The sequence below is a fragment of the Enterococcus sp. JNUCC 77 genome, from assembly GCF_054819945.1.
Genome location: NZ_JBTHIG010000002.1, coordinates 573683 through 628703 on the forward strand (window position 1 = coordinate 573683; position 55021 = coordinate 628703).

The 55021-nt window shown below is 35.2% G+C and carries 67 protein-coding genes (2 of these 67 cut by a window edge); 38 read left to right on the forward strand and 29 right to left on the reverse strand.

Annotation, left to right across the window (positions count from 1 at the left end):
• The 4 genes in view from ACVWNY_RS15730 to ACVWNY_RS15745 are tightly spaced (at most 15 nt apart) and all read left to right on the forward strand, a layout consistent with a single transcriptional unit that may run on beyond the window.
• Positions 1-477, forward strand: partial view of a carbohydrate ABC transporter permease gene (locus ACVWNY_RS15730; RefSeq protein WP_218325546.1) — the 3' portion only. It extends 396 nt beyond the left edge of the window; 477 of the gene's 873 nt are visible here — the last part of the coding sequence; its start codon lies off the left edge, out of view; its stop codon occupies positions 475-477.
• Positions 467-1282 (forward strand): carbohydrate ABC transporter permease, encoded by an 816-nt coding sequence (locus ACVWNY_RS15735; RefSeq protein ID WP_454071910.1) that lies wholly within the window; start codon positions 467-469, stop codon positions 1280-1282. Before ACVWNY_RS15730 ends, ACVWNY_RS15735 begins: the two co-directional genes overlap by 11 nt.
• Positions 1283-1297: 15 nt before the next feature.
• Positions 1298-2422, forward strand: coding sequence for an ABC transporter ATP-binding protein (locus ACVWNY_RS15740; protein ID WP_454071911.1), 1125 nt, complete (start codon positions 1298-1300; stop codon positions 2420-2422).
• Positions 2400-3203 (forward strand): metallophosphoesterase family protein, encoded by an 804-nt coding sequence (locus ACVWNY_RS15745; protein ID WP_454071912.1) that lies wholly within the window; start codon positions 2400-2402, stop codon positions 3201-3203. Before ACVWNY_RS15740 ends, ACVWNY_RS15745 begins: the two co-directional genes overlap by 23 nt.
• A gap of 122 nt (positions 3204-3325) precedes the next feature.
• Here ACVWNY_RS15745 and ACVWNY_RS15750 read toward each other — a convergent pair whose 3' ends face one another.
• The 5 genes from ACVWNY_RS15750 to ACVWNY_RS15770 form a co-directional block, all read right to left on the reverse strand.
• Positions 3326-3616 (reverse strand): hypothetical protein, encoded by a 291-nt coding sequence (locus tag ACVWNY_RS15750; RefSeq protein WP_454071913.1) that lies wholly within the window; start codon positions 3614-3616, stop codon positions 3326-3328.
• A gap of 66 nt (positions 3617-3682) precedes the next feature.
• A complete protein-coding gene (locus ACVWNY_RS15755) occupies positions 3683-3901 on the reverse strand; it encodes a hypothetical protein (RefSeq protein ID WP_454071914.1) in 219 nt (72 codons plus the stop codon).
• A gap of 115 nt (positions 3902-4016) precedes the next feature.
• Positions 4017-4202: a hypothetical protein gene (locus ACVWNY_RS15760; RefSeq protein WP_218325552.1), complete on the reverse strand. Its 186-nt coding sequence runs from the start codon at positions 4200-4202 to the stop codon at positions 4017-4019.
• A 191-nt stretch (positions 4203-4393) separates the two neighbouring features.
• On the reverse strand, positions 4394-5446 hold the full coding sequence (locus ACVWNY_RS15765) for a zinc-binding dehydrogenase (RefSeq protein WP_454071915.1): 1053 nt from the start codon (positions 5444-5446) through the stop codon (positions 4394-4396).
• A gap of 179 nt (positions 5447-5625) precedes the next feature.
• Positions 5626-6207 carry a uracil-DNA glycosylase family protein gene (locus tag ACVWNY_RS15770; RefSeq protein ID WP_454071916.1) on the reverse strand — a complete coding sequence of 194 codons (582 nt, stop codon included), beginning with the start codon at positions 6205-6207 and terminating at the stop codon, positions 5626-5628.
• A gap of 371 nt (positions 6208-6578) precedes the next feature.
• On the opposite strand from ACVWNY_RS15770, the gene ACVWNY_RS15775 reads away from it, so the two are divergent.
• Complete coding sequence (locus ACVWNY_RS15775; protein WP_454071917.1) at positions 6579-7193, forward strand: TetR/AcrR family transcriptional regulator; 615 nt, start codon at positions 6579-6581, stop codon at positions 7191-7193.
• Entirely contained in the window at positions 7177-7944 is a 768-nt protein-coding gene (locus ACVWNY_RS15780; protein WP_461211748.1) for a M23 family metallopeptidase, read from the forward strand. The genes ACVWNY_RS15775 and ACVWNY_RS15780 overlap by 17 nt, the downstream gene beginning before the upstream one ends.
• A 45-nt stretch (positions 7945-7989) precedes the next feature.
• Here the strand turns inward: ACVWNY_RS15780 and ACVWNY_RS15785 are convergent, their stop codons facing one another.
• Positions 7990-9381, reverse strand: a complete 1392-nt coding sequence (locus tag ACVWNY_RS15785; protein WP_454071919.1) for a DHA2 family efflux MFS transporter permease subunit — start codon at positions 9379-9381, stop codon at positions 7990-7992.
• A 170-nt stretch (positions 9382-9551) separates the two neighbouring features.
• Here ACVWNY_RS15785 and ACVWNY_RS15790 point away from each other — a divergent pair, with 170 nt between their 5' ends.
• Positions 9552-10178: a TetR/AcrR family transcriptional regulator gene (locus ACVWNY_RS15790; protein WP_454071920.1), complete on the forward strand. Its 627-nt coding sequence runs from the start codon at positions 9552-9554 to the stop codon at positions 10176-10178.
• Between the two features lie 88 nt (positions 10179-10266).
• A complete protein-coding gene (locus tag ACVWNY_RS15795) occupies positions 10267-10437 on the forward strand; it encodes a hypothetical protein (RefSeq protein ID WP_454071921.1) in 171 nt (56 codons plus the stop codon).
• A 201-nt stretch (positions 10438-10638) separates the two neighbouring features.
• Here the strand turns inward: ACVWNY_RS15795 and ACVWNY_RS15800 are convergent, their stop codons facing one another.
• The 3 genes from ACVWNY_RS15800 to ACVWNY_RS15810 form a co-directional block, all read right to left on the reverse strand.
• The gene (locus tag ACVWNY_RS15800) at positions 10639-11457 is read right to left on the reverse strand and encodes a Cof-type HAD-IIB family hydrolase (RefSeq protein WP_454071922.1); all 819 of its coding nucleotides are present in this window, start codon (positions 11455-11457) and stop codon (positions 10639-10641) included.
• Between the two features lie 92 nt (positions 11458-11549).
• Positions 11550-12326, reverse strand: a complete 777-nt coding sequence (locus tag ACVWNY_RS15805; protein ID WP_454071923.1) for an ankyrin repeat domain-containing protein — start codon at positions 12324-12326, stop codon at positions 11550-11552.
• Between the two features lie 333 nt (positions 12327-12659).
• A complete protein-coding gene (locus ACVWNY_RS15810) occupies positions 12660-13736 on the reverse strand; it encodes an NlpC/P60 family protein (RefSeq protein WP_454071924.1) in 1077 nt (358 codons plus the stop codon).
• Between the two features lie 393 nt (positions 13737-14129).
• On the opposite strand from ACVWNY_RS15810, the gene ACVWNY_RS15815 reads away from it, so the two are divergent.
• The 6 genes from ACVWNY_RS15815 to ACVWNY_RS15840 all read left to right on the forward strand — a co-directional run bounded on the left by ACVWNY_RS15815 (position 14130) and on the right by ACVWNY_RS15840 (position 18938).
• Positions 14130-15092: an ornithine cyclodeaminase family protein gene (locus tag ACVWNY_RS15815; protein ID WP_454071925.1), complete on the forward strand. Its 963-nt coding sequence runs from the start codon at positions 14130-14132 to the stop codon at positions 15090-15092.
• A gap of 331 nt (positions 15093-15423) precedes the next feature.
• Positions 15424-15867: a DUF3290 domain-containing protein gene (locus ACVWNY_RS15820; protein ID WP_454071926.1), complete on the forward strand. Its 444-nt coding sequence runs from the start codon at positions 15424-15426 to the stop codon at positions 15865-15867.
• Positions 15868-15878: 11 nt separating this feature from the next.
• Entirely contained in the window at positions 15879-16514 is a 636-nt protein-coding gene (locus ACVWNY_RS15825) for a DUF421 domain-containing protein (RefSeq protein ID WP_218325564.1), read from the forward strand.
• 107 nt (positions 16515-16621) lie between these two features.
• Entirely contained in the window at positions 16622-17020 is a 399-nt protein-coding gene (locus ACVWNY_RS15830) for a helix-turn-helix domain-containing protein (protein ID WP_454071927.1), read from the forward strand.
• Positions 17021-17126: 106 nt separating this feature from the next.
• Positions 17127-17729, forward strand: a complete 603-nt coding sequence (locus ACVWNY_RS15835; protein WP_454071928.1) for a sugar O-acetyltransferase — start codon at positions 17127-17129, stop codon at positions 17727-17729.
• Between the two features lie 177 nt (positions 17730-17906).
• On the forward strand, positions 17907-18938 hold the full coding sequence (locus ACVWNY_RS15840; RefSeq protein WP_454071929.1) for an acyltransferase family protein: 1032 nt from the start codon (positions 17907-17909) through the stop codon (positions 18936-18938).
• Here the strand turns inward: ACVWNY_RS15840 and ACVWNY_RS15845 are convergent.
• Complete coding sequence (locus ACVWNY_RS15845; protein ID WP_454071930.1) at positions 18935-19867, reverse strand: helix-turn-helix transcriptional regulator; 933 nt, start codon at positions 19865-19867, stop codon at positions 18935-18937. The two genes, ACVWNY_RS15840 and ACVWNY_RS15845, sit on opposite strands and share 4 nt — an antisense overlap.
• A gap of 122 nt (positions 19868-19989) precedes the next feature.
• Here ACVWNY_RS15845 and ACVWNY_RS15850 point away from each other — a divergent pair, with 122 nt between their 5' ends.
• From ACVWNY_RS15850 to ACVWNY_RS15860, 3 genes are all read left to right on the forward strand, one after another.
• On the forward strand, positions 19990-20628 hold the full coding sequence (locus tag ACVWNY_RS15850; protein ID WP_454071931.1) for a type 1 glutamine amidotransferase family protein: 639 nt from the start codon (positions 19990-19992) through the stop codon (positions 20626-20628).
• A 193-nt stretch (positions 20629-20821) separates the two neighbouring features.
• Positions 20822-21517 (forward strand): flavodoxin, encoded by a 696-nt coding sequence (locus tag ACVWNY_RS15855; RefSeq protein WP_218325569.1) that lies wholly within the window; start codon positions 20822-20824, stop codon positions 21515-21517.
• Positions 21518-21636: 119 nt separating this feature from the next.
• Entirely contained in the window at positions 21637-22983 is a 1347-nt protein-coding gene (locus ACVWNY_RS15860) for an MFS transporter (RefSeq protein WP_454071932.1), read from the forward strand.
• Between the two features lie 120 nt (positions 22984-23103).
• On the opposite strand, the gene ACVWNY_RS15865 is transcribed toward ACVWNY_RS15860, so the two are convergent.
• Entirely contained in the window at positions 23104-23967 is an 864-nt protein-coding gene (locus ACVWNY_RS15865) for an aldo/keto reductase (RefSeq protein WP_218325571.1), read from the reverse strand.
• The gene (locus ACVWNY_RS15870; protein ID WP_218325572.1) at positions 23954-24415 is read right to left on the reverse strand and encodes a MerR family transcriptional regulator; all 462 of its coding nucleotides are present in this window, start codon (positions 24413-24415) and stop codon (positions 23954-23956) included. The genes ACVWNY_RS15865 and ACVWNY_RS15870 overlap by 14 nt, the downstream gene beginning before the upstream one ends.
• Before the next feature lie 351 nt (positions 24416-24766).
• Here ACVWNY_RS15870 and ACVWNY_RS15875 point away from each other — a divergent pair, with 351 nt between their 5' ends.
• Positions 24767-25453: a flavodoxin family protein gene (locus tag ACVWNY_RS15875; RefSeq protein WP_454071933.1), complete on the forward strand. Its 687-nt coding sequence runs from the start codon at positions 24767-24769 to the stop codon at positions 25451-25453.
• 385 nt (positions 25454-25838) lie between these two features.
• Here ACVWNY_RS15875 and ACVWNY_RS15880 read toward each other — a convergent pair whose 3' ends face one another.
• Together ACVWNY_RS15880 and ACVWNY_RS15885 are read right to left on the reverse strand one after the other, a co-directional pair.
• The gene (locus ACVWNY_RS15880) at positions 25839-26339 is read right to left on the reverse strand and encodes a cysteine hydrolase family protein (RefSeq protein WP_454071934.1); all 501 of its coding nucleotides are present in this window, start codon (positions 26337-26339) and stop codon (positions 25839-25841) included.
• Between the two features lie 12 nt (positions 26340-26351).
• Positions 26352-26894: a cysteine hydrolase family protein gene (locus ACVWNY_RS15885; protein ID WP_454071935.1), complete on the reverse strand. Its 543-nt coding sequence runs from the start codon at positions 26892-26894 to the stop codon at positions 26352-26354.
• Positions 26895-27010: 116 nt separating this feature from the next.
• Between ACVWNY_RS15885 and ACVWNY_RS15890 the strand changes: the two genes are divergently transcribed.
• Together ACVWNY_RS15890 and ACVWNY_RS15895 are read left to right on the forward strand one after the other, a co-directional pair.
• Positions 27011-27406: an Lrp/AsnC family transcriptional regulator gene (locus tag ACVWNY_RS15890; RefSeq protein WP_454071936.1), complete on the forward strand. Its 396-nt coding sequence runs from the start codon at positions 27011-27013 to the stop codon at positions 27404-27406.
• A 609-nt stretch (positions 27407-28015) separates the two neighbouring features.
• Positions 28016-28993: a bile acid:sodium symporter family protein gene (locus tag ACVWNY_RS15895; protein WP_218325577.1), complete on the forward strand. Its 978-nt coding sequence runs from the start codon at positions 28016-28018 to the stop codon at positions 28991-28993.
• A 290-nt stretch (positions 28994-29283) separates the two neighbouring features.
• Here ACVWNY_RS15895 and ACVWNY_RS15900 read toward each other — a convergent pair whose 3' ends face one another.
• The 3 genes from ACVWNY_RS15900 to ACVWNY_RS15910 form a co-directional block, all read right to left on the reverse strand.
• Complete coding sequence (locus ACVWNY_RS15900; protein ID WP_454071937.1) at positions 29284-29646, reverse strand: hypothetical protein; 363 nt, start codon at positions 29644-29646, stop codon at positions 29284-29286.
• A 30-nt stretch (positions 29647-29676) separates the two neighbouring features.
• Positions 29677-30348, reverse strand: a complete 672-nt coding sequence (locus tag ACVWNY_RS15905) for an HAD family hydrolase (protein ID WP_454071938.1) — start codon at positions 30346-30348, stop codon at positions 29677-29679.
• Positions 30349-30412: 64 nt separating this feature from the next.
• The gene (locus ACVWNY_RS15910) at positions 30413-30796 is read right to left on the reverse strand and encodes a hypothetical protein (RefSeq protein WP_454071939.1); all 384 of its coding nucleotides are present in this window, start codon (positions 30794-30796) and stop codon (positions 30413-30415) included.
• A 279-nt stretch (positions 30797-31075) separates the two neighbouring features.
• Here ACVWNY_RS15910 and ACVWNY_RS15915 point away from each other — a divergent pair, with 279 nt between their 5' ends.
• The 7 genes from ACVWNY_RS15915 to ACVWNY_RS15945 all read left to right on the forward strand — a co-directional run bounded on the left by ACVWNY_RS15915 (position 31076) and on the right by ACVWNY_RS15945 (position 37958).
• A complete protein-coding gene (locus tag ACVWNY_RS15915; RefSeq protein ID WP_454071940.1) occupies positions 31076-32296 on the forward strand; it encodes an MFS transporter in 1221 nt (406 codons plus the stop codon).
• Positions 32297-32612: 316 nt separating this feature from the next.
• Complete coding sequence (locus ACVWNY_RS15920) at positions 32613-33410, forward strand: helix-turn-helix domain-containing protein (RefSeq protein ID WP_454071941.1); 798 nt, start codon at positions 32613-32615, stop codon at positions 33408-33410.
• A 363-nt stretch (positions 33411-33773) separates the two neighbouring features.
• A complete protein-coding gene (locus tag ACVWNY_RS15925) occupies positions 33774-35228 on the forward strand; it encodes a DNA-3-methyladenine glycosylase 2 family protein (RefSeq protein ID WP_454071942.1) in 1455 nt (484 codons plus the stop codon).
• Positions 35229-35238: 10 nt separating this feature from the next.
• A complete protein-coding gene (locus ACVWNY_RS15930) occupies positions 35239-35784 on the forward strand; it encodes a methylated-DNA--[protein]-cysteine S-methyltransferase (RefSeq protein WP_454071943.1) in 546 nt (181 codons plus the stop codon).
• 209 nt (positions 35785-35993) lie between these two features.
• Complete coding sequence (locus ACVWNY_RS15935; RefSeq protein WP_454071944.1) at positions 35994-36533, forward strand: methylated-DNA--[protein]-cysteine S-methyltransferase; 540 nt, start codon at positions 35994-35996, stop codon at positions 36531-36533.
• 25 nt (positions 36534-36558) lie between these two features.
• The gene (locus tag ACVWNY_RS15940) at positions 36559-37386 is read left to right on the forward strand and encodes an isocitrate lyase/PEP mutase family protein (protein ID WP_454071945.1); all 828 of its coding nucleotides are present in this window, start codon (positions 36559-36561) and stop codon (positions 37384-37386) included.
• 314 nt (positions 37387-37700) lie between these two features.
• Positions 37701-37958, forward strand: a complete 258-nt coding sequence (locus ACVWNY_RS15945) for a hypothetical protein (RefSeq protein ID WP_218325587.1) — start codon at positions 37701-37703, stop codon at positions 37956-37958.
• A 275-nt stretch (positions 37959-38233) separates the two neighbouring features.
• On the opposite strand, the gene ACVWNY_RS15950 is transcribed toward ACVWNY_RS15945, so the two are convergent.
• Complete coding sequence (locus ACVWNY_RS15950) at positions 38234-38770, reverse strand: flavin reductase family protein (RefSeq protein ID WP_454071946.1); 537 nt, start codon at positions 38768-38770, stop codon at positions 38234-38236.
• Positions 38771-38863: 93 nt separating this feature from the next.
• Here ACVWNY_RS15950 and ACVWNY_RS15955 point away from each other — a divergent pair, with 93 nt between their 5' ends.
• The 4 genes from ACVWNY_RS15955 (at position 38864) to ACVWNY_RS15970 (ending at position 40888) form a co-directional block, all read left to right on the forward strand.
• Positions 38864-39556, forward strand: coding sequence for an ArsR/SmtB family transcription factor (locus tag ACVWNY_RS15955; protein WP_454071947.1), 693 nt, complete (start codon positions 38864-38866; stop codon positions 39554-39556).
• 187 nt (positions 39557-39743) lie between these two features.
• Positions 39744-40073, forward strand: coding sequence for a hypothetical protein (locus ACVWNY_RS15960; RefSeq protein ID WP_454071948.1), 330 nt, complete (start codon positions 39744-39746; stop codon positions 40071-40073).
• A 321-nt stretch (positions 40074-40394) separates the two neighbouring features.
• The gene (locus ACVWNY_RS15965; RefSeq protein WP_438720853.1) at positions 40395-40595 is read left to right on the forward strand and encodes a cold-shock protein; all 201 of its coding nucleotides are present in this window, start codon (positions 40395-40397) and stop codon (positions 40593-40595) included.
• Positions 40596-40654: 59 nt separating this feature from the next.
• Positions 40655-40888: a hypothetical protein gene (locus tag ACVWNY_RS15970; RefSeq protein ID WP_218325589.1), complete on the forward strand. Its 234-nt coding sequence runs from the start codon at positions 40655-40657 to the stop codon at positions 40886-40888.
• A gap of 127 nt (positions 40889-41015) precedes the next feature.
• On the opposite strand, the gene ACVWNY_RS15975 is transcribed toward ACVWNY_RS15970, so the two are convergent.
• Positions 41016-41222, reverse strand: a complete 207-nt coding sequence (locus tag ACVWNY_RS15975; RefSeq protein ID WP_454071949.1) for a hypothetical protein — start codon at positions 41220-41222, stop codon at positions 41016-41018.
• Between the two features lie 525 nt (positions 41223-41747).
• On the opposite strand from ACVWNY_RS15975, the gene ACVWNY_RS15980 reads away from it, so the two are divergent.
• Positions 41748-42227, forward strand: coding sequence for an NUDIX hydrolase (locus ACVWNY_RS15980; RefSeq protein WP_461211749.1), 480 nt, complete (start codon positions 41748-41750; stop codon positions 42225-42227).
• Between the two features lie 254 nt (positions 42228-42481).
• Here the strand turns inward: ACVWNY_RS15980 and ACVWNY_RS15985 are convergent, their stop codons facing one another.
• Entirely contained in the window at positions 42482-42781 is a 300-nt protein-coding gene (locus tag ACVWNY_RS15985) for a bacteriocin immunity protein (RefSeq protein ID WP_454071950.1), read from the reverse strand.
• Between the two features lie 138 nt (positions 42782-42919).
• Between ACVWNY_RS15985 and ACVWNY_RS15990 the strand changes: the two genes are divergently transcribed.
• From ACVWNY_RS15990 to ACVWNY_RS16015, 6 genes are all read left to right on the forward strand, one after another.
• Entirely contained in the window at positions 42920-43357 is a 438-nt protein-coding gene (locus tag ACVWNY_RS15990; protein WP_454071951.1) for a hypothetical protein, read from the forward strand.
• 400 nt (positions 43358-43757) lie between these two features.
• Complete coding sequence (locus ACVWNY_RS15995) at positions 43758-44348, forward strand: TetR/AcrR family transcriptional regulator (protein WP_454071952.1); 591 nt, start codon at positions 43758-43760, stop codon at positions 44346-44348.
• Between the two features lie 12 nt (positions 44349-44360).
• Positions 44361-44552, forward strand: a complete 192-nt coding sequence (locus ACVWNY_RS16000) for a cysteine-rich KTR domain-containing protein (RefSeq protein ID WP_218325594.1) — start codon at positions 44361-44363, stop codon at positions 44550-44552.
• 59 nt (positions 44553-44611) lie between these two features.
• Entirely contained in the window at positions 44612-45313 is a 702-nt protein-coding gene (locus ACVWNY_RS16005; RefSeq protein ID WP_454071953.1) for an ABC transporter ATP-binding protein, read from the forward strand.
• Positions 45307-47607 (forward strand): ABC transporter permease, encoded by a 2301-nt coding sequence (locus tag ACVWNY_RS16010; protein WP_454071954.1) that lies wholly within the window; start codon positions 45307-45309, stop codon positions 47605-47607. Before ACVWNY_RS16005 ends, ACVWNY_RS16010 begins: the two co-directional genes overlap by 7 nt.
• A gap of 29 nt (positions 47608-47636) precedes the next feature.
• Positions 47637-48239, forward strand: a complete 603-nt coding sequence (locus ACVWNY_RS16015) for an HlyD family secretion protein (protein WP_454071955.1) — start codon at positions 47637-47639, stop codon at positions 48237-48239.
• Between the two features lie 53 nt (positions 48240-48292).
• On the opposite strand, the gene ACVWNY_RS16020 is transcribed toward ACVWNY_RS16015, so the two are convergent.
• From ACVWNY_RS16020 to dapB, 9 genes are all read right to left on the reverse strand, one after another.
• Positions 48293-49204, reverse strand: a complete 912-nt coding sequence (locus ACVWNY_RS16020; protein WP_454071956.1) for a YdeJ family lipoprotein — start codon at positions 49202-49204, stop codon at positions 48293-48295.
• Positions 49205-49261: 57 nt separating this feature from the next.
• Complete coding sequence (locus ACVWNY_RS16025) at positions 49262-49756, reverse strand: AraC family transcriptional regulator (protein ID WP_454071957.1); 495 nt, start codon at positions 49754-49756, stop codon at positions 49262-49264.
• Positions 49757-49804: 48 nt separating this feature from the next.
• A complete protein-coding gene (locus ACVWNY_RS16030) occupies positions 49805-50179 on the reverse strand; it encodes a helix-turn-helix transcriptional regulator (protein WP_454071958.1) in 375 nt (124 codons plus the stop codon).
• Between the two features lie 374 nt (positions 50180-50553).
• Positions 50554-51402 carry an SDR family oxidoreductase gene (locus tag ACVWNY_RS16035; RefSeq protein WP_454071959.1) on the reverse strand — a complete coding sequence of 283 codons (849 nt, stop codon included), beginning with the start codon at positions 51400-51402 and terminating at the stop codon, positions 50554-50556.
• 152 nt (positions 51403-51554) lie between these two features.
• The gene (locus tag ACVWNY_RS16040; protein ID WP_454071960.1) at positions 51555-52493 is read right to left on the reverse strand and encodes a helix-turn-helix transcriptional regulator; all 939 of its coding nucleotides are present in this window, start codon (positions 52491-52493) and stop codon (positions 51555-51557) included.
• Positions 52494-52533: 40 nt separating this feature from the next.
• Complete coding sequence (locus ACVWNY_RS16045; protein ID WP_454071961.1) at positions 52534-52956, reverse strand: DUF3788 domain-containing protein; 423 nt, start codon at positions 52954-52956, stop codon at positions 52534-52536.
• Between the two features lie 108 nt (positions 52957-53064).
• The gene (locus ACVWNY_RS16050) at positions 53065-53667 is read right to left on the reverse strand and encodes a hypothetical protein (RefSeq protein ID WP_454071962.1); all 603 of its coding nucleotides are present in this window, start codon (positions 53665-53667) and stop codon (positions 53065-53067) included.
• A 56-nt stretch (positions 53668-53723) separates the two neighbouring features.
• Positions 53724-54431, reverse strand: coding sequence for a 2,3,4,5-tetrahydropyridine-2,6-dicarboxylate N-acetyltransferase (dapD, locus tag ACVWNY_RS16055; RefSeq protein ID WP_454071963.1), 708 nt, complete (start codon positions 54429-54431; stop codon positions 53724-53726).
• A gap of 7 nt (positions 54432-54438) precedes the next feature.
• A protein-coding gene (gene dapB / locus ACVWNY_RS16060; protein ID WP_438720837.1) for a 4-hydroxy-tetrahydrodipicolinate reductase crosses the window boundary here: on the reverse strand, positions 54439-55021 show its 3' portion. The gene runs 173 nt beyond the window's last position; the window shows 583 of its 756 coding nt (coding positions 174-756); its start codon lies off the right edge, out of view — the gene reads right to left on this strand; it ends in the stop codon at positions 54439-54441.

Here is a 55021-nt window from a genome sequence, read left to right on the forward strand (position 1 = left end):
TTATTAGGTCATTTTGGTTTGAAGTTGCCAATGTGGATGAATCTTCAAGGATGGGTAATTGCAGTGATTGCTGGTATCACTGCTTGGAAAGTTTTTGGCTATAATTTTATTGTCATTTTTGCGGCAGTCGTCGGGATCGATCGTGAAATGATTGAAGCCGCAAAGCTGGATCGGGTACCTATGTGGCGAATATTTTTTAAGATTGTTTTGCCTATGAGTAGTTCAACGGGCTTATATTTATTAGTCATGACGATTGTGCAAGGACTACAGTATGTTTTTACACCAATCAAGATTATCACCCGCGGCGGCCCCAATAACGGGAGTGCCAACGTGATTTATTATGCCTATCAAAAGGCTTTTGAAATGTACAAAGTTGGGGAGTCTTCGGCAATTTCAGTATTGACCTTGATAATCTTTGCCGTTTTCTTAGGTTTGATTTTCAAATTTGTTGAAAAAGGAGTTTACTATGAAAATTAAACGATTATTGCCCCATCTATTATTTATTGCCATTTTAATAATCATTATTTATCCTTTACTATTTATCATCGCCAATTCTTTTAAGCCTTTGAAAGAAGCATATCAGACGATTACTAGTTTGATCCCGCAGCCTTTTACGTTAGAGAACTTTCGATATTTGTTTGACAATCTGCCGATCTTAAAAATTACTGGTAATACCTTTTTTATTGCTAGTGTCATAACAGTGGTTAAGCTGGTAGTCGCTTTTTTTGCAGCCTACAGTTTTACGTATTGTCGAATAAAAGGCAAAAAAATCTGGTATTTAGTAATTATTGGGACGATGTTTATTCCTTTTACAGTTTCAATGATTCCTAATTACTTATTGATTGCAAAGTTAAATTTAATTAATACTACTTGGGGTGTGATTTTACCGCAATTTGCAGATGCCATGGGGATTTTTCTACTGACACAAACCATGCGGGAAATTCCTGCTAGTTTATTAGATGTTGCAGCCTTAGATAATATCAAACAGCCTGCGATTATGGGGAAAATTGTTTTTCCGCTAACGCGACATGCGATTACTTCTACCGGAATCTGGTTTTTTATTACTTCATGGAATGAGTATGTTTGGCCGGTTTTAATTTTGCGGACAGTGGAAAATTATACGCTACCGCTGGCGATGCAAACTTATATCAGTTCAGAAGGAGGAACAAATTTTACGGTAGCCATGTCCATCAGTTTAATTACGATGTTCGTACCGCTGGTGCTGTATGCCATTTTTCAAAAATATATTATCGGGACATTTGTTTCTGCGGGTATCAAATAAATTGGAGGAATTTTCATGGGAAAAACAATTGAGTTACGAAAAATAGGGAAAAAATATGGGGACCAAACAATCCTGCAAGAAATTGATTTAGCTGTTGGAGCAGGAGAACGGATTGTTTTATTAGGTCCTTCTGGCTCTGGGAAATCCACCTTGCTACGGATGATTGCTGGTTTGGAAAAAATAACTAGCGGGGAATTATTTTTAGGAACCCAAGCAGCGAATCAAATGCCCTGCGGCGAGCGAGAAATCGCTATGGTGTTTCAAAATTATGCTTTATATCCTCATATGACAGTTAGCGAAAATATTACTTTTGCTTTAAAGGCAAATAAACTCAAGGCCGCAGATATTCAGCTTCGTTTGGAAGAAGCGCTAGAGATGCTGGGATTAACGCCCTATAAAGATCGTTTACCAAAAGATTTATCCGGTGGGCAAAGACAAAGGGTGGCGTTAGCTCGTGCAGTTGTTAAACGCAGTGACTATTTTCTGTTAGATGAACCGTTATCGAATTTAGATGTGCGCTTACGTTTAGATGCGCGTAAAGAATTGGTGAAAATTCATCAACGTTATCAGCAGACTTTTGTTTATGTCACTCATGATCAAATCGAAGCAATGACTTTGGCAGATCGAATCGTTTTATTAAATGAAGGAAAAATTCAAATGGTGGATACACCACAAAATGTCTATGCCAAGCCAAGTAATACTTTTACCGCAAATTTTATCGGCTCACCAGGAATGAATGTGCTAGAAGTTACTTATGATCAAGGGACTATTAAGTTTGCTAATCAATTTTTACCATTAAATCCTGCATGGCAAAAGAAATTAGCTAATGTTAACGGTGCAGTTTATTTAGGAATTCGTCCTGAACATTTAAGTTTTACCAAAGAAACTAGTCAGTTAAAAGGCCAAATTAAATATCGCGAGCTTTTGGGACAAAGCTATGCCTACACTGTTCAGGTAGGCGTTTTGGAGATGATTGTTTTGGATGAACGTCCCGACTGGCAAATTGGCGACAACGTTAACCTGGCTTTGAAAGCAGAAAAAATTCACTTTTTTGATTATCGCACAACAGAGAATCTCGGTTATCCAAATTATTTAACAGAAGAAGGAGGCAACATCCATGCGCTTTTTGCATCTATCTGATTCCCATTTCAGAGAAAATTATCAAACCAATGATTTTACTGCAGCGATGTTTTCCAAGACTCAAAATCCTCGCTTAGCATTAGAACGGTTATTACAAGATTTACCTTTGACGGATTATGATTTTGTGTTATTGACTGGAGATTTGGTACATGAGGGTGAAGTATCCGATTATCAAGCGTTACGAAAAATGTTAGATCATTATTTACCAACAACACCTTACTTTTTTTGTCGCGGCAATCACGATCGACGAGCTGTTTTCTTCGAAGGTATGGGGGTTGAGGCAAATGATTCCCAAGAGTATTTAAATTGTACCGAAATACGTGGTCTAAGAATTATTAGCTTGGACTCTGCTCAAGATGATCATCATGAAGGAAAAATTTCTGATAGTCAACTGGCTCAATTGGAAAAATGGTTGGCAAAGCCGGCAGAAAAAGGAACTATTTTGTTAGTTCATCATCCACTAGCCTGGGAAGATCCTGCGATTGCTACCAAACTTCCAGCTGGATTTGAAGAAGTGATTGCGAAAAGTGATACTATAGGTATTTTTGTCGGGCATATTCATCAAGCTAGCAGTGGAGAATTTGCTGGTAAAAAACAAATAATGGCAGAAGCCTTATCATTTGGTGTTGATGAGTTTCCTGATTATTCGCTATTTACTGACCGAACAGGTTATACAAGCTGTAGTTTAAAGGAAGGGAAACTGTATACCTATCAGCATTTACTTTCTCCACAGCAGACCGAGCTTGGAAGAATGGACAAACCGATTATCGGTAATCACTAGGGATCTTGGTCTAAAAATATCAATAAACCAGTTGCCAATCACTCTGATTTTGGCAACTGGTTTATTTAGCTTTTATAAAGTAGCGGGGAAAGATGATCTAAACCACATAAATAAAACTACCCTTAAAATCCTGACAAATATCCTAGCTGATTTAAAATAAAAACGATAAAGATTGATAAATTACCTAGTAAAGAAATCATAATCAAGGCAAAACGAACGGTGGCAACTTTGTACCAACCGCCATCATAGCTACGACGGGAACACTGACCACGAAAGCCAATCCCGGCAATAATTGCTAGTAATAATAAAAGGATTTGCAAAAAGATTGCTAAAAATAACGAATAGATTCCAGCAGTGACCGCATAATAATTAAAAATTGCACCGATCCCAGCAAGAATGGCAAGAAAAGTCATAGTCATCTTCCTTTCGTTTCTAGCTAAATTATAGCAATTAGCGATATTGTTGCACAAAAAAACTGCCTAATGAAAGACAGCCGGAGGGTATTTTTTTGGTTTAAAAGCTAGCACATAAAAACACAGAGGGAGGAGTAACTTCCCAATAATAATTAATTGTTTAAAAAAGAAATTCACTCCCATTGGGCTAAAATTTCCAATAAATAAATCAACTACTGCTAAAACAGTTAAAACTACCGCCACAACCAAAGCCCATTTTCGAACGACGAATCGATTATTAATCATGCCTATACCTCCTAAAATTGCTGTAAATCTTATAACTAAATTTTACAGCAATCATAAAAAGAAGTTATCCAACTTTAGTCTTGGTTATGAGATTTTACGCTAAGTAAACCTATGCTTATTTTCTTCCTACAATAACTGCAGAATACATATAACCGACACCTTTTTGAGCAGCTGCCATAGTAGGATTAATTTCCACGGTTAAATCTTTCGATTGTAGTTCTTTGATAGCTTCTGATACAGCCTTTTCGTAGTCAGCAGGTTTGCCGGCCTCAATAAACTTAATTTCTTCAATTTTCCCCATTGTGATACCACCTTTTCTATTTTTATTCATTATATCATAAAAAAATATGTTAAATAGATATTTTTCGGAGGAAACTTTAAGAGAAAATCACTTTACAAAAAAATAACAAAAAAAGGAGCGGATTTCTCCACTCCATAAAATCTATTTGAATTCGTTCCAATACGGATTGTTTTTTCTTGGTAAATTGGTCTTTAAACAAGATCAGAAACAACAACCATAGATTTAATTGTTTTTCTTTCTTGCATATCAGTGTAGGCTTGATTAATATCTGCTAAATCATAAGTTTGAGTAAACACCCGACCTGGATTGATGTCGCCATCAAGTATAGCTTTTAGTAAAATTTGTTTGTCGTAAGTTGTTACTGAAGCAGAACCACCGGCAATTGAAATATTTTGGGCAAAAGTTGAACCGATAGGGCGGTCATTGTAATGAGGAACCCCCACATAGCCAATTCGTCCACCATTGTGTAAGACACCCAACGCTTGCTCAATTGCTGGGCCTGTTCCAACACATTCAAGGGCAGCATCAGCACCGCCTCCCAGAATTTCACGAACTTTAGCGATTCCTTCTTCGCCACGTTCTGCTACAACCGCTGTCGCGCCAGATGCTAAGGCCATCTCTTGCCGATCTTGATGACGGCTCATCAGCACAATTTGTGAAGCACCCCGCATTTTTGCGGCAATAACAGCACATTGTCCAACTGCACCATCGCCAATAACGACAACTTTATCACCTTTTTCAACATGAGCACAACGCGCCGCATGATAACCTGTTGGCATTACATCTGCTAAAGTCAAAAGTGATTTAATCATGCCTTCTGTATAGTCTGCTGGTTGTCCAGGAACTTTTACCAACGCCCAGTTACCATAATGAAAACGCACGTATTCAGATTGGAAACCATTTGACCAATTGGTTGCGCCTTTGTGGCGGTCACAAGTACCATCAAAACCAGCTCGACAAGCATCACATTCACCACAGCCGTGGGTAAATGGTACGATAACAAAGTCGCCAGGTTTTACTGTGGTAATTTCTGAACCAATTTCCTCAACGATTCCTAAAGCTTCATGACCATCATTGACAGAATGAGGTTCTTTATTGTCACCGTGGGCATAAGACCATAAATCAGAGCCACAAACACAGGCACGAACGATTTTGATGATGACATCATCATTTGCTTGAATGGTTGGTTTTTCAACTTCTTCCACCGATACTAGTCCGGCTTTTTCAAAAATTGCAGATTTCATAAAATTCCTACTTTCTTGTATAAGATAAATTTAGTGTACTCGTTAAAGTGGACTTTAAGTCAAGGGGAAAATGAAAATAAATTATGTCAAAAATAAAGAGGGCGTTCAAGATTCTACTGTTAGAAAAAAGGTTTGCTATTATTACCTTAAAAAAAACAACCGCGAATCTTCGCAGCTGTTTATTTTTCGAGCATTGTTTGCACCATTGCACGAATTTCTGGTAAGCGATACTGATAAAAATCTGGATGGTCTTTGAACCATTTGATATTTAAAGGAGAGGGATGCGGCAAAACAATCGTTGGTTTGCCATGAATTTCTTGGGTCTGGAAGATCAATTCAGCAAAATCTTGTCCTTTAAAAAAATGCTGTGCGGCTTTATTGCCAACCAAAATAAATAACTTGTTTTGTAGATAATCAAGAGCAGGATCTAACCATAATTTTGAACAAATAGCTGGCGGTTGTTTGTCACCGCCACTTTTGTTTTTTCCCGGATAACACAAGCCTACTGCTAAAAAGCAGAATTTTGCTGGGTCGTAAAAAGTTTCTTCATTCACCTGATACCATTCATCTCGTAGCTTTTTCCCAGAAGCATCGGTGAAAGGCTTTTTGGTTTGAGAAACTTTATAGGAAGGGGCTTGGCTAATGTGTACTATTTTGGCGTCTTGATTACCTAAAAAGACTGGTGCTGGATTTAAAAAATTGGCGCAACGAGTACAATTTTTTAAATCAGTTACAAATTGATCAAAATTTTTCTCAAGCAAAGGGATCACTCCTGATATTGTTTTTTATTTATAGTTGAAACGAAAATAAATAAAAGTTTCGATTATTAAAATACCAATTGATTAAGTCAAAAATCAGATTCGCAGTAACCTGATAGTAAAATAGAAGCGATTCTGATAAAGGATATTGATGCGTTTTTATGAATCAAAAATTCCTCGTTTAAACATAGGTTGCGCCCTCCTTTTAGTAATACTTATTTTAGCATCTGTGCTTATTAGATACAAAAAGCTTAGAGAAAAAATGTCTTACATAAAATGATAGGTAACGAATTTTTCATTATCTATTTGACCTATTAGGTAAATTTTGCTAAACTCAATTTGTCCTAACAGGTCAATACGGTTGGAGGAATATGATGGAACAGTTATTAAATATGCCAAAGGAACGAAAAGAAGCATTATTAAATGCTGCCTTAAAAGAATTTACTCAGCGGGGATTTGATCAAGCTTCAACTAATGAAATTGCTAAAAAATCTGGTATTTCTAAAAGCTTGATGTTTCATTATGTAAAAAATAAACAGGAATTATTTATGCTAGTATACGATTATTTTCATCAATTGATTCATCAGGAATATTATTTAAAGCTGGATCTCGAGCAAAAAGATGTATTCGTACGTCTGAGACAATCGTATCTTTTACAAATTCAAATATTACAAACCTATCCTGATGTGTTATTGATTGAAAATTTAAAAGGGGATACCAAATCAGAAGTGATTAATAGCTTTTTAGCAAGTAAAGAAGATCAGGTCTCTTTTAATTGCCAAGTAGATTTATTTAAGCAAATCGATGCTAGTAAATTCCGCAAAAATGTGGATATCGGAAAGGCTAAAAAAATCATTCTTTGGAGTAATCAAGGCTTGATTAGCGAGCTATTGGCAGATGGAGAAATTTTAGATCTAACAAAAACCACGCAGCTTTTAGATGAGTATCTTGCTGAATTGAGAAAGCTATTTTATGTTGACGAAGAATAAGATTATTGCGGTGTTGTTGACTCTAGCCATTTTATTTCTTGTCATGAAGCTAACAGAAAGGAAAATAAATATGGAAAATCCGGTTATTTTATCAGCACCGTTAAAAGGTCAATGGCATACACCCAATACGCCTGGCAGTCAAATTCCTAGTCATGGTTCGGATAAATTCGGTACGACTTACGCGTATGATTTTGTTCAGTTAGATTGGAAAAAACTAGGAAAACCAGCTTACCAAGGTGGATTGCTGAAGTATTTACAAAAAGGCATACCGGTAGAAGATTATTATTGCTGGGGAGAAACAATCTATGCCCCTTGTGATGGTGAAATTGTGGTTGCAAAAGATGGTTTTCCTGAAGCCAAACGAACCAATTTACGAAAAGATTTATCTAAAGCCAGAGACAACGGTCAAAATTTTCACCCTCGTCGTAATAATGTCCAAGAAGTGGCTGGAAATTACGTGATTATCAAAATGGCGGAAAATATTTTTGTAGCATTATGCCATCTTCAACAAGCTTCGATTGAGGTCGCTGTCGGTGAACAGATAAAAACTGGTGAAATCATTGGTAAAGTCGGTCATTCAGGAAATTCTTTTGCCCCACATCTACATTTACAGGTCATGGATCGTTTAGATATTGCCAATGCCAAAGGACTCCCTTGTGCTTTTGATGATTATCAAGTTTTTCAAAATGGAGGATGGGTAACGAAAACTAATGGAATCCCTACAAAAAAAGAACGGATATTATTTGAGTAAAAGTACTTGAGGGGATATTTTTATCAAATATGCTCAAGTGCTTATTTATTCTATAGTAGCATCGTTTGAATAATCGCTTTTTTTAGGATATGCCAAGGCGATTAGTAATAAAAGTGCCAGTACCGGTAGCCAAATTTGATAAATAGACAAGTAGGCATGATTGATGTTTGAAAAGGTAAATGTTTTTAGCGCTGTCAAGTTACCAGTCATGTTGGATACAAAAAAGGATACACCTAATACAGAACCAATTTGACGAACCACACTAATAATACTTTGAGAGCTGGTCAGCAGGCTTCCTTGTAAATTAGATGCAGCCAGCACATTGATTGGGCCAGAAATAATACCAAAGCCGATACCCAGAATGAATAAAACCAACGATAATAAATTTTTTGTTTGTCCATTGAAATTAGCCAAGAAAAGGTAGGCCATCAGAATACACATGATTCCAATAAAGACTAATAGGCGTGGTCCCAGTTTGTGAATTACCAAGCTGCCTAAACCACCAAAAATGAAGACCGTGATTGACATTGGTAGCAGAATTAATGCGGCCTGCAATTCCGATTGATGAAAGACATTTGTTAAATAAGTGGGTAAAATGACGACCACTCCGATGTAGAAAAATTGGGCCAATAAAGCCACCAAAGCTGACAGCGAAAAATTTTTATTTTTAAAAAGCTGCAAATCAATCATAGGAAATGCGACCTTCTTTTCGATTAATACAAATAGAGCAAATAGCACCACGCCTATAAAGACACAAGTCATGAAGCGCACATCAGCCACACCCCACTCCCTAACTTTTATTAATCCCAGTGTAATAAAAAATAAGCTGAGCATTGAAAGCAAACTACCACTAATATCAACCTTCTCTTTTCTTTTTTCTTCATGTTTAAAATTTAAAGTGGTTAAACACAAAATTAGTCCCAGAACCACAAGAGGCAGATTTATTAAAAAAATCCAATGCCAATTGAATGAATCAGTCAAAATACCTCCCAAGGTTGGTCCAATTGCCGCGGCGCCCCCTTGAGTTAATCCTAAAATAGCCACGATTTTAAAGCGATCTTCAATTTTCCAAGCAGAAAGCCCGATCGTATTTCCTAACGGTAACAATAATGCTGCTCCCAAACTGGAAATGACCCTGCCGACAATTAAAATCAAAAAAGATGTGGCAATTCCAGCCATAAAACTACCTAATCCAAATAAAAACAAACCTAAAAGAAATAATTTATTTTTGCCAAAGATGTCTCCTAATTTACTTAAAGGAATGGTCAAACTAGCAAAAATTATCGTATAGACATTTAATGCCCAAGATAATTTAGTTAAATCAATTTGCAAACCTTTTTGAATTGCGGGTAAAGCAATATTCATAATGGTTGTATCTAGCATCACCAAAAAGATGCCAATCGACATTGCAACAGTAAGTAAGATTTTTTTATTCATGATAAGCCTCCATCTTTTTAAATATGAGTTATTACTCAGTTTTTTTATCGTGTTGCAAATATAATACTAAAAAAAGGTGATGTCAAATGTTTATTTCATGAGTTTTAACTCGATTTATTGAATATTTTCTAACTGAGAGGTAAAATGAGAGAAATATTGGAGGGGCAATCATGACTGAAAACAAAGTAATTCGAAAACCATTACAAAAAAGAGCTCTCGAAAAAAAAGCGAAAATTTTAGCAACTGCTCGAAAATTGTTCTCTGAAAGAAATTTTTTTAATGTGTCTACCAATGAAATTGCGAAAGAAGCCGGCCTATCTATTGGCACATTGTATGCTTATTACAATAGCAAAGAAGATATTTTAATCGAATTAGTCGAGGAGTACCATCAAACTTTTTTGACAATTTTTGCTGAAATCAATCAATCTCAATCCTTTGAGCTATTCAAAACCGATACTCAAAAATGGTTAGTAAACTTAATTGATCGACTTATATCAGTGGAGGATGAGGCCTTTCATCAAGAAATTGAGATGTTGGCGATGACAGTGCCAGAAGTAAAAAAAGTTGTCCGCGAACAACAAAACAAGATGAAACATCTCACGTACGAACATTTTTTATATTATGCTAATCAAAGCAATCCACAGCAAATAAAAATATTGTCCACGATTATTTTTGATTTTATTGCCTCTTTGGTGGATGAAGTGCTGTATAGCGAGCATACTGAAAAGGAAGCTGAGGATATAATTTCAGCGGGGGTTGCAGCCATCGATCTATTAATTAAGGCGTATTTAACTTAAAAAATATTTGATTTTTTTTACATTTTTCCAATAAGATAACCAAACCAATCTACAATTAAATCTAGGTTGTTATAAAGAGGGGGAGAAAATGAATCAAGAATCAGGGATAGCATTTTTAATTGCCCTAATATTAGCTGGGGGACTTTTTTATGTGACGAAAAACTTGTTGGTAAGTGGGCTTTTATTTTTCTTAGTTGTTAGCGGTGAATTAGCATTTATCAATAAGTTTGTTAAAAAAGTAGAAAAACCAAGCAAATAAGTGAAAATCTTGCTCTTGCAAAAATGTGAGAGCTCTTTTTGTCATCAAAAAAGAGGTAGTCCCCTAATGACTACCTCCTCTAGATAGAAGTTCTTTGCCTGTTTTAGCAGACATTTATAGTGTAACAAAGATCGATAATCATCACAAATAGAAAAATAATTTTTTTTATTTGCATTAATTGGTTTGTTGAGCTGTTTTTTTCTAATTAATTGGGAACAATTCATCTAAGGTAACTAGTACGCCGTCGTTATCATTAGAAGGACAAACTTGATCGGCAACTTTTTTTACATTGGCAGGGGCATTATCCATTGCGTAACCGATCCCGCAATAAGCCAGCATTTCAAGATCATTTCCGCCATCTCCAAAAGCGACACATTGCTCCGGAGTAATGCCCCATCGTTGAACTAATTTTTCTAAACCGGCAGCTTTGTGACAACCTGGAATGATTAAATCAACTGAACCATGACCGCTACTGGTAGGAGTTAATGAGCCTTTTAGTTCATCACGAAATAAATTACAGTAATAATCTGTTTTTTCCGCGGGAACAGTTGGCGCAAATTTTAAAATTTGGTCGTTTACCTCGGCAAAATCAGTGACCCATTTTAATTTATGATAATAAATATTGGTTAACTGAAAAAATTCTTGACTAACGGTTCCACGTTCACAATAGGCGCTATTTAAACCACACATGACATTTTTGATTTCGGGATGTTTTTTAACTAATTCAAGGACTGTCAAAATGGTTTCTTTCGGTATATTTCCAGAAAAAAGGACTTCTTTCTTGTCTTTCACCAAAGCGCCGTTTTCTGCCACAAAACTCAATTCATCATAATAATCAGGAAAAAGTGAGCGCAGCTGATAGTATTGATTGCCACTGGCTACGACAAATTGACAGCCAACAGCTTTCATTCGAGCTAAAATAGCCTTGAAGCGTGGAATATCATAAGTATAATCACTGCGAGCAAAAGTGCCGTCCATATCTACGGCAACTAATTTAATATCATGGGGATTAGGATTCATATTGATTTCTCCATTCAAAATAAATTGTTGATGCTAAATATTACTGCACTAATTATAGCATGTTTAAGCTGTGGCATTCTTTCAAGAAAAATTTATTGCTCAGTAGTAGTAAGCAAGTTTGAGATATTTTGATAGCCTAGTTGATGGGCATAATCTATAGCGGATTTCCCGTAATTATCTACTATCGTCGGATCGGCGCCATTTCTTAGTAATTCAGCAACAATATCTTGATAAACTTGCGATCCATCTCGTAAAGCGATTGCTTCTATTAAGGCAGTATAACCATAATTATTTTGATGATTGATATTGACCCGTTTATCCGCTGAAAGTAGTTTTACATTTTCAAGATGGCCTTTTTCTGCAGCGGGAATAAGTGCATTCCCACCAAAACGATTGACGATGGATTGATCTGGTGTCGCATGGGCGAGGATATAGGCAAGAATTTCAGTCCGACCCTCAGCACCTGCATAAAGATAAGGACTATCTTGAAGATTATCTTGGCTGTTTACATCAGCACCAGCGTCAATTAATTGTTTAGCAATATCGATTTGATTATTATGAACGGCAATCATTAAAGCTGTTTCGGCTTTTTCATTAACTTCATTAGTATTATAGTGATCGGAATTAAGAATCTTTGTCGTTTCATTTAAATCTCCTGTTGTTACAGCTTGAAGTAAGCTACCACTGGGATAAAGGGGAGCCTCCTGTTTATCCGATGATTCAGACGCATCTACTTGAGGTGCTTTTTTACTAGATTGTAGCGTACTTGAACTAATGGAAGTGCTATTTTGTGAATTCTTTTGACAACCAGACAAAGTTAGAAAAAGAATGGTCATTATGAGAAAGAATGGTAATTTTTTTACTGTCATTTTGTCTCCTCCTTGGTATTTATCGAAAACTATAGCATGATTGAAAAAAATCAGCTATGTTAAAGAATTTTCAAGAAAGTTACAGTAAAAAATATTAAATTCCTCTATTTTTCTGGTAGGTTGCGAGAAAGATGACTTCGATAGCTAAACACAGCATCGTTTTCGCTGATTAGAAAACGCGTTTTAAAAATATTGGTTACCAATAAATTATCAATGGTGAAGTGAAATTAGATTAAAAAAAAATTTATTAAATAGTTAGAAAAGCCTAAACAGATGTCCAATGAAAAAAGACGGAATACACTAGGTATCTCGTCTTTTTTAACTTGCATTCTATTATTGAATAGCCCGTTCCGCATTCCAAGCAGTGCCTTCATCTTTCCAACCGAGACTAACTAAGTTGTTTTTCTCACCAGAATTAGTTGTGTAGACATGGCTGTCTTGGCTTCCAATAGCGTTCGGATTGTAGATTCGATAGACTGGAACATTACCGCCTGAATTCCATGATACGCCTTCACTTTCCCAGCCAATTGTTGTTAACCAAGTATTTTCTTGGGAGCTTAAAGTGTAGAAATGACGACCATTATTAGGATTGTATAAACGATAAGTTGTGTCACCCGTCGTTGGTGCAGCCCACGCGACACCTTCATACGTCCAGCCAATATTTTGTAAGTTGGTGGCTTCAGCTAAATCTTGGGTGTAATGGTGATTGCCTTCGTTTGCGTTGTACAGTCTAAACACATATTTTTCGTTGGCTTGTTGACCATCTAAACCTGGTACTTTTTGCACACCGTCACTTAAAATTCTTTTGGCAAAATCAGGTTTATACCAAGCAATTTGGCCAACTTTGACATTTTGATCTGGTCCCGGCGAATAAATATATTGTCCGTTGCCAATAAAAATAGCGACATTGTTAGAATTCCCTTTTGTTCCCCAAAATAATAAGTCACCTGGTTTTAAAGCATTCATGCTAACGTCTTTGCCCAGTCGCTCTTGGGAAGTACTTGGGGCAGGAACGGTCATATTCACTGCATTTTTAAATACATATTGTACTAATCCTGAAGCGTCAAAAGCACTTGGTCCAGCGGCACCCCAACCAAATGGTTTGCCGACTTGGGCTTGTGCTAAGTTGACTACTTTTTGTTGCTCAGTCAAAGCAGCAGTGTCAGCAAAAGTTTGAATTGTCTGTGCTGAAGCGATATTTGGCGTAGCCATCACTGCTTCAAATTGAGCCAATGTATAGCCGGCATCCAACGCTGCTTGTTTTTCTTTTTGATACGCACTTTGATCTTCTGTAAGTTGGATCTGTGAATCTTTTTCATTGATTTCTGTGGCTAACACTTTTGTCCCAGTAACTTGTAATCCCACCAAACACAAACCAAGCGCTAAACCTGTTTTAATTCCTAATTTCATAAATACTCCTTCTCTCCTGATTAATAACTTACATTGTACACTAGACCACCGAATATTTTAATAACTAGCTTTAAATTAAGAAGTAAAAGTAAGTATAGACGTCTAAAATAATATCAGCTAACCTTTTTCAGGATAATAATAGAATAACTTATTCCAGAAGAACTTATATTAAATCCATCGAAGTGCCAGATGGACTTCTAGGTTCAACTATTCTTCTAATTTCCCTCGATTTGTAGCTTCTATAAAATTCTCAGCAAATAAATCTTTTTAAAGGGTATTTCCAAAAATTTGATTTTTTAAATACTTTTATGGTGATATGATTGAGTTGTATTCCAGCGGATCTTTATTTATTAGAAAGAGTTTTACGTCATTCACAAAAAAGGAGGAGAAAGAATGAATATTTTAAATAAAATTGACATTCAAAAAGTTTTTTCAATAGCTGATTGTATTCCAATAGTAGAAGAGGCTTTTCAGTACTATTATGAAGGGAAAGTAGACGTTCCTTTAAGAACACAAATAACAACCGGAACAGGGAAGGGAACTTTTTTATGCATGCCTGCATATAGCGAAGAATATGATGCTTCTTGTGTCAAAGTCTTGAATATGTTTCCCGAAAATATTAATCAAGGTCTGCCTTCAATTAACGCCCAAATTTTAGTAATGAATACAAAAACGGGTGGTTTTGAAGCTTTGCTTGATGGTAATTATGTCACACAATTACGTACTGGAGCCGCAACCGGTGTAGCCATCAAACATTTGGCACGTAAAGATGCAAAAATCGGTGCCTTAATCGGTACGGGTGGTCAGGCGCAGACACAACTTGAAGCTATGCTTGTTGCTGCAAATTTATCAGAAATCAGAGTGAGCGATTTAAATTTTGAAAGAGCCTTACAATTTGTTGAAAAAATGACAGCAGAATTGCAAACCACTGTAATGATTAAAGCAGTCGAAAATTCAGATCTTGCGATTGAACATGCTGATATTATCGTCACAGTAACACCTTCGACAGTTCCGGTGTTTGATGGGGAGAAAGTAAAAAAAGGGGCACTAGTTTCTGGGGTGGGTTCTTATCAACCGCATCTGCAAGAAATACCGGCAAGTCTAGTAAAAAAAGCCGACAAAATCTTTTTTGATTCCGAAGAGGCGGTTCTTTCGGAATCAGGAGATCTATTAATTCCTCTTAAAGAAGGAACAATTACCGAAGAAGCTTTTACTGGCGATATTGGGGCCGTTATAAAAGGAGAATTAATCGGGCGCGAAAACGACGAGGAGATTATTTTCTTTAAAACGGTGGGAATAGCGGCACAAGATTTGTTTGCGGCTCAGGCAATATCTCAAAGAATGAAAAAATCTTAGAAAAAGAAAGTACGTCTTAGAGAATTTTGATGATATTCGCAAAATGATTATCTTAAAATTACAGAGACACATTATATTTCGTCTGAATCAGTGACAACTAATTTAATGGGATTTAATCATTTAACGATAGACCCAAAAATTCGTAATTAAAAGAAATTAGAATTACGGATAATTAAAATTAATACTCGAAAAAAGATCACATCTGAGAAGGCAATCATTAAAATTGTCATTTGATGGATCTTTTTTTTGATTAATTATGCTGAAAAATCGTTTTTACGCTTGAAAAAAACATTCTATTGTATAATTACTAAATAAAAAAGGGGAGAGAAAGATGAATTTTTACGGAATTGACTATTTAAAATCACAGTCAAATATTAATGATTACTTCAAGTATATTTTGATTTTTGGTTCACTGTTTTTCTTAGTGATTGTTTTTTCTTTGTATTTAAGACATCGGATTCAGACGAAATACCGTGACTTAAGTATTATTTTTCTGTTGTTATTAATTTTTGCTTCAGGGGTGCAGTTTTCTGATTATCAGTCAAATCAAGCAAAACATTCCCAGTCCTCACAGATGGTGAATTTAGTCCAAGATATTTCAAAAGAGAATGACATTTCGACTAAAGAGATCTTTGTCAATGCGACCCAACTAACTGACGGAATCATAGTCAAAATAAAGAAAAATTATTATCAAGTCAATCTAAGTGCCGATCAAAGTTCTTATACCTTGACGAAAGCACATTTGATGAATCCTAGTATCGTGATCAATAAATAGGAGGTAAAAAAATGCAATTATATAATCCAATTATTTTAAAATTTGCTTTAGGAATTATTTGTCTGATCATTCAAATTAACGTAATGGGAAAAGGCAATTTGGCACCTTCATCAGCGATGGATCAAGTTCAAAATTATGTGTTGGGGGGGATTATCGGTGGTGTGATTTACAACGATTCCATCACTGTTTTACAATTCGTGCTAGTTTTGATTATTTGGACACTGCTAGTCTTAATTTTGAAATTTGCCAAGGATCATAATCGCTATGTGAAACTAATTATTGATGGTCGTCCGATTACCTTGATTCAAGATGGTAAAATTGATGTTAATGAATGTCTAAAAAGTGGTATTTCTGCTAATGAATTGATGTTCAAATTACGGGCAAATGGTATTTACGAAGTGCAAAATGTCAAACGGGCGATTTTAGAACAAAATGGTCAGCTGACCTTAATTGAATTTGGTGATGAAAATATCAAATATCCGATTATTGTCGATGGTCAATCAAATAAAGATGTTTTGGAACTTATTAGCCAAGACGAAAGTTGGTTGGAAGAACAGGTCCATGCCCAAGGATTTGAAAAAATTAGTGAAGTTTATTTAGGGGAATATTTATCAGGGAAATTAAATTTATATGGTTACCAGCAATAATTAAAATCTTGATGTTAAAGTAAATTGACAAATTGTAAACCAAGGTTGCTTGTGGCATTTCGCTATTTGAGCTACATTTTTCTTATAGAAAATAGAGGGAGTAAAAAATGAAATTCCACGAAAAATTATTGGCTCTGAGAAAACAAAAAGGCTTGTCACAAGAAGAACTTGGCATGGAACTGCAAGTATCCAGACAAACCATTTCCAAATGGGAAGCCGGACAATCCTATCCTGATTTCACTAAACTGGTCTTACTGAGCGATTTTTTTAATCTGTCCCTTGATGAACTGGTAAAAGATATTGATGTACAAGAAGTGCAAGAGAAAAATTTTACTGATGAAAAAGTCGCAGAAATGTATTTAGATTATGAAAAAAGCAAAAGCGGCTTAAAAGGGATCTGGCGAGTGGCGATTACTTTTGGTTTTGTGATTTTAGGCATCGCTATGTTAGCACTGATTTTACATTTTATTTTTCCTGATCTGAGTTTCTTTTGGCAGCGGAAATAAAGGTTACAATCATTAGTTTTATCAGTCAAAAATTAAAAATCCGCCCTTGCATGTGTTTTAACATCCTGTATCATGGAAAGCAACAAACAAAAAAGGAGCAATTCAGATGACAGAACAAGACTATTTCAATTTATCGAAATCAGGAAAAATGTATGATGATACGAACAAAGTATTTACAGAAGCCCGCGGCAAAGCTGTTAGAATCACCAAAGAATACAATGCTTTGTATGGTGAAGATGAAGAAAAGAGAAGTCGATTGCTCAAAGATTTGTTAGGATCTGTAGACGAAGATGCTTTTTTTGAACCAGACTTTCGTTGTGAATTTGGTAGTAATATCCATTTAGGCAAAAAATTTTATGCTAACTTTGATTGTATTTTGCTTGATGGTGCAGATATTTATATTGGCGATCATGTGCTTTTCGGACCGCGAGTAGGTATTTTCACTACCAATCACGCAATTGATCCACAAGAAAGAGCGTTGGGAGGATGTTATTCTAAATCGGTTTCTATTGGAGATAATGTTTGGTTAGGCGCAAATGTAGTAGTGAATCAAGGTGTAGAAATTGGCGAAAATACAATTATTGGCTCTGGTAGCGTAGTTACTAAAAGTATTCCAGCCAACGTAATTGCAGTAGGAAATCCTTGTAAAGTTTTACGAGCGATCACTGAAGCTGATAAGACAAATTATCTTCAAGAGTTAAATTATTGATTTAGCTAGCGAAGCTTTGATATGTTATTTTATCATGGCTTTTTTTTTATATTTTTAAAAATAAACCGTTTAATAGACTAATTACCTAGAACAATCTCAAACTATAGTCTCGTGTGGAGACTTTGTTTCCTCTCTAAAATAAAGTTATTGGAACAACTTTGAAAAGAGGGAAACAGGATGAAAAAGAAAGATGGGTTTCAGCTTCTTTACTTGGCACAATTTATTTTTCCATTTTTTGTGGTAGTCGCCCATGTTGGCAGTTTGACCAGTAATCCCGAACTGCATTTTTTATTGAAAAACATTTTATGTCGGGTGGTTGTGCCTTTTTATTGTGTAAGTAATGCCTTCTTTTATGCGCAAAAGGATTCAGTTGGCAAGAAAATGTGGTTGCGGAAGAATATTCAAGTGTATTTATTGTGGTCGTTGATTTATTTGCCATTTGGAATTCAGTTTATTCAAGACTATGTCAATTTACCTTTAGCATTATATCCTGTGGGGGTGCTTGTTGGTCTGGTATATACAGGAACTTTTTATCATCTTTGGTATTTCCCAGCGATATTTTTTGGAGTAGTAATTGTAGATAAACTGATTCATAAGTGGGGATATGGTAAGGTGTTTAGTGGACTACTAGTCTTATACGCAATTGGTGCAAGTGAAACTTATTCTGCTTATTTAGCTGGAACGGGCTTTGGTCAGCTTATGGAAAGTTATTTTAATATATTTTTGACTACTAGAAATGGTTTGTTTTTTACAACGATCTTTGTCTTAATCGGCTTTTATTTGGCTGAAAATCATCAACGTTTGCTAGTTGATTCAGAGAAAAATTATCGTGGACTGATATTAAGTAGCCTTCTTTTATTAATTGAAGGGACGATAATTTTTCTCCATCAAGGGAGAGACGTAAATGTTTACTTTGCACTGATTCCTTTTAGTTTCTATTTTTTCTTAGTTTTATTAAGTTATCACGGCAAAGCAGATTTCAAATCTTTAAGAAAGTATGGACAAGGTATTTATTTCTTTCATATGATACCAATTCAATTATTCAATATTTTTGTCTCTACAAGTGGATTGACTTCAGCTGAAACCGGCTGGATTCGTTGGATATTAGGTGTAGGGATCTCGCTGATGGTTATTTTGCTTGTTGATGGGTTCAAAAAAGTGCGAATCAGTGATAAATCAGTACCGCAACTTTATGAACGCAGCCTTTAATTTCTATATAAATCAGCTAACTGGTTGATTCTTTTTTTGATTTCGTTGCGTACTTGCAGAGGTTCAATACATTCACAATGACTGCCAAAACTAAACAGGATATTATAGTAGAAATCATTTTCGATAAAAGGAAAATTTACTAGATAATGATCTTCACCGTCTGAGGAAAAATTTTCAAATGGACAATACTCTAACACTTGGTCCATCACTGATCGGTGGATCCGCAGCTTGATATTTGTTTGAATGGTAGACAAAATATCAGTAAAATCTAATACAGGATTTTGATAATTCTTTGGTGTAAAAGATTGTTCAGATAATTTTAAGTTAGACATTCGTACGATTTTAAACAATCGGTAATCATTTCTTTTTAAACAATAGCCTTGCCAATACCAATGATTTCCTTTTAAAACTAATTGATAAGGTTCAGCTGTGCGATTAGATTTATTTCCGTGGCGGTCAATATAATCAAAGGAAAGTTCTCTATTTTCTGTCAAAGCTTGTTGGATTATTTTTAGATCAGCTTGAATATTTGGATTGACCATCCAAGGGCTTAAATCAATCTGAATTTGATTTTTGCGTAATTCAATTTCTTGGGCGTGATCAGCTGGAATGAAGCTTTTGATTTTTGCTAATGTATGCGCTAATGAGTCTTGGTGCAGCATATTAGAAAAACTCGAAAGGCCTGTCAAGATTGCTGAAATATCTGAAGAGGACAATACTTTATTATCTAGCTTATAATTTTTCATTATTTCAAAGCCGCCACCGACACCAGGAGTTGAACGAATCGGGATACCAGCCAAATTTATCGCGTCAATATCGCGGTAAATAGTGCGGGGAGACACTTCAAACGTTTCCGCTAATTCCTGCGCACTGATTCGTTTCTTATCTAATAAAAGTATAATAATACTTACTAAGCGATTTACCTTCATTTTTTCACATCTTTTCAAAATTCTATTCCATTTATTTTAGATTGTTGCCATACTGCTGTCAACAATTCCTTAGTATACTAAAAGGGTAATTGAGATGGACGACAAAAAAATGGAGGAAACAAATGCGAACAATTTATGTTTATTTATTAGATACATTAGCTGATTGGGAATTAGGTCATATCACAGCAGAGTTAAATTCGAAAAGATTTTTTAAAAAGGACGCTGCAGAAATCACTATTAAAACAGTCAGTTATAACAAAGAGTCGATTAGAACGATGGGAGGAATGAGAATTACCCCTGATTGTTCCATTGAAGATGTAGTAGTAGAAGAAAAAAATCTATTATTATTGCTGGGCGCTGATACTTGGAGCGAGGAAAAGCATCAAGCAATAATCGAAAAAGCCAATCGCTTTCTTTCTGAAGGTGCTGGTGTAGCGGCGATTTGTGGGGCAACCGTCCCGCTAGCCAACTTTGGAATGTTGGACCATCGTCTTCATACTAGTAATGGCTCAGGATTTTTAGAAATGTTTTGCCTGAATTATCAAGGCTCAAAAAATTATGTTGATCAGCCTGCTGTGTCAGCAGACAACCTAATCACCGCAAGTGCAACAGGTAATTTATTATGGACTAAAGAAATTATTGCTTATCTGGAGGTTCTTGAATTGGATACGTTGACGGCTTGGTATAATTATTTTGAGACTGGTGAAGCTGGATTCTTTTATCAATTGATGGAAAGTTTACCAGAAAAAGAAATTAATTAAGTTGAAGGAAAAAATGAGAAGTCTCAGCTGTCATGAATTAGACAGTTGTGGCTTTTTTTTGATTCCAAATAGTAACAGTGGCTCATATGTTTAAAAAAAATTAAACAATCAGCATTTTTTGACGAAAAAACTTGCCTTGAAGTAGACTCCATAGTCTAGTCTTGAGACATCAAATATGGAAAGCAGGTCCTTTATGAAAAAAATGTTGAGTGTACTATTTATTGGCGTTGGATTGCTAACTTTGGCAGCTTGCGGTAATAACGATGAAAATGCAGCATCAGATAATAATCAAAATTCAGTCGCAGCTAATGATAATTTAACTGAAAAATTTGGCAAATCATTAGTTGTTTATTTTTCCCAACCAGAGACAACCGACCCTAATAATCTAACAACCGAAGAAGAAAATAGCGCTATAGTAGTGGATGACGAAGTACTTGGTAATGTCCAATATGTTGGTATGCAAATCCAAGATCAAACCGAAGCTGATATTTTCAGAATTGAACCAGAAACTCCTTACACAACCGATCATGATGCGTTAACTGAATTTGCTTCAGAAGAACAATCAAATAATGCGCGACCAACTTTAAAAGAGTCAGTGGAAAATCTTGACGAATATGATACCATCTTTTTTGGTTATCCAAACTGGTGGGGTGATATGCCGATGATTATGTATAGTTTTTTAGAGGAACATGATTTGGCTGGCAAAACGGTGATCCCATTTAATGTTCATGGTGGTAGCGGTCTTTCTGATACGGTTAACAGTATTACTGAAGAAGCGCCAGATGCAACGATTGTCACCGATGCTTTGACCATCAGTCGTGATGATGTGGATGGTAGTGAAGGCGATGTGACGGATTGGTTAAATAATTTACCTGAAACAAATAATTAAATATTTTTTCGAGCACTGATTTTTCAGTGTTTTTTTGTTATGGGAAAACTTTCTTCTTGCTCTGGAGTTCACTCCATGGATTATAGTCAGTTTTGTAATTAAGGAAAGAAGGACAGAGAATGCAAGAAACAAGTATAAACAAAAGAAGTGTTATGGTACTACCGATTATTTTATTAAGCTATTTCATGATCTTACTGGATAATTCGATTATTTTTACCGGGACGGTTAAAATTGCTCAGGATTTAGCATTAAATCAAGCCCAATTATCGTGGGTCAGTAATGCTTACTCATTAACTTTCGGTGGTTTATTATTATTAGGTGGCCGTTCGGGAGATTTATTTGGTCGCAGAAAAATGTATAATATCGGATTAGTCATTTTTGCGATTAGCTCATTGTTTGTCGGTTTGGCAGGTAGCCCAGTAGCAATTATTATGGCTCGGGCGTTTCAAGGGATCGGCTCGGCAATTTTAGCACCGACAACATTAGCAATTTTAATGGATAATTTCGAAGGAGAAGAACGGACGAAAGCTGTTGCGGCTTACGGTGCTACAGCAGGAATTGGTTCTTCAGTAGGATTGATTATTGGTGGCGTACTCGCCAGTCAGTTTTCTTGGCGAGATGGTTTTTTTATTAATGTACCGATTAGTATCATTATGTTTATTTTGGCGATGCTATTTATTGAAGAAAAAGATACGATTGAAGGGAAAATTGATATCTTTGGTTCAATCACTTCTGTTATCGGTATGATTGCTTTAGTGTACAGTATTGTTGGCGAAAGTAATAATATAATCGCGTTAGTGATTGCGATTGTTTTTATTGGTTTATTTATTCGCCAAGAAGCTAAAACAAGTTCACCGATCATGCCGTTAAGTCTTTTTGCCAATAAAGAACGTTTGGGCGCTTACATTGCCCGCTTTACTTTTTTAGGAGCAATGTTGGCTTTGTGGTTTTTGACACCACAAATGATGCAAAACTATTTGGGCTATTCACCATTAACTTCTGGACTGGCTTTCTTTCCTTTAAGTATCACGATTTTCCTATCTTCATTACAAGTTTCTCGGTTAACTAAAAAGTTTGGTAATGGAAAACTAATGGTAATTGGTTTGACAATTGTGGCACTTGGTATGTTTGGTTTGAGTTTATTTAATGAAAATAGCAATTATTGGATTGGTATCGCCATACCTATGATGATCATTGGGATTGGACAAGGCTTTTCTTTGAGTCCTTTAACCGCATCAGGAATTGCCCATACGACAGCAGATGAAGCTGGTGCTGCTTCAGGCGTGGTGAACATGGTCCATCAAATTGGCGGATCGATTGGTTTATCAGTGGTGATTGCTTTTTCATCAGCAGTTACTAACCCGGTTAGTAGTTTTAGATTACAAATGTTAATCGCAACAATTTTTATAGTTATTTCTTTACTTGCGGCAATTTTCTTTGTTTTACCGCAAAGTAAGAAAAAATAAAGCGATGAATGAAAAAATTTGATTGGCTGAACTCTTTAACGTAAATAAAAAAAAGATGACTTCAATTTTCTAATAGTAAAATTGAAGTCATCTTGTTAATTATTAAATAGTTAAATGGTTTTAAACGTCCATCGTCCGTCCAGCCATCCATTTGATCATTTCTGGATCAGCATGCGAGAAGAACTGACTAGCACCAACGTTTAATGTTGCGATTTGCGCTTTGTCTTCGTCGGTTAATGAAAAATCAAATACAGCTAAGTTTTGTGCCATCCGGTCAGGATTGACTGATTTCGTCAAAACAATCACATCTTGTTCTACTAACCAACGGACAATTACTTGCGCCACAGATTTACCATATTTTTCACCAATTTTTGTTAAGATTTCGTTTTTGAAAATCCCATTTTTACCTTCTGCAAAAGGTGCCCAAGCTTCAACCGCAATGCCTTCTGCCTTTAAAGCAGCAATGTTTTCAGTTTGTTGTTGGAAAGGATTAATTTCAATTTGGTTGACTTGCGGGGTCGCTTGATTGAATTCTGCTAAATCAACGGCACGGTCGACGCCAAAGTTTGATACGCCAATGGCTTTTGCTTTGCCTTCTGATTGTAATTCTTCCATTGCACGCCATGCACCATAAACATCGTTAAATGGTTGGTGAATCAATAGCAAATCAACATAGTCTAAACCTAAACGTTTTAATGAACGCTCAACTGAAGCGCGGGCCTTTTCGTAAGAAACATTTTCCACCCATACTTTAGTAGTAATGAATAGTTCTTCACGAGTCACGCCAATTTCGGCAATACCCTTTGCAATACCTTTACCGACTGCTTCTTCATTTAAATAAGATTGAGCAGTATCGATGTGACGGTAACCGGCTTTGATTGCTTCATAGACTGCATCTTCAGCTTCTTTTGGATCGGTAATTTGGAAGGTACCAAAACCTAAAATTGGGACTTCGACACCATTATTTAATTTAACTGTTTGCATTTATAATTCCTCCAGTGGTTTCTTTATTCTTGTTAAAATGTTTCATTTTCCACAATTCCTCGATTTGATCTTCAGTCATCTTTCCAGAATTAAACAAAGCGATGTGTTCATCATAAGTTTCGATTTTATAAGCTAATAAATCTCTTGTTTGATGGAGTTCTGCTATTTTTTCGTCTAATTCGTTTAATTGATTTTTTAAGATGTCTTTTTGTGCAAGCCGCTCGTCTCCTTGAATTTGTGATAAACGAGCAAATTCAATTAACGATTCGATGGATACACCAGCGTTTCGTAAACTCTTAACGAGAAAAACCCAATTCAAATCTTTCTTTTGAAAATCTCGATAACCTCGCTGGTCACGAGTGACTGGCGGAATCACACCGATTTTTTCATAATAGCGAATCGTGTCTGTGGTTAAGTTGAATAAGTCAGCAACTTCTTTAATGTTCATATTTTCGCCTCCTAATTGAGTTACCTTGAATCATTCAATAAATGAACTATATGCTATGGAGTGAACTTCAAGGCAAGTGAAAAGTTTTATCATTCCTCATTTTTATTGTACCTGGAAATTTTCCAAAAGAAAAAAAGACTTGCTTTGAAGTGAGCTCCAGACTGTAGACTTAGTTTTATCAACAAACGAAAGGAAGAAATAAATGAAGAAAAAAATTTGATAACGCTATTTTTCGTTCGTCGGGTCACTATTTTAACGGCCTGTGGCAATATTGATGATGAAAATAGCTGGCGTATGACAAAACTGTACAAGTTTATTTCCAGCAAGATAAAATATTAGGAGGATTTTTTCATGAAATTAAAAAAACAAACAATAGTGGCACTGACTTCATTTTTATTCATTTTAACGGGTTGTCAAACCGGAAACACGGAAGATTCTGAAACAAGTAATACTAATGAGAACACGCAAACAAGTACAACAAGACAAAGACAAACTGGACGAGGAGCAGAATCAGATGGACAAGATACTAACGCTGATGCCGATCCAACTAGAATTCTAACTGAAGATGCTGATGCAATTGTCATCTATTTTTCTAGAGGAGGAAACACTGAAGATTTAGCAAATATGATTCAGCAAGAATCGAATGCTGATATTTTAGAATTAACAGTTGCGGACCCATATCCTGCTAATTACGAAGAAACGGTTGAAAGAGCCAACCAGGAACGAGAAACAGAAAATTATCCTGAGCTATCAGTTGAAATTCCAGATCTAAGTCAGTATCAAACAATTTATCTCGGATCACCAACATGGGGTATGAGTTTATCTAGTCCAGTCACTACTTTTCTTCAAGAAAATGGCGGAGCTTTATCTGGCAAAACAATTGCCTTCTTCAACACCAACGCTGGTTATGGCGTGGGCTCATCTGAAGACCAACTAGCCGAACTTGTACCTGATGCAAACTTACGCGCTAGTCTTTCCATGGAGGATGTTGAAGTGCCAGATAGTCAATCTGCTGTTGAGGCTTGGGTAAATCAGTAGTTTTAAGACAAACATTTAACTATTCTGATTTTCCAGAGAATCTTATTGTAAGCCAGCATAAGAGTCATTCTGTCAAAGAAGTTATAAAAAATCGATGTTGCATTTTAGTTTAAGATATTTAAATAATAAAGAGCCGTCAATTTTAATCGAGAGAAGGAATAACTGAAAAGAATATCAGAAACTCGATTAATCTCTTAATCGTTATTAATAAAGGGACGTTGTTTACGCAACGTCCCTTTTCGGCTGTATTTTAGTAAAAACTCAAGCGGTCGTGGGCAATATATTTGCAATCCTAATCCTTCGAGAAAATTGCAGCTTTTTACATAATAAAGAGACCTTCGTTATTAAAGAAAGTCTCTTAATCATTCTCAATTCGGGGATATATCTAATCCAAAAGTAAAAAGCGCTCCTGCCAAATGCCTTCATAAAACTGAATCGTCTTTTCAGCAGTCATAAAAGGATTGTCAAAAGTACTCGTCAAGCCTTTTTCCATAAGAACATTATAACCAAGACCGTGAGCAAATTTAACAGTAGCATCGATGCAATATTCCGTCTGAGCACCACAGATTTCAAAGGTCTGAATCTTATTTTCAATTAGCACATCTTGTAAGGAAGTCTCAAAAAAGGAGTTTGCATGTCTTTTAGTAACAAAGTTAGTCCCATACTCTGCTTTTAACTCAGGAATAATTTTCCATTCATGCGTGCCTTCAACTAAGTCTTCATCAATGTGCTGAACAAAAATGATTGGTTTATTTTTGGCTGTGTATTTTTCAATCTTGGCATTAACCTGTGAAATTAATCTATCTAAATGGTCAATTTTACCATTGTTAAAACAGACCCCATTTTGTAAATCAATCACTAATAATGCTTGGCTTAAATCAGTCATTTTAAGTCCTCCTTAATTAAAAATAAATTCTTCAACTGTCTGAACGGTCGCAATTTTACTTAAATTGGTGAGGTAGCTTTCATGAACATCTTCGGCTTTTACCAACTTATCCTCAATGAATAAATCTTTTGTCGTCGTCGCATCAGACAGAACAATCGGTGAAAAATTTCGTTTGGTACTAGCTTTTGTTGTAGCATTGATGCACATATGGGTCATCATACCACAAATTACTAGTTGTTCAATTTCAAATTCTTTCAGTAAACAACGTAAATTTGTCTGGCGAAAACTATCTGGAAAGTGCTTTATAATTTTTAAAGAGGTGCTATTTATTTTCAATTGAGGATGAAATAGCACGCCATCTGTATTGGCAGCAAAAAAATCAGCTTTTTTTCCTAATTTAATATGTTGAATGTAGATAATTGGCAGGTGTTGGGCGATAAAATAGTCCTCCATTTGATTAATTTTAGTCAAGGCTTTGTAGGGTTGATATAGTGGTAACTTACCTCCGGGGAAATAATCTTTTTGGACATCAATCACTAAAAGTGCCTGCTTCATAAAAAAACTCCTCTCTGAACTATTGTTTAAGTATAGAGATACCGCTATGATTTACATAGAAGCTGATGAAAATGATCGATACAAATTATTTTCATAATGAAAGGAATCAATAATAAATGGATGAAATTGATTTTCAAATACTAAATTTATTGAAAAATAATAGCCGTTTAACGAATAAGGAAATCGGTAGTCAGGTTCATATGACTGGTCAGGCTGTGGGCAATCGAATCAACCGCTTATTGGATGATAAAATTATCAAACAATTTACGATCGAGATTGCTTATGAAAATACCCAATATATTCGTCTATTTATGAATAACTCTGAATTCACAGCCCTTGAAGAAGCAGTGAATCGCTTTTCCGAAATTGAAGTGTTCGATAAAGTTTCCGGTCAAGCCTGTTACATAATCGTTGCCCATTTCAGTAGTGAACAATTACAAGTCTTTATTGAAACTATTTCAAAATGGGCGCGCTACAGTGTGGAAACAGTACTGGTGAACCGCAAGAAATAGTTTTAAATATTTTGGTTCGAATGATCAAAGTCTTTAAAGCACTATAAAAGAAGGACCATTTCTTATTTGGCAGAAATGGTCTTAGTTGTTTATTCTGTTAAAAAGTGTGTAATTTTTTTCGCGGCGGCTGATGCTTTTTTCCAATCACTGGATGAGTCCCGTGATCAAAAAGGTGACATTGCGCGTATTTATAGCGCTTGTTTTCATTCATTTTCATAATCCTGCAAGTTATTTACGAAAAATACAAGAAAAATTCGAATTTAGATTGACATTGCAGTGGCAATTTTGTACACTGTAAAGAAATATTTATAAAATATTCTGAAAATTCAGGAAAAGCAGGTGAAGACCATGATGAAGACAAACGCAATCATTATTTTATTATTATAGTCGGGACTTTTTTGAGAAATTAATCAAAAAGTCCCTGTTCACATTGCATTGAAAAGAAGGAAAGACTTCTTTTATGGAATGTTTTTTTTATACCTAATTTATCTTGCACTTATTTTAAAAAATGAAAAGACGAGAGACAGCTCTCTTTTAAATAAAACACACTAAAACAGCGATTCTCTTGGTAGTAAGTAACCAACTAGAATTTGGAAGGAAGAAACGCCTATGAAAACCGTCAATGCGATAGCAACTTTTGTAAACAAGTACCTGATCTACATCATGATTATATTAATGTTTATCTCCTATTTTTTCCCGCAGCCTTTCTTATGGATTCCTGATCGTACGACTAATCTATTGAGTATCATCATGTTTTGTATGGGGATGACCTTGAATCTAGATGCTTTTAAAATGGTGGCACTACAGCCAAAAGCTTTCTTTTTAGGGATCCTTTTCCAATTCACGATTAGTCCGCTAGTAGCTTATGGATTAGCTAATTTGTTTGGTCTTTCTTCTGGTTTAATTATTGGTTTCGTTTTGTTGGGAGCCGTTTCAGGTGGAACTGCCAGCAATGTGATGACTTTTATTGGTCGCGGTGATGTAGCTTTGACTGTTTCATTGACCACCGTTTCTACTTTACTGGGGACAGTTGTGACACCATTTTTAACTTTGACTTTAGCTGGTAAATACACCAATATCTCATTTATGGCGATGTTGTTGTCAGTTCTACAAATGGTATTGGTACCGATTATTCTTGGGGTTATTGTTCATAAAATCATCGAAAAATACATTGAATATTGGTTGAAAACTTTTGTTTTGATTTCTTCTGTAAGTATTTTACTAATTGTTGCCGGAACGGTTTCGAAAAATGGTGCAGCAATTGTTCAATCAGGTTTGATCGTGATTGTTTTAGTGTTCCTTCATAACTTGATTGGTTATGGTGCTGGCTATGGTTTAAGTAGGATGTTAGGTGTCAGTAAAAAACAAGCCAAATCAATCATGTTCCAAGTAGGTATGAAAAATACTGGTTTAGCGATTTCCTTAGCGAACGCCCATTTTGCTTCAATTGCTGCCGCTGTGACGCCAGCCGCTGTTGGAATGGTTATCCATCAAATTACTGGTCCAATCTTAGCGAATCTTTTTGTTAAAAAAGAAGACGAGAAGAAGGAAGAAGTTTTCGTTGAAAAAAGTGAACAAGTTTCGTAAGGGATAAGAATTTTTAGTATATGTAAAAAACAAAGAGCCATTGAATCGTTTGATTCATGGCTCTTTTTGCATTTACTGAAGTTATTTCTGCTGGCAAGATTGCTAAATTATGAATGTAATATCTGATTAACCTTTTTCAAATTTCACGTGCTTGTTTTCTTAATATTTTCAAAAGTATCCGTTTGCAAAAAAAAGCGTAATCCAGTCGCTACACAAGTTTAAAATAGCCCATCAAAATAATGAAGGAATCATATTTGCTAAAAATTTCTACGGTATGAAAACCAGTCTGTTTAGTGTTTAAATTTTTGAGCTAGTCTTTGGAAAAAATTAGGACGAAATGAAGCTGAAATGTCTGTCCAATTTTCAATATTGGGCACTTTATTTTTCTCGAAATAGTCTAAAAAGAATACGATAATTTCATCCTCATTTTCTGGGATATACGAGTAATGGCGCATCTTTCCTTCTGCAGATAAAAAACGAATTTCTATCGTTGCTGCGTATTGCATATAAAGGCTAGTATGGATGGGCTCTTTGGGTTCTAAGATGATAAATTCTGTTTCTTTATTTTTTAAGGCGTTTACAATCAGTTCTTTTGTTATTGTGGGAGATAGATAAACTTTATCATTAATGGTTAGCTTAAATTTATTTAACATCTGTAAAACTCCTTGGGTTTTCATCATAAACTAATGCTTAAAAATATTAGCTATCAGCTGGAATATTTCTTTCATATCTTTTCCTAGATAGTCGGCTTGGGATTGATCAATCGTCATTCTAGTTTCTTGATAAGCAATTGTAGTAATACCAGCGCTGGTGGCAGCCGTAATACCGTAAGCTGAATCCTCGATAGCAATAGCATTTTCGGCTAGAACACCTAATTTGTCCAAAGTAATCCGGTATATTTCTGGGTCCGGTTTACTTTTTTCAACGAATTCACCACTAAAAATCACATCAAAATAGCTTTCGATTTTACAACTCTTTAAAACATCCAAAATATGGTTATATTCAGAAGAAGAAGCTACCGCCAATTTAATATTCTGCTCTTTTGCAAACTTTAAAATTTTGACAATATCTTTTCGAAATAGTTTAGCATAATCTACTCCTTCATATTTTTCTTTATTAAAAGATTCAAATTTAGACCTAAGGGTATCAAGAGGAAGGGGTTCTTTCAAGAAACTTGCTAAGGTGAGGTACAGGTCGTCAAATGATCGTCCCACCAAAACATTGTATTTTGAAGTATCAGGGTCAATCGGTTCATGGTTTTCAGTGGCGATAAATTGTCGTTGAATATCAAAATCTAAAAATTCTGTATCGACAATGACACCATCCATATCGAATATGATTGCTTTATGATTCATATTTAACCTCCAATGGAAATATTGTCTTTAATTAGCCTATAAAAAAATCAGTACAAATCTTTATCTAGCTTTTATATCTTTCTTGAATATCTCGTGAATTGAGGGTGAATCCAACACTCATCACTAAAATAAAAATAAAATCGATTAAGTCATTTCTACTTTGCTGAAGATTGATTTGTAACCAGTTAATAATTGTAAAAAACAAGAAAAAAATAATCCCGAAAATAACAAATTGAAGGAAGAGACTTGCTGAAGTATAAAGTGTCAAATAATAGCCAATGAATAAAGACAATAACATTGGGAGCAAAAAAATATAATGTTGATAAGAAAGAGAATGGTTAAATAAATCAAAAATCAATCTTCCAACAATTAAAAGAAAAAAGATAAATAACGTTCGATAAATTACATTAGCAGGTTTTGATGGATCAAAAATTTTCCAATTAAACATTCCCGATTCCCCCTATATATAGAGTTATCTTAACATATTTTTCCAATGGTTATGGCAAGAAAAACTGAGTATTACCTAATGATTTCGTTTATCTTGTTGCTTTAGATGTAAGTTAAGTGATAGAAGACTGAACCCTTTTTTTTAAAACAAGAAAAGCCAACCTTCTTGCAAATAATAAGTCTCGTGATATACTCAATGGTGCAATTAGGAATTCTCCGAAAAACCCATTTGGGCGTATAAATTGTATACACTAAATTTATTACTCAAAGGAGAGTTCTTATGAAAACAAGAGAATATCAAGTAAATAATTGGAGAAAAAATATAGCATACTTACTATCATCGCAGGCGATTTCTATGATCGGAACGATGTTGGTGCAGTATGCTATTATTTGGCATGTCACCCTTTCTACAAATTCGGGGCTAATGACTGGGCTTGTCACTTCTGTCGGTTTATTACCAATGGTTATTGTGATGCCTTTTGCTGGTGCGCTTGCAGATCACTACAATCGCAAAAACATTTCAATTATCTCAGACAGTGTAATCGCATTGGTATCTTTGTTAGCAGCAATAGCCTTGTTACTAGCAAATAATTTAGAGAGCAATATGTTCTTACTTGTAGGACTAACTTTTATTCGTTCAGTTGGTCAGGGATTTCAAACGCCTGCTGTGTCGGCCATCTTACCGCAGTTGACGCCTAAAGATTCCTTAGTGCGGATTAACGGAATTGACCAAACTATTCAAGCCGGTATGATGCTAGCTAGTCCGGCATTAGCAGCAACTTTGTTAAATTTTTTACCACTAGCTTTCATTCTACTAATTGATTTTATAACGGCTATAATCGGTGTGTCTATTATGTTAACAAAAGTAAATGTACCAAGCATAAAACGTAAAGAAAATTCTCAAATAAATATAATTGATGATATTAAATCAGGATTGACATATTTAAATGCCCACAAAATTTTAGTTGCACTGATTGTGGCAGGATTTATTGGAAGTGTGTTAGCTACGCCAGCTTCAAATTTAGCCCCCTTGCAAATTACTAGAGAATTTAATGACGGGCTTTGGCAATTATCGGCTAGTGAGATTGGTTTTGCAGCAGGAATGCTGATTGGTGGAGCAGTAATGAGTATGTGGGGAGGACTGATAGATAAAATAAAAACAGTCGCATTAGGCTATGCTCTTTTAGTTATCCCTTTCCTTACACTCGGAATAACTTCTCATTTCTGGATATATTTTTTAATGATGGTTACTATTGGTTTGGTTGTTCCTATTTCGCGAACAGCAATGGTTTCTTTCTTCCAAACAGCAACAGATAACAGCCATATGGGAAGAGTCATGAGTATTGTCACTATGACAATTAGTTTTGCATCGCCAGTTACTATACTGATAATCGGACCATTAGCTGACGTTATTTCAATTAATTTAATCATGATTGCTGCCGGAATTTTACTGATCCCTTTGGTCATTTGGCTGTTATCTGGAAAATATTTCAAAGTATGAGCAATCAGAAGGTTTTAGTATCTCAGTAGATGGAAAATGGTGTATTTAGTCTTACAAGATAGAAACTAAATATAGTTATTAGTCGATTAATATTGATAGAGGGAATTGTTTTTTACTAATAATCAACCGTATTCAGCAATTTATTGGTAATCACTGGTTCTTAAATTTCTTCAGTTTCTTTCAAAGTTATCCGGAAATTATTAATGTATAAATGATATCATTACTTGTAATATAAAAAGCGTACTATTTAAAAAATATACAATGATAAAATCTATAGGTGATGATAGTTGTTTGAAAAATATTAGGAGGTAAAAATATGGATATCTCTAAAAAATTAAAAAATTACCGTAAGGCTCAAAATATGACTCAAGAAGAATTATCAAAAAAAATCGGGGTCTCATTAAAACTAATAAAGGAATGGGAGAGCGGGATAAGCGCTCCAGAAGATAGTGAGTTACAGCAAATAAATAACCTAATAATAGTTACTGATTTAAAGTTGCCGTTTTATTTCGGTAAGCCAACAAGTAGAAAACCATTTCTTATTTTATTAATAATACCATTATTGATATTTGCAATTTTCATTCAAGTTAATATTTTTGTAGGAATTTTATCAGGATTTTTATCAATGATCTTCATATATGGATTAGGGTTTTATGATTTTAGGAGATATTATGCTTATTTTATTGTAAAAAAAGATGGAATAATCGTTTCAAAAGAAAAGGAGCTCCAACTATTCCCACTGATATCAATAATTAAGGGTGGTTTAAAAATACGGAAAGAAGAAAAAATCCAATATAACGATATTAACTACATGAATATTTTTTTTGATAGTGATGGTTTTAAAGGATATGGGACTTCAATATCGTATCGGCCAAGACAAATTTATACAACCCGAGAAGTAATCATGCTACAGGTGTATTTAAAAACGAATAATGAGGTTATTAATCTTAATTTGGATCAGATTTTTTACCCAGACTCCAAAGAAAGAAAACATATATTATATTTATTTAAGTTTTTTAATCAAAAGGGTATACCCATCATTGATAATCATAAAATTTTAAAAGCAATTAGCGAAGGTCAGTCATTTATTGATTCCGCATATAAAAAAAATTGATGAAAGTTTTTTTATATCTTTTCTTTTATTCCAATAATTTTGATCTTTAGACCTACCTGCCTGTCAGTTGATAATCTGACAGGCTTTTTTAATGCAATTTTTCAGAGCATAGGTAAAAAAATACAAATGACTCTGAATAAAATTGATTTAGTTACTACATTTTCATACATAAAGAATGGTTATCTTCAATTTAACTACTATGTAAAAAGTTCGACAAATATTACCGTAAATAAGTACCGGTTTTTTTGATTTTTTATTAGGCACTCTTTATAGAATTCCTTGCTATCTAATAAATGCCATGTCCGAAAACGACCAGATATATGTTATGCTTTTGCTATAATTAAGTAGCAGAGGAGGGAATTTATGGAAATACATGATAGTGGATTATATGCTGCTTTTAAAGCAAAGGATAACCGTTTTGATGGTCGCTTTTTTGTGGGTATCTCTTCAACTGGGATATATTGCCGTCCAATTTGTAAAGCGAAACAAGCAAAAGAAGAAAATTGTACTTTTTTTCAATCGGCAGCTGAAGCAGAGCAAGCTGGATTCCGTCCATGTCTGCTTTGTCGTCCCGAACTGGCACCGGGGAAATCCGTTGCTGATGCAAATGTGAATTTAAGTTATCGTGCTGCTAAATTGTTAGAAGAAACCTGTACCTATAAATTAAGCATTCAAGAACTTGCTGAACAGTTAGGCTATACTGATAGACATTTGCGCCGTGTATTTACAGCTGAATACAATGTGTCACCTGTCCAGTATCTTCAAACGTGTCGACTACATCTTGCAAAACAATTACTCACGGATACAAATCTAACTGTGCTTGAAATTGCAATGGCAGCTGGTTTTGGAAGTTTAAGACGTTTCAATGCTGTTTTTAAAGAGCAATATCGTTTAACTCCTACACAACTACGAAAAAAAGTTATCATAAAACCTACTGTTGATGAGATTACATTGTCCTTGAGTTATCGACCTCCTTTTCGTTGGAATGAGATCCTCACTTTTTTAAAGAGTCGAGCGATCGAAGGTGTTGAAGCGGTCATTGATGATAAATATATGCGGACTGTCCGATTAAAAAATATTAAGAACGAAAAAATTGAGGGTTGGATTAAGGTATCTCATAATGAGGAAAAAGAATCATTGAATTTAACAGTGAGTCATTCTTTACTGTCTGTACTCCCGCAAGTTTTAGCACGGACAAAAAAGATGTTCGATATTTATTGCAATCCTGAAATTATTTATCAAGCATTAAAACCAATGAACAAAATCATCAAAGATTCTTGCGTACTTGGAACACGATTACCTGGTTGCTTTGACTCCTTTGAAATGTCGGTACGGGCAATTTTAGGGCAACTAATTACTGTGAAAGCTGCAGGTACAATTGCGGCACGCATTGCTAAGACTTACGGACATGAAATACAATCAGGAATTAATGGGCTTACTCATACATTTCCGTCATCAGAGGATATTATAGCGTTAGAAAATATTGAAGAATCTTTCGGAGTTCTCGGTGTTACTTCTGCAAAATCAAGGACAATCTTTCAGTTGGCAGAACTTGTACAAACAGCTGAATTAAATCTAGATTTTTGCGTCAATCCAGAAACGGAAATGAAGAAATTACTTGCTATTACCGGTATCGGAAATTGGACAGCTCAATACATCGCTATGCGTGCGATGGAATGGACAGATTCTTTTCTTGAAACTGATGCTGGTGTAAAGAAAGCTTTAAGTGGCTATTCTGCAAAAGAATTGTTGTCTATTGCGGAAGAATGGCGACCCTGGCGCAGTTATGCTGTGATCAATTTGTGGCAGACATTATAAGGAGGTTTTTATGTACTATTCGACAATTTATCCATCACCTATTGGCAAAATTACTCTTGCTTGTGATGGCAATGGAAAAAATCTCGTTGGTCTATGGATGGACGGACAAAAATACTATGGTGATACAATCCCTGAAGCTATGATACCAAATGATGATATTTCACTATTTAATAGGACAAAAGACTGGTTAGACCAATACTTTAGTGGTGATAAACCTAAAATTTCAAAATTACCGTTAGAACCTATCGGTAGTGAGTTTCGACAAGGAGTCTGGCAAATTCTGCGTGAGATTCCTTATGGCAAAGTCATTACATATGGCGATATTGCAACTATAATGGCGGCGAAATGTGGAAGAAAAACAATGTCAGCTCAAGCTGTGGGCGGTGCGGTAGGACACAACCCCATTTCAATAATTATCCCTTGCCATCGTGTAGTTGGTACAAACGGAAGTTTAACGGGTTTTTCTGGTGGGATCAAAACAAAAATACAGCTGCTGGAACATGAAGGAGTAGACTTATCAAAAATGTTTATTCCCAAAAAAGGTACAGCCCTTTAGTAGTCTCGTATTTATCGGAGGATCACTTAAAATTTAATTCCTGATCAACGAAAAATCGTTTTGCAGGGTTGCTATATGAAAAAAATAATTTTAGTCGGTTTGTCCGGTTTCATTTATTCAGTTCATGATTATTTTATAACCACATTTGCTTCAAATTGACCATATATGTAAACACATAAAAGGACAAAACTTAAAATGGAGGAGAAAAAATGCACTATTATACTTATTATAATAGCCCGTTAGGAAAGATATTGTTGGTTTCTGATGGAGTCGCGTTAATTACTGTAAAATTAAAATGTCACAGATTTTATGATAAGTTTAGCCAAGAGGCAACTAAAGAAAAAGATGATTTAAAGATTTTCGAAGAAACTAAAACGTGGTTAAATAGATATTTTGCAGGAGAAAACCCTAGTATTAAAGAAATAAAGCTAAAACCAGTTGGAAGTCACTTTCGACAAGTTATTTGGAAAATGCTTTGCGATATACCTTATGGTGAGACAGTTACATATGGTGAACTTGCAAGACAGGCCGCTATTCAGCTTGATAAAGATAGGATGTCTGCGCAAGCCGTTGGTGGTGCGGTGGGGCATAATCCAATTTCAATAATTATCCCGTGTCATCGAGTGATTGGCTGTGACGGAAATTTAACAGGGTATGGCGGAGGGTTAAAAAATAAAATCCATCTCTTGAAATTAGAAGGGGTAGATACATCCGAGTTCAAAATACCAACTAAAGGCACAGCCCTATAAAATAAATATTTAGCGAGGTAAAACTATGGATATGAAGAAACAAAGAAAACAAGCTAGAATATTTTCAGAAATGCATAAAAATGGGGAAATGTTTATTTTGCCTAACGTCTGGAATGTTGGTAGTGCAGTTGTTTTTGAAAAAGAAGGATTTCAGGCTGTTGCAACGTCTAGTGCTGGAGTCGCATACGATTTAGGTTATTCAGATGGGGAAGACATTTCATTTGAAGACCTACTAGAAGTTGTGAATAAGATATCTAATCGCATAGATGTACCTCTTTCAGTAGATTTTGAACGGGGATACGGAGAAACAAAAGCAGTGGTAAAAGAAAATGCCAAAAAATTAGTTCAAGCCGGAGCCGTTGGTTTCAATATTGAGGATGGTATGCCTGACGGAACATTGTCCTCCTTAGAATTACAGCTTGAAAAGATTGAAGGGCTAGTGGAATTAAAACAAGAGCTGGAGATTGATTTTGTTATAAATGCTCGAACTTGTGCCTACTGGTTACAGGTGGCAGATGAAGAGAAAAGGTTAGAGATTGCGATTGAACGAGGAAATGCATTTTCAAAAGCTGGAGCAGACTGTATTTTTATCCCTGGTGCTTTAAGTAAACAGGTGGTGAAAAATATTTTAACAGAAATATCTGCCCCACTTAACATTATTTTGAATAATCAGTTTCATGACCTCAATGAATTAAAAAAAATGGGTGTACAAAGAATAAGTTTAGGTTCTTCTCCAGTTAGATATATATATAGTGAGAATATTGAGCTAGCTAAAAAGATTAAAAAGAATGATTTCGATGAGTTGCTTAAAAATCCTTTTTCATACGAAATCGCAAACGAGTATTTTAAATAGATAAATCAATCTTAATTTGTATACTAAGAATTCTATTTGGAATAAATCGTCTTTTATCTAAAAATAGATGCTTTCCAAAATTTATTTAAAAATGAAAGAGACATAAGCAATTTGTGGTTTTTGCTCCTAAAAAATGGTGTCAATCGCAAAAATGATAAATTTTGAGGAGAGTTACTCGAATTGTGTTTTTTCAAGTAAAATCAGCCAAACTTTATGGTAATTTAATATGACTATTATATAAAAATGGTTATGATTGGACGTAAAATATATTTAGGCGTATCATAAAATTATAAATAAAGAAAGCGGTGTTTATTATGGCAGATTACGAAAAAAAAGAAGAAAATGTGTTGAATAATATTGCTGATACAGTAGTTAGATTAGATGGTGAATTGGATAAACTTAATTCACTTAATGAAGACACTACTAAGAAACATGAATTTAAGAAATGGTATGCAGAAAAAAAAGCAATTCATGAAATTAAACATATTTTACACGAAGTTGGAAAATATGCTAAATATGATGATGATGAAATGAAAAAAATTGATGATTACTTCACTAATTTTGAAGGATAAAATTTCAACACACAAATAAAATCATTGTGTAAGATCAAAAACTGAAAAAGTTTTTGATCTTTTTTGTTTTCGTTTTATATGTTTCTCTTAGATAAAAAGCGCAGTTCTTTGTGCTTTTTTTTAAGATTCTTAGCCGCCTATTTTTTGTATTTTTTTTAAATGGTACTTATTTTGCGACACAAAGAAGTTAAGTATTATTCGATTAAGAATTTAAACATGGAGACAGTAAAAATAGTATCAAAAATTATTATTCTTGATACTAAAGAAACTATTTTTTATTGGAAATCCATTTTTCTTGAATACCTGAAAAGTCGTTTATGACTATCTCCCATATAAAAAACTGGTACTACTTGTTCTGAAAGTAAATGCTCGTTTTCAACTAGGTTATCTTCGACTAGCCATTGATGTACCGTAGCGAAGAGATGGCTAATTTCACCAATATTTTTTATTTCTATTAAGTGACATTCCAATGTGATCATAGATTCTGAGATTATTGGTGCATCAATCTTTTTTGATAGTTCATAATGAAAAGAATTAGCTAGATTGAATTTGTCAGTACCACTGTTGAATCCCCCTATTTTTATTTGCTCCAAATAGTTTTCTGAGGGGACATTTAAAGTAAAGCAACCAGATTTTTCTATCTGCTTCGCAGCATTAGATTGGCTTCCTAGACCAATTACTAGTTGGTTATCTAAACTGTAGGATGAACTGCAGGATGTAAAGTTATAGCCAAACTTTTCATCCTTATACCCCAGAACAATAATAGGAAAGCCGTAGTAAAGTTTTTCTGTATTTAAGATTCGTCTTGTCATGAATTTTCCTCCTCTATTGAATAATATTAAGATACAATATAAACAAATCTATAGCGTTCGATATATGGAATTTAACCAAGGGAGGAATGAACGGTGAATAGTAAAAACACAAAAAAATATGCACAAATAATTATGGAAGACTCAAAAATTGCGATGATTAATTTGTTAATGAGTGGAAAGTTCCATACAGTGAACGAAATTGCAAAAGCAGCAAAAATTAAACCTCATACTGCAAGTTACCATTTGAAAAATATGTTATCACTGAATATAGTAATGATGGAAAAACATGGTCGCTTCCATTATTACAAACTAATCGATGAAAACTTTGCAGCATTTTATGAATCTGTTTGCGGTATCACAGCACCAGAACCAGAAAACTATTTAAGTAAAAAAATAGCATCTGAAAAAATGACTCAAGCAAGAACTTGTTATGATCATCTAGCTGGAAAGTTGGGTGTCTCGGTGACCCAATTTTTAATAAAAAAAGATTATTTAAATTGTTCAGGAAAATCAGCCAAGCTAACTGAAAAAGGGAAGATTTTTTTAGAAAATCAAAAGATTGATTTGATAAAGTTATCGCAACAAAAAAGATTGTTTTGCCACATTTGCTTAGATTGGAGTGAGAGAGATTATCATATTTCAGGTGCAGTTGGCCATGCAATCTATCAACTTTTTTTAGAAAATGGTTGGATTGTGAAAGATAAAAATACTCGAGCGGTTATACTCACTGACAAAGGTATTCTTGAATTGAAAGAACAATGGGACTTAGAAGTTGATATTTATTAGACATCTTTTTAAAAGTTAGTTTCCAAGATAAGTAAACAGTTTTCATAATAAATTAGTATTTAAAAGGCAGTGGGATCAATTGCTGCCACGGCTTTTTTGCTAGTTATAAATGAGCGGATGGGAGTTTTTAGCCTTATCAGATCTGTTATAATAAAACCATAGAGTCATTATTTGAGGAGGAAAAATGATGAAAAAAGTTGTTTGGATCTATTCAATTAATGCTGATGGCAAAGTAGTCGTAGGGCGATTTTTAAATATGAATCAGTTAAGCGGGAGACATTTTCAAGCGGCATTAAAGATGGCACTTTCTCCAGATATTGAGGTAGATTTTGTCAGCTACGATGTTAATCAAACAGATTTACCGTCTGCCGATTTATATGTTTTCCATGAAAATGATCAAATATATCTAGATCAGGCTATTAAGAATCAAGGTTTATCGATTGCTTTCAAAGATATTTACACAAGCGATATCGAAGAAATTAAAGCCAAAATTGTTCGATCTTTTGAAAAAGTTTGATGGCAACTGTTTACGACAGTGATTATCGTTTTTTTAACGCTATTCACCCCATAAGTGTTTATTCAATATAACATTTATCAAAAGTCAAGGATATCCTAAAAGATTAATATCATTGGATCAATATTAATATATGATAGGTTCTTTTCATACTTTTCTCACTTTTAACTTGTAAGTGACAGTGACAGCTGTTAAGGTGGGAAAGTAGTAAAGTTTCATTGTGAATGTAGGTCATCATTAAATAATTATTTTAATGCTTCTTTCTTACACTTTAAGATTCTATTGCAAATAAACACTTAGATGTGTAACTGGAGGTAATTATATATGAATAAAGGTACTGTAAAATGGTTTAACGCTGATAAGGGTTTTGGATTTATTACTGGTGAAGATGGCAATGATTTATTCGCTCATTTCTCAGCAATCCAAGATCAAGGCTTTAAAACTTTAGAAGAAGGTCAATCGGTTTCTTTCGACATTGAAGAAGGACAACGTGGACTTCAAGCAACAAATATCATTAAAGACTAATTTTTCGGTGGAGACCCACAGCGGTCTTCTTTTTTTTTAAATGAAGGAGGAAAATAATCATGGCACAAAGTTTTGGCATTTCGACACCCGTTCCCTCTGCTTTAGGGGAAAAATTTTATATTGGTGAAATTGTTTTGAGTGTGGACGGAAATAAATCTGAGAAGGTTGTTATTGAACGCTTGTTGACTAATTCAGCGATTGTTATTTTTGATCGCACTGGTGGTAACGACTATGAACAACTAACTAATAAAACAGTCATCAGTTATTCTAAACTTCAAAAAATTGAAGATTAAGCTGAGCTAACCTCACGGATAGTTAAATCGACAGTTATTATGTAGAAATGCTACGGCTTTCTCTATAATAGCTGTCGATTTTTTTGTCTTCTTTATCATAAAGATTATTAATCATTTTATAAGGACGCTAAGTCTGATGTTTGGCTTCAAACTCACTGAGCTTAATTATTTTATCTGTTGAAAATTCGATAATTGATACGCCATCAAATTCATATTCCGTGGCTTCTTTGGCGTGAAAAAACCATTCAACAACAAAAATATCTGGTGCTACTTCCAAGATTCGATAGATTTTCCATTCCAGCACAGTTTTTTTTTTAACATATCTGCAATCCATCGTTTTATTTCTGATAAGCCCATATAAATCGGACCATAGCATTCTCTGTAGATAATTTCTTCATGGAAATAATCTGTCAACTGCGAAAAATCCTGAGTAATCCAGCAATTAAATAATTTTGGACATTTTGCTGGTGAGTCATTATAAAAACCTCTTTTCGATAGGATTTAGTTTAAATTTTTACCGTGAATCGAATCTCATATAAATCGGAATTTTTATTAAAAATTTCAATTAATTAGGTATAATAAAAATGAGTTTGTAGCTATAAAATGTGTAAATGATTGGGGTCGAGCAAGTAGGAAGGGAAAGAAAATAAAATTGGAGTTAGATTTTTGATAGAGATTAAAAAACCGCATTATTCCTTCTTACTGTGATTAAAAAAGATATTTTTAGTAGCTAATTTACTAGTTACACAACAAGCAGATAGTTTGGAAAAAAATCAGAGAAGTGCTATGAGTTGATGTGGAAGTGGACCTCAGAATTATAGGTGGCGGAATAAAAGAGAAATCAGATAGGATGATAAGAATGACAACTAGATGGTTAGATTGGGCGCAAAAATTACAAGCGATTGCACAGGCAGGACTGACTTACTCGAAAGATAAATATGATATTGAACGGTTTCAAGCAATTCGTGAAATCAGCATCGATATGATGACACAACAAACAGATTTAGAGCAATCAAAAATCAAAAATTTATTTGCTAATGAATCTGGTTATGCTACACCAAAAATTGATATTCGAGCTGTTATCTTTCGTGACAATAAATTATTGATGGTTAAAGAAGAAACCGATGAATCTTGGGCATTACCAGGCGGCTGGGAGGGCATTGGCTTATCGCCGAGCGAAGTCGCAGTGAAAGAAGTTAAGGAAGAATCGGGCTATGATGTTCAAGCGACTAAATTCTTAGCATTGATGGATAAAGCCAAACATGAGCATCCCGAGTCGGCTTATTATGTCTACAAAGCTTTCATTCAATGTGAGCTTATTGGCGGTAGCTTTTTTTGATGAAGCTCATTTGCCCAAATTATCGACGGAAAGAAATACGGAAGCACAGATTAAAACTATTTTTGAATATTTAAAAGATGAAAATAAAGCAACTATCTTTGATTGATACTGACACGAAAAAAAGCCGTCGAAGGACGGCTTTTTCTCTTTTTCTCTTTTTCTCTTTTTCTCTTTTTCTCTTTTTCTCTTTTTCTCTTTTTCTCTTCTAACGGTTCAAAAAAACTGTTTCTGTAGGTTTTTTCTAGTAGGAAGTCTTAAAACCACAACGGTAACATCATTGCGCTCAAGGCTACTCCTTTATACTTATTAGCATCAGAAGCGATTTGATAATATAAAGTTATTAGCGCTTTAGGACAATCATTTTTATGACCTAGGAAATATTTTGGAATATCGTAAGAAAGTCTAGCAGCAATCAATTTTGAATCACCAGATTTTTCTAACTCTTTTGCTGAATCAAGTAGCATTTTTTGTATTTCAGGATATTTTTTCATTTCTTCATCACCATAAGCAACACTTAAATTGTTCATCATCGCAGTCACTTTTTCTTCAGACATACAAATCATCTCCTTGGTAATAGCCTACGCTTGATAATAATAAATACAATAGAACTTGACGAATGTGACAAAAGCGTTAGATTTTTTGTTGCAAAAACAGTTGTTGCTATTACAATAAAATTAATAGGAGGGATTGATATGAAAGCATGTCCAGAATGTTATAGCAGTGATAATCGCGCAACACCGATACTAAATAAAGAAGCTTGTTTGAGTGAACATATGCAATACATCTGCGGTACTTGTGGTAGATGTATATGCATAGCTAAAGATTCAAAAAGAAATTTAGCCCGTTGGAATTTTCCCTTTAAATCATTGGAAATTGCAAAGCTCTATCTTAGAGCGGCAGATTTTTCGGAAAAACATAATTGTGGAATTTACGAAATCATTAGCCAAACAGGTAGAAAATCCTATAAAATTTTCCCAACTAAAAGGGATTTTATGAATTACTTAGAAAAAAATAATAAGCAATCATCTTCTATGGCGACCTTATTTCAAGAAGAGACCTATCTAGTTTTTCCGAATACAGAAGTAAGAAAATTAACTAAAGATGAGATTGTTAAATACTTACAAAGCTAAAAAGGTGCCAAAGAAGCGAAAAATATCCGTTTCTTTAGCACCTTTTTTAATTGGAAAAAATGTAGATAATGTCATAACAGAAATTCATATTTTTTTAGCGTCATTTATCTTGAAAAAAGGTTCACCAATATATTATCCAAAATCGCTAGAAGAACTAATCAGGAAGCTGCAAAGATTGATAATCGGTAGAATTGAATAGTTTTTATCATTCAAATTATGGTAGCATGAATCAGTTTTAGATTTGGACGTAAGAGATATAAATTTAAACGAATCATTTTCCGTTCACCAAGAAATTGGTGATTTTTTTTCATGGAAAACTTTACTAATTCTATCAAAAAAGATATAATGACTTTAAATAATAAATTAGTCATTAAAGTCATTATGTTTTAGGAGGGGAAAAATGCCTAGGAGTTTAACGGAGCAAGAAAAAGAGATGCAACGACAATTGTTGTTAAAACATGGAAAAGAATTGAGTTTTCGCTATGGCATTAGTCGTGTGAGTGTCGATGATATTGTCAAAGATGCTGGCGTGGCAAAAGGAAGTTTCTACAATTATTTTTCTTCTAAAGATGATTTTTTGTATCAGTTAATTTTTCAAATTCACGAAGAAGGTTTTGCAGAGGTAAATCAATTGATTGAGGTAATCGGGAAATTATCTGCTAGTGAAAAAAGAGCACAAATTAAACGATTTTTCTTAGCTTTGATGAATGATCCGAAGCAACGGTTTTTGTTGAAGGAACGGCAAGAAGTTGAAAATTTCCTAGCCCGTCATTCTAAGGATAGCTTTGCTGAAATAGAAAAAATGGAAATCAATAATTATCAAAAAATTATTGCCAAGTTAAGTTTAGGAGAAAAGAATCCTTTTATTATCCAAAATTATATTCATATTATTTTTTTCGGGGTGAGTCATAAAGAGTTATTGTTTGTTGATTATATTGATGCAACGGTGGAAGTAATGTTAGATGGATTGTTAAATTATTTGGAGTTGTAGGAGGGAAAGTTGATGCTCGTTAAAGATAATTGGCTGCATTGTCCCATCTGTAAAGCCAAGACGCGAAATAAGATTTATGCCAATACAATCGTTAAAAACTTTCCACTTTTTTGCCCGAGGTGTAAAGGTGAAAGTGTGGTAAATGTAAAAGAATATCAGGTTACCGTAATTAAAGAGCCGGACGCTAAGACGCAGAGCCGATAACAAAAAGGAGAAAATCCTTGAAGTTATTGGCTCTTTTTGTTTGTTAGAAAGGAGAAAAAATGTCATTTATTCAATTAAAAAATGTCAGTCGGCATTATGATGTTGGGACGCAAGTAGTGAAGGCGGCTGATGAGGTTTCTTTTGAAATTAGTAAAGGAGAATTATGTGTTGTACTGGGGCCAAGTGGTGCTGGTAAAACGACAATCTTAAATTTATTAGGTGGTATGGATATGGTGACCAGCGGAGAAATTTTGGTGGCAGGTCAACGAATTGATCAATTAGATGAATATGAGCTAACTGAGTATCGCAGAGTGGAGGTCGGTTTTGTTTTCCAGTTTTACAATTTAATGCCTAGTTTAACTGCTTTAGAAAATGTAGAGTTGGCTCGTCAAGTCAGCCAGAATGCTTTAGAGCCAAGGAAAGTTTTAGCTCGGGTGGGTCTGGAAGATCGGATGGATAATTTTCCAGCCCAGTTGTCAGGAGGGGAGCAGCAAAGAGTTTCAATTGCGCGGGCATTATGCAAAAACCCAACGCTGTTGTTGTGTGATGAGCCAACTGGCGCGTTGGATTCTGAAACAGGTGCGCAAGTGCTGAAAACTTTGAAAGATTTAAGTGACAATTTCAATACGACTGTCGCGATTATTACTCATAATGCTCAAGTAGCACCAATTGCTAATCGCGTGATTCGAATGAAAAATGGTCGGATTGATCAAGTGGAAATAAATCCCAATCCTGTATCGGTGGAGGAGATTGCATGGTAAAAAAAATGCTGACAAAAAAACTCTTGCGAGACATGTGGGCAGCAAAATGGCAGTTTTTGTCGATTATTCTTTTGAGTGCGTTAGGTGTAATGGTGTTTGCGGGGTTAGATGCTGGTTGGCGAGATATTGAAGTTTCTTTAAACAAGAATTTCCGCGAACAAAAACTACCAGATTTGTGGGTCTCTTTTTCAACTGTCGATCAAGCAACTGTTTCAAGACTAAACCAAATTGATGGCGTTAAAACCACGCAAGTTCGTTCGAGTTATGAAGCGACTGCGCAAGATTTAACTAATGAGCCCACGATTTTGTTAAATGGTTTTGAAGGAGCAATCAATCTTAGTCAACCTACGGTGCTGACTGGGAAAAGACTAGCAAAAAACGATGCAAGAGCGGGATTGATGGAAAAAAAATTCGCTGAGGCACAAGGATTAACGGTAGGTGATACGGTAAAATGCAGCTTTGGAAATATGGAAATTGATTTTTTGATCACCGGATTGATTCAGAGCCCTGAATATATTATGAGTACTAACGACATTGTGCCGAATCCGAAAGTGTTTGGCTATATGTACGTAAATCAGCAGGCTCTCAATTTACCTGCAAATGAAGTATTGGTCATGTTGGAAGATGGTGTAAAAAGTGAAAGTGTAAAACATCAAATTGAAAAAGTTTTTCCTGGGAGTATGGTTCGTGATCGATCTGCGCATCGTAGTACCGATACGGTATTGTCAGAAGTTTCTCAATTTCGTTCTTTTTCCTATGTATTTCCGGTTCTCTTTTTTATGGTCGCCGCTTTAGTGGTCTTAACAACTATTTCAAGAATGGTGGACAATCAGCGTTCGCAGATGGGTATATTAAAAGCTATAGGTTATAGCAAAAAGAAATTGTATTTTCATTATTTAAGTTATGGCTTTTTTCCATCTTTAATCGGTGGCGTTTTAGGTTTATTTATCGGTAAAACATTAGTAGCAAAAATATTGTGGCAAGCAGAAGCAGGCACTTTCACAATGCCGCAACATTATAGCGCACCGATTTCCATGCTATCGATATTTGTTTGTTTGCTCTCAATTGGCTTAGCAGTTGGCATTTGTTTTTTCGCTTGTCGTCAACAATTGAAAGAAACTGCTGCTGAGTTACTACGACCAAAACCACCAAAATCTGGAGAACGAATATTGCTGGAACGATTCCGTCATCTTTGGAAGAAAATGTCCTTTAACGGGAAACTAATTAGTCGTAATATGTTTCGGGCGAAAACGCGAAGTTTTATGGCATTGTTTGGGATTTTAAGTTGTACGGCTTTATTGATCAGTGCCTTTGGAATGGAAAATAGTTTTCGTCATTTAGTGGATGTCTATTACGGGGAAACTTATACCTATGATATCAAAGCACAGTTAGAACCAAATCCTGGTTCAATTGAATCTTATCAAAAACGCGTACCGGCAAAAAAAATTGAAGGGATTATGGAGAAACCAGTCAGCTTAGCCGCTGAAGATACTAGTCGTATGGTAAATATGACGGTCGTTGACAATCAACAGAGTTTAATTCATTTCTCTGAAGATAGTTCGAATTTACCGAAAGAAGGGCTTGTGATTACTGAAAAGTTAGCCGAAACTATTGGTCTTTCACGAGGAGAAAAAGTAGCGCTTACTTTGCCTGGTGATACAAAGCCGCTAAATACTTTTATTGCAGATTTCGCATCTTTTGGTACTGGACAAGGTATTTTTATGTCTCGAAGTTTATGGGATAAAAGTGGGAAGGGTGATTTCGTTCCTACTTCGTTATTAATCAAAGGACCCAAAAAAGATATTGCAGCTTATCTTGAGCGCACAAAAACAATTGCTAGATGGTCAACAGTCGAGACTCAAATAGCTGAAACTTTGACTTTGATGGATAGTATGCGAGGTGTGATATTTTTATTAGGCGTTTTTGCTTTATTGTTGGCTTTTGTCGTGATTTATAACATGGGTATCCTAAATTTCGTAGAGAGAACACGTGAGTTTGCGACGTTGAAGGTTTTAGGTTATCACAATCGTGAAATCAGGAGCTTAATCATTCGAGAAAACAGTATTCTCAGTTTAGTTGGTGTATTACTCGGGATACTTCCAGGGATTTTATTGGCTAATTTGGCATTAAAAGTAGCTGAGCCAGATGATTTTGTGATTAGTGTGGCATTTTCACCCTTGAATATATTATGGTCCTGTCTCATCACATTTATATTTTCGTTAGGTATTCAAATGATATTGGCACGTAAAGTCGCATCGATTGATATGGTTTCTGCGCTAAAAAGTATCGAGTAAATTTTTTTTCGAAGAAAGGGAGATAGATAATGAAAAAAATTATCAAATTAATTATACTATTAGGCGTTTTAGGCCTAATAATAACTGGCTGTTCCCAAGATAAATCTGAAAATAAAACAACGGCTTCCGAACCTACAATAAAAACTAGTATGTTTGGTAAAGTAACGGCCGCCAAATCTTATACTTTATTTGCACCAATTAGTGGAACAATTAATGGATTTGATTTAAATAATGGACAAGAAGTTAATTTGAATGACCTACTTTTCCAAATTAATTCTGGAGAAGAAACGGCTCAGATGAATGCTAAAAGTGCCGGTGTGGTAACAAATATTTCAGTTACTGAAGACCAACCAATTCAAGCAGGAGAACCGTTAGCGATATTGATGGATGATTCTCAAAAAGAATTGTTAGTAGAAGCAGATGAGGTAGATTTAGCCCAAATTAGAGTGGGGGATGCAGTTGATATTGAGTTAGATAGTCAACCCGATGAGCAATACGAAGGGAAAATTGAATACATTTCAGCGATTGGTGAGGAACAGCAAAATGCTACTTATTATGAAGTCCAAGTAAGTTTTAATCCTGATAAAGATGTGCTGTTAGGTATGAGTGCCACAGTTTTTATTCGTAAATGATCTATAGAATAGATGGAGAAACCACGACTGATCAGTCGTGGTTTCGTCTTCTACTAATCCATCAGAGCGGCTACTCGATTCGCTAGATTATCAGAAACACCTCTAATATCAATAACATAGGCTTTGTTAATAATTTCGTTTGCCATTTGTTTTCCTTTGACTGGATCATCCCAATCAAGATCTTGAAAGTGAGTGGGCACTGGATAAACCGTTACCGTACCGTCTCCATTATTGTGATAAACAAAGGTACCACCGGCTAAAGGTGAGGCGGAGACAACAGTTACATTTTGTGGAAGATAGACCCCTGTGTACCAAATTTCAAGAGGAATATTTTGATCAAAGCTAAACTCCCAGACGTTGTTAAGGTAATTATTGATATTGCCGTTGTTATCTTGGACTGTTTTTATGACTACTTTTGCTGCTAATTGTTTGCCATCTTTATACTGATAAGAACTAGGCTCAGAGTTATCAACTTTAAGACCATACCAACCAATATTTTCGTTATGCCAACCAGCATTTATTAAATTATTTTGTTCTGCTAAACTGACTGTATAGTTGTGAGAGCCAGAGATTGCGTTGGGATTGTAGGCGCGATAAACGGCTTCTCCTTGATTTGTATCAGAATACCAGCCGACACCTTCATATTTCCAGCCAGCTTTGACTAAACTATCTCTTTCACTGGCATTTAAAGTATAATGATGATCTGCCGCATTGGCATTATATAAACGATAAACTTCATCACCACTATCAGGTGCGGTCCAACCAATTCCCTCAGTCCACCAGCCTGCACTCATTAGATAATTCCGCTCTTCGATACTTTTGGTGTAAAAATGTTCCCCAGTATTGTGATTGTACAGACGTTGCATCAATTGTCCTTGATTTACTGCGTGACTGGTGTCTGAGAAACTTAATGCTACCGTCGCAGTCAGTGCCAAACTGCCTACCAACAATAAAATCTTTTTCATGTTTTCCCCTCCCTAATATTTATCTCTATTAAGTGTACCAATTCTCTAAAATATTGCCTAGTTTTTTATAGGGATATAAATATCAGTCAAACTTTTATCTTTATAATTTTTGGCTGGCTCAGTCACGTATAGTTCAAAGGGAACAGCATCACGGATTTGATCTGGATGCTTAAATAACCACTCTTGATACATGTATTGCCAAGCATCACCGTACTCTTTAGCAGATATTTCAAAACGTCCCACCATAAATTTTCCAGAGATATTGGAAATCGTGATCTCACCACTTTCTTCAATTGGTTTATCAGCGGGAATGGTCATAACAACACTGGTTCTTAAATTTTTATCTTGCGTGATAAAAGGATTGTCATCATAAATAGTTAACACCTTTGTCTTATCAGGAACAATCAAGTCATTTTCAGTAGCAAATGCAAATAATTGATGAAACATTTTGCGGCTTTGTTTTCTAAAGGCGGAGTAACTTCCTCTGAAGCGGATATAAATAATTTTTAAATCTTCTAACCTTTCAACAGTCATACTTTTTGGTGTAATCATATAATGATCCTCCTATATTTTAAGATAACTTGATTATGAAAGAATCAGTCATTGATTTCTTGTCAATTCTTGCTGTATACGATATTGTGTCGGGCTAAAACCAAATTGTCGTTTAAAAGCTTTACTGAAGGTACTGCTATCATTGTAACCGTAATTTAAAGCTACTTCAGTAATTGGAATCGTCTGATTGACGGATATAAAAATAGCTGCCCGTTCCAATTTAAAGCGGGTAATAAATTGATTTAAAGATTCTGTTGCGTATTTTTTAAAAATACGGTGAAAATGAAAATTGGAAAAATGCGCATGAATTGCTAGATCTTCCAAGCTAATCGCTTCACTGAGATGTTGTTCAATATAATCTTCTGTCTTATTTATTAAACGTTGGTACACCTGATGTTTAGATTCTGGTTCATTTTCTGGCACCTGACGACCTCCTTAAAAGAGTTAATAATTTATTTTAACATTTTTTTATTGTTATTTAGAGTCTATACTTGTAGCGATCTCAAACTATATAAATGAGTTGTTAAATGCCAATTCATAAAACGGAGTAGGTAGACTATCTTCAGTCAGATTTGTTGTACAAACTTTAGATTTTTGAATAGCTGAGTATTATTGTACTTTATCAAACCACTAACAATTCATTTAATATGTAGTTAACGAAGCATCAATCGATATGCTCCAAAAAAACTGCTAGCCAAGATGGAGAATTTATGTGCTTTTCTTCAAACAGAAAAAAGCCTATCAAGCAGTTTTCAGACTGTTCGATAGGCAATTTTCCATGATAATTTTTAAATTTATTAGCCTTGCAATAATTCTTTTAATCCATCTACCCGTGAAGTAAGTGGACGACCTAAAGCTCGAGCAAAATCATCAGAAGTGACATCCAACTGATTATTATTAATATCGTGTTGGAAGGTTAAAAACATTTCTGCCACAGACTGAGGCAATCCATTAGTAACCAGATTTTCGATGAATGCTTGATCACTACCAGCAATGACTTCAAAATCTTTGCCGGTTGCTTCTTTCAAATCTTGAGCCAATTCTCCGTAAGATACTGGTGTTCCAGATAATTCTAAAACCTCAGGGAATTCTCTCGTTGCTACAGCTTTCGCGGCAACTTCAGCATATTCACGTTTTAAAGCCCAGCCAGTTTTACCATTTTCTGCTGCATAAACAAATTTTCCACCTGCTAAGGCTGCACCGGCAATCGATAACTCATTTTCTAAATACCAATTGTTTCGTAAAAAAGTATGGGAAATGCCGGATGCTTTAATCGTTTTTTCGGTGAATAGATGGTCAGCAGCTAAAGCACTAGTTGAATGATCCACATCTGCAAAACTAGTGTAGGCGATAAAAGATACATCGTTAGCTTTAGCAGCATGGATAACATTTTCATGCTCTGCCTGACGATTACCTGGCGCACCAGAAACAAATAAGAGTGCATCGATATCTTTCAAGGCAGCGTTCATTTTTTCAGCATCGCTGTAATCGGCAATCCGTACCTTAAAACCTTCTGCTGTTAATTTTTCTGCTTTTTCTTGGCTGCGGGCTAAAGCAAAAATATTTTCTTGTGGCACTAAATCTTTTAAAAATCCTAAGGCCAATTGTCCAAATCCACCAGTGGCACCTGTTACTAAATAATTCATATCAAATAGCTCCTTTTTTTGTTGTATATTTTAAATTTACAAGATTCATCCTAAGCATTATAAATGTATAAGTCAAGCAGAAATATTCAATATCCATGATTTTTTTTGAAATAGGCAATAAAAGAACTGTGAAATTCGCTTAGTAGCGGATCTCACAGTTCTTGATTTAAAATTTTCACCCAAATTTCAATTTTTTGAATTTGTTCAGTAGACAACAGATATTTTTCCACCGAAAAAGGCGCGATGTGTATTTTATGGGCAGGTAGCCAGATCTCTAATAAATATTTTAGTGCCGTATCAATATGTTGCATTGTTGCTGTTTTCAAATCTTCAGCTTCAAAATGGCAGACCACATATTCGCCAGGTTCCATCCGCCATTCTGCTAAATCGGGAACTAAAGTGCCGTCACTTTTACCTCCTGCGAAATAATTAAAGCTAGCGTCTTTTCCTAAAGTAGTCGGATCGATGCTTTGATCTTTGAGAAATGAGGCACCTAATTCAGGACCATCAGGTAAAATAACTGGATAATTCTTTTTAACACGATGAAATTTTTTCCATAGTTTTGCTGGACCATCGATGCCTGTTGCGCCCGCGATTGGGATATGACTGGCGATTGATAGGTCGCCTATAAAACCTAGATAAGTTTCAGGCACTGTTATTGTATGGCGCTGGATTTCCAAAACCATCTGGGAAGTAATCAGCGGAACATTTTCATCTACGTCAGTATACATTAGGCGTAATTCTGGTTTGGCGACTTGATTTAGTAAAGGTCTTTCTTGTCTAAATTTTTCAGGAGTCAGGCCGTAAGCTGATTTAAAAGCTTTGGTAAAAACGGCATGACTTTGAAATCCTGTTTTTATAGCAATGTCCAAAATCCGATGGTCCGTTTCCAATAAAAGTTGACTGGCTTTTGCCAGTCGTCGCAGTTTTACATATTCTGAAAAAGAGCGACCTACCAATCTTTTAAATAGACGTTGATAATAAAAAGGGGAGAGATGTGCCATTTTTGCTAAATCAATAGCTCTTAGATCTTGTTGTAAATGGTCTTCAATATAATCAATCGTTTGTTGAATTTCCTGCCAAGTTTCCATAAATACCTCCTTTGTTTTAAAAAACATTTACAACCAATCGTTAGACTTTTCTTTTTACTGCACGAATGGCTAAGCATTGTTTAATATCAGGTAAGATATCTTCATCTTTGACATTAATCATTAACCACTTTTGACCCATTCCTTCTTTAGTTGTGTTATTTAAATCTTGTAAATAAGGGGTGAAACTTTCCAATTGTTCGTTAAAATCAGCTTTTTCTTTCTGACTAATTACAATCAAGCAAATAAAATAATTTTCCATCGGATATAAAGTACACAAGCTGCGACCAGCTTTGCGAAATTTTACATTCCAACCGCCAGGATTACAGCCACTATATTCAAAAAGAGGCTTTACAATGTAAGTTTGCATAATGTAATCAGTCAACTCATTCCAAAGGGGATTTTGTACAAAATTTGTAACTTGATCCATCGTTGGCTTATTTGCACGATCAAATCTATCCCACATTTTTCTTCACTCCTTTTTCTTTTAGCTTATCATAAAGAAATTTGCGAGATTTGTCCTGTGGTGCTCTTTTGGATACAAAAAAACTGCCGTAACGACAGTTTATGGGAACTATTTTTCCGCCGACACAAATGGTGGAAAGTGGTCGCCAGATTCTTTGCGAAGTAAGCTAACCGTATCTACATCAAAGCTTTCTCCATCGTAATGATAATGGAGTTTTTCTTGATCTAAATAAAATTTGTGACGAGCTTTAAAGGCGATTGCTTTAAATTTTCCATCAGCAATCGGTTGGTCGCGATACAAAGTCTGGTCCTCCATTAACGATAATACTTGATCTTCTAATTGCACATCATAAATTCCACTGACGATTCCATTGGCAGGTACGTCCTTTCCGGTTGCTGAAATGAAGCGAAAGCTACCGGTAATTTTCCCGCTGCTATGCCGTTTTGCTAGTTCAAAACGAAAAAGTCCCACACTGCTGAAATCTTTTCTCAATTTATCAGGTTTACCAGCAGTCATTTCCCAAATTTTTTCATTTGATACAATGAACATGTCCCATTGGCAACTTGATTTATTGTATTTTAAATTGGAAAAGGACATTTGATCATTGTAAACACCTTGCAATTCGCCGTTTTCTAATTCATAGATTAGTTCTTCGGTGGCTAAAGTTTTTCCATCGACATGTTCTTCTAAATAATCAATTAAATCTTTCAAAAAATCCCTCCTAAAATAAAAAAATTCCCTACAAAATAAATTGTAGAGAAAAATGACTATTTACGCAAATCGTTTAAGAATTCTGTTTTACCAGCAGTCTTTTCATCTTTCATCTTGATGACTTTAGCTGGAGAGCCGGCAACGACAGCGCCAGCAGGTACATCTTCAGTTACGATAGCACCAGCAGCAACAACCGCATCTTTTCCGACGCGAACGCCTTCTAAAACTACGGCATTGGCACCAACTAAAACATTGTCCTCAATGATAACTGGTGTCGCTGAAGGTGGCTCTAAAACGCCAGCTAAGACTGCGCCAGCACCAATGTGAGCGTGGTTGCCGACAGTTGCTCGTGCGCCTAAAATTGCGCCCATATCAATCATTGTTTCTTCGCCGATGGAAGCACCAATATTAATTACGGCCCCCATCATAATCACAGCATTATCACCAATCGCTACTCGATCACGGATAAAGGCACCCGGTTCGATTCGAGCATTGATTCCAGTCATATCTAGCATGGGAATCGCTGAATTACGGCGATCATTTTCCAAATAGCTGTCAGTGATTTTCTCTGCATTGTCGGCTAATACTTTTTTCACCGCAGCAGCATCACCAATTAAAGTCCAGCTATTGTTTTCACCAAAAAATTGTACTTTGTCAGCGGTTACGTCAGTTAAATTTCCTTGGACATAAGCTTTGACAGGGGTCATTTTTTCAGCATTTTTTATATATTTGGCAATTTCATAAGGGTCAGTAAAATTTGTCATAGTATCCTCATTTCTCATCAATTAATTTTTCCATGTCGTATAGGCCAGCAGGTTTTTTATTTATATATTTGGCAGCTTTTACTGCGCCGTTGGCAAATATATTACGGGATAAAGCAAAATGATTCAGCTCAATGATTTCATCGGGACCAGCATAAATTACGGTATGTTCACCGGGAATCGTCCCACCGCGAACAGCATGAATGCCTAGTTCAGATAATGGATTGGTTAAATCATTACCATGGCGACCATAAATATATTCTTTCTTTTCTTTAACACTGTCATTGACGGCATCCGCTAAAAGTAAGGCAGTGCCGCTAGGGGCGTCTTTTTTCAAATTGTGGTGTTTTTCTACAATTTCGATATTAAATTCGTCTTCTAGTAACGGTGTAATTTCGCGAATGGCTTTCGCTAATAAATTAATGCCTAGAGACATATTGGCTGAGAAGAAGACGGCAGTTTCTTTGCTAGCAGCTAATAATGCTTGTTTTTGTTCTTCTTCCAAACCAGTTGTAGCAATTACCACGGGCATTTTTTTCTCAACTGCAAACCCTAAAACTGCTGGTACATTTGAAAAGTGGGAAAAGTCAATG

Coding starts and splice junctions, on each gene's coding strand:
- ACVWNY_RS15735 (WP_454071910.1), top strand. CDS start 467: ATGAAAATTAAACGATTATTGCCCCATCTATTATTTATTGCCATTTTA.
- ACVWNY_RS15740 (WP_454071911.1), top strand. CDS start 1,298: ATGGGAAAAACAATTGAGTTACGAAAAATAGGGAAAAAATATGGGGAC.
- ACVWNY_RS15745 (WP_454071912.1), top strand. CDS start 2,400: ATGCGCTTTTTGCATCTATCTGATTCCCATTTCAGAGAAAATTATCAA.
- ACVWNY_RS15750 (WP_454071913.1), bottom strand. CDS start 3,616: ATGACTTTTCTTGCCATTCTTGCTGGGATCGGTGCAATTTTTAATTAT.
- ACVWNY_RS15755 (WP_454071914.1), bottom strand. CDS start 3,901: ATGATTAATAATCGATTCGTCGTTCGAAAATGGGCTTTGGTTGTGGCG.
- ACVWNY_RS15760 (WP_218325552.1), bottom strand. CDS start 4,202: ATGGGGAAAATTGAAGAAATTAAGTTTATTGAGGCCGGCAAACCTGCT.
- ACVWNY_RS15765 (WP_454071915.1), bottom strand. CDS start 5,446: ATGAAATCTGCAATTTTTGAAAAAGCCGGACTAGTATCGGTGGAAGAA.
- ACVWNY_RS15775 (WP_454071917.1), top strand. CDS start 6,579: ATGGAACAGTTATTAAATATGCCAAAGGAACGAAAAGAAGCATTATTA.
- ACVWNY_RS15780 (WP_461211748.1), top strand. CDS start 7,177: ATGTTGACGAAGAATAAGATTATTGCGGTGTTGTTGACTCTAGCCATT.
- ACVWNY_RS15785 (WP_454071919.1), bottom strand. CDS start 9,381: ATGAATAAAAAAATCTTACTTACTGTTGCAATGTCGATTGGCATCTTT.
- ACVWNY_RS15790 (WP_454071920.1), top strand. CDS start 9,552: ATGACTGAAAACAAAGTAATTCGAAAACCATTACAAAAAAGAGCTCTC.
- ACVWNY_RS15795 (WP_454071921.1), top strand. CDS start 10,267: ATGAATCAAGAATCAGGGATAGCATTTTTAATTGCCCTAATATTAGCT.
- ACVWNY_RS15800 (WP_454071922.1), bottom strand. CDS start 11,457: ATGAATCCTAATCCCCATGATATTAAATTAGTTGCCGTAGATATGGAC.
- ACVWNY_RS15805 (WP_454071923.1), bottom strand. CDS start 12,326: ATGACAGTAAAAAAATTACCATTCTTTCTCATAATGACCATTCTTTTT.
- ACVWNY_RS15810 (WP_454071924.1), bottom strand. CDS start 13,736: ATGAAATTAGGAATTAAAACAGGTTTAGCGCTTGGTTTGTGTTTGGTG.
- ACVWNY_RS15815 (WP_454071925.1), top strand. CDS start 14,130: ATGAATATTTTAAATAAAATTGACATTCAAAAAGTTTTTTCAATAGCT.
- ACVWNY_RS15820 (WP_454071926.1), top strand. CDS start 15,424: ATGAATTTTTACGGAATTGACTATTTAAAATCACAGTCAAATATTAAT.
- ACVWNY_RS15825 (WP_218325564.1), top strand. CDS start 15,879: ATGCAATTATATAATCCAATTATTTTAAAATTTGCTTTAGGAATTATT.
- ACVWNY_RS15830 (WP_454071927.1), top strand. CDS start 16,622: ATGAAATTCCACGAAAAATTATTGGCTCTGAGAAAACAAAAAGGCTTG.
- ACVWNY_RS15835 (WP_454071928.1), top strand. CDS start 17,127: ATGACAGAACAAGACTATTTCAATTTATCGAAATCAGGAAAAATGTAT.
- ACVWNY_RS15840 (WP_454071929.1), top strand. CDS start 17,907: ATGAAAAAGAAAGATGGGTTTCAGCTTCTTTACTTGGCACAATTTATT.
- ACVWNY_RS15845 (WP_454071930.1), bottom strand. CDS start 19,867: ATGAAGGTAAATCGCTTAGTAAGTATTATTATACTTTTATTAGATAAG.
- ACVWNY_RS15850 (WP_454071931.1), top strand. CDS start 19,990: ATGCGAACAATTTATGTTTATTTATTAGATACATTAGCTGATTGGGAA.
- ACVWNY_RS15855 (WP_218325569.1), top strand. CDS start 20,822: ATGAAAAAAATGTTGAGTGTACTATTTATTGGCGTTGGATTGCTAACT.
- ACVWNY_RS15860 (WP_454071932.1), top strand. CDS start 21,637: ATGCAAGAAACAAGTATAAACAAAAGAAGTGTTATGGTACTACCGATT.
- ACVWNY_RS15865 (WP_218325571.1), bottom strand. CDS start 23,967: ATGCAAACAGTTAAATTAAATAATGGTGTCGAAGTCCCAATTTTAGGT.
- ACVWNY_RS15870 (WP_218325572.1), bottom strand. CDS start 24,415: ATGAACATTAAAGAAGTTGCTGACTTATTCAACTTAACCACAGACACG.
- ACVWNY_RS15875 (WP_454071933.1), top strand. CDS start 24,767: ATGAAATTAAAAAAACAAACAATAGTGGCACTGACTTCATTTTTATTC.
- ACVWNY_RS15880 (WP_454071934.1), bottom strand. CDS start 26,339: ATGACTGATTTAAGCCAAGCATTATTAGTGATTGATTTACAAAATGGG.
- ACVWNY_RS15885 (WP_454071935.1), bottom strand. CDS start 26,894: ATGAAGCAGGCACTTTTAGTGATTGATGTCCAAAAAGATTATTTCCCC.
- ACVWNY_RS15890 (WP_454071936.1), top strand. CDS start 27,011: ATGGATGAAATTGATTTTCAAATACTAAATTTATTGAAAAATAATAGC.
- ACVWNY_RS15895 (WP_218325577.1), top strand. CDS start 28,016: ATGAAAACCGTCAATGCGATAGCAACTTTTGTAAACAAGTACCTGATC.
- ACVWNY_RS15900 (WP_454071937.1), bottom strand. CDS start 29,646: ATGTTAAATAAATTTAAGCTAACCATTAATGATAAAGTTTATCTATCT.
- ACVWNY_RS15905 (WP_454071938.1), bottom strand. CDS start 30,348: ATGAATCATAAAGCAATCATATTCGATATGGATGGTGTCATTGTCGAT.
- ACVWNY_RS15910 (WP_454071939.1), bottom strand. CDS start 30,796: ATGTTTAATTGGAAAATTTTTGATCCATCAAAACCTGCTAATGTAATT.
- ACVWNY_RS15915 (WP_454071940.1), top strand. CDS start 31,076: ATGAAAACAAGAGAATATCAAGTAAATAATTGGAGAAAAAATATAGCA.
- ACVWNY_RS15920 (WP_454071941.1), top strand. CDS start 32,613: ATGGATATCTCTAAAAAATTAAAAAATTACCGTAAGGCTCAAAATATG.
- ACVWNY_RS15925 (WP_454071942.1), top strand. CDS start 33,774: ATGGAAATACATGATAGTGGATTATATGCTGCTTTTAAAGCAAAGGAT.
- ACVWNY_RS15930 (WP_454071943.1), top strand. CDS start 35,239: ATGTACTATTCGACAATTTATCCATCACCTATTGGCAAAATTACTCTT.
- ACVWNY_RS15935 (WP_454071944.1), top strand. CDS start 35,994: ATGCACTATTATACTTATTATAATAGCCCGTTAGGAAAGATATTGTTG.
- ACVWNY_RS15940 (WP_454071945.1), top strand. CDS start 36,559: ATGGATATGAAGAAACAAAGAAAACAAGCTAGAATATTTTCAGAAATG.
- ACVWNY_RS15945 (WP_218325587.1), top strand. CDS start 37,701: ATGGCAGATTACGAAAAAAAAGAAGAAAATGTGTTGAATAATATTGCT.
- ACVWNY_RS15950 (WP_454071946.1), bottom strand. CDS start 38,770: ATGACAAGACGAATCTTAAATACAGAAAAACTTTACTACGGCTTTCCT.
- ACVWNY_RS15960 (WP_454071948.1), top strand. CDS start 39,744: ATGAAAAAAGTTGTTTGGATCTATTCAATTAATGCTGATGGCAAAGTA.
- ACVWNY_RS15965 (WP_438720853.1), top strand. CDS start 40,395: ATGAATAAAGGTACTGTAAAATGGTTTAACGCTGATAAGGGTTTTGGA.
- ACVWNY_RS15970 (WP_218325589.1), top strand. CDS start 40,655: ATGGCACAAAGTTTTGGCATTTCGACACCCGTTCCCTCTGCTTTAGGG.
- ACVWNY_RS15975 (WP_454071949.1), bottom strand. CDS start 41,222: ATGGATTGCAGATATGTTAAAAAAAAAACTGTGCTGGAATGGAAAATC.
- ACVWNY_RS15980 (WP_461211749.1), top strand. CDS start 41,748: ATGACAACTAGATGGTTAGATTGGGCGCAAAAATTACAAGCGATTGCA.
- ACVWNY_RS15985 (WP_454071950.1), bottom strand. CDS start 42,781: ATGTCTGAAGAAAAAGTGACTGCGATGATGAACAATTTAAGTGTTGCT.
- ACVWNY_RS15990 (WP_454071951.1), top strand. CDS start 42,920: ATGAAAGCATGTCCAGAATGTTATAGCAGTGATAATCGCGCAACACCG.
- ACVWNY_RS15995 (WP_454071952.1), top strand. CDS start 43,758: ATGCCTAGGAGTTTAACGGAGCAAGAAAAAGAGATGCAACGACAATTG.
- ACVWNY_RS16000 (WP_218325594.1), top strand. CDS start 44,361: ATGCTCGTTAAAGATAATTGGCTGCATTGTCCCATCTGTAAAGCCAAG.
- ACVWNY_RS16005 (WP_454071953.1), top strand. CDS start 44,612: ATGTCATTTATTCAATTAAAAAATGTCAGTCGGCATTATGATGTTGGG.
- ACVWNY_RS16010 (WP_454071954.1), top strand. CDS start 45,307: ATGGTAAAAAAAATGCTGACAAAAAAACTCTTGCGAGACATGTGGGCA.
- ACVWNY_RS16015 (WP_454071955.1), top strand. CDS start 47,637: ATGAAAAAAATTATCAAATTAATTATACTATTAGGCGTTTTAGGCCTA.
- ACVWNY_RS16020 (WP_454071956.1), bottom strand. CDS start 49,204: ATGAAAAAGATTTTATTGTTGGTAGGCAGTTTGGCACTGACTGCGACG.
- ACVWNY_RS16025 (WP_454071957.1), bottom strand. CDS start 49,756: ATGATTACACCAAAAAGTATGACTGTTGAAAGGTTAGAAGATTTAAAA.
- ACVWNY_RS16035 (WP_454071959.1), bottom strand. CDS start 51,402: ATGAATTATTTAGTAACAGGTGCCACTGGTGGATTTGGACAATTGGCC.
- ACVWNY_RS16040 (WP_454071960.1), bottom strand. CDS start 52,493: ATGGAAACTTGGCAGGAAATTCAACAAACGATTGATTATATTGAAGAC.
- ACVWNY_RS16045 (WP_454071961.1), bottom strand. CDS start 52,956: ATGTGGGATAGATTTGATCGTGCAAATAAGCCAACGATGGATCAAGTT.
- dapD (WP_454071963.1), bottom strand. CDS start 54,431: ATGACAAATTTTACTGACCCTTATGAAATTGCCAAATATATAAAAAAT.